The organism is Streptomyces albipurpureus, from assembly GCF_023701525.1.
Lineage (GTDB): Bacteria > Actinomycetota > Actinomycetes > Streptomycetales > Streptomycetaceae > Streptomyces > Streptomyces albipurpureus.
The window spans coordinates 286,029-337,674 of sequence record NZ_JAMQAW010000010.1; the positions used below are offsets into that span (position 1 = coordinate 286,029).

48 protein-coding genes and 2 pseudogenes (1 of these 50 running past the window's edge) are annotated in these 51,646 nt (G+C 69.4%); 33 read left to right on the plus strand and 17 right to left on the minus strand.

Annotation, left to right across the window (positions count from 1 at the left end; translation table 11 throughout):
* The 3 genes from NBG84_RS13305 to NBG84_RS13315 all read left to right on the plus strand — a co-directional run.
* A protein-coding gene (locus tag NBG84_RS13305) for a sigma factor-like helix-turn-helix DNA-binding protein (RefSeq protein WP_250919599.1) crosses the window boundary here: on the plus strand, positions 1 to 109 show its end. 404 nt of this gene lie to the left of the window's left edge; 109 of the gene's 513 nt are visible here — the last part of the coding sequence; its start codon lies off the left edge, out of view; the stop codon is at positions 107 to 109.
* The gene (locus NBG84_RS13310) at positions 106 to 357 is read left to right on the plus strand and encodes a hypothetical protein (RefSeq protein WP_250919600.1); all 252 of its coding nucleotides are present in this window, start codon (positions 106 to 108) and stop codon (positions 355 to 357) included. Before NBG84_RS13305 ends, NBG84_RS13310 begins: the two co-directional genes overlap by 4 nt.
* A gap of 102 nt (positions 358 to 459) precedes the next feature.
* Positions 460 to 651, plus strand: a complete 192-nt coding sequence (locus tag NBG84_RS13315) for a DUF1059 domain-containing protein (protein WP_250919601.1) — start codon at positions 460 to 462, stop codon at positions 649 to 651.
* 169 nt (positions 652 to 820) lie between these two features.
* On the opposite strand, the gene NBG84_RS13320 is transcribed toward NBG84_RS13315, so the two are convergent.
* Positions 821 to 1,978 (minus strand): cystathionine gamma-synthase, encoded by a 1,158-nt coding sequence (locus NBG84_RS13320; RefSeq protein WP_250919602.1) that lies wholly within the window; start codon positions 1,976 to 1,978, stop codon positions 821 to 823.
* A 148-nt stretch (positions 1,979 to 2,126) separates the two neighbouring features.
* Here NBG84_RS13320 and NBG84_RS13325 point away from each other — a divergent pair, with 148 nt between their 5' ends.
* From NBG84_RS13325 to NBG84_RS13350, 6 genes are all read left to right on the plus strand, one after another.
* The gene (locus NBG84_RS13325; protein ID WP_250919603.1) at positions 2,127 to 3,233 is read left to right on the plus strand and encodes a hypothetical protein; all 1,107 of its coding nucleotides are present in this window, start codon (positions 2,127 to 2,129) and stop codon (positions 3,231 to 3,233) included.
* A 215-nt stretch (positions 3,234 to 3,448) separates the two neighbouring features.
* Positions 3,449 to 4,993, plus strand: coding sequence for a M48 family metallopeptidase (locus NBG84_RS13330; RefSeq protein WP_250919604.1), 1,545 nt, complete (start codon positions 3,449 to 3,451; stop codon positions 4,991 to 4,993).
* A 99-nt stretch (positions 4,994 to 5,092) separates the two neighbouring features.
* The gene (gene msrA / locus NBG84_RS13335) at positions 5,093 to 5,758 is read left to right on the plus strand and encodes a peptide-methionine (S)-S-oxide reductase MsrA (RefSeq protein ID WP_250919605.1); all 666 of its coding nucleotides are present in this window, start codon (positions 5,093 to 5,095) and stop codon (positions 5,756 to 5,758) included.
* The gene (locus NBG84_RS13340; RefSeq protein WP_250919606.1) at positions 5,751 to 6,089 is read left to right on the plus strand and encodes a hypothetical protein; all 339 of its coding nucleotides are present in this window, start codon (positions 5,751 to 5,753) and stop codon (positions 6,087 to 6,089) included. Before msrA ends, NBG84_RS13340 begins: the two co-directional genes overlap by 8 nt.
* Before the next feature lie 204 nt (positions 6,090 to 6,293).
* On the plus strand, positions 6,294 to 6,947 hold the full coding sequence (locus NBG84_RS13345; protein ID WP_250919607.1) for a ClpP family protease: 654 nt from the start codon (positions 6,294 to 6,296) through the stop codon (positions 6,945 to 6,947).
* A 1-nt stretch (position 6,948) separates the two neighbouring features.
* Positions 6,949 to 7,551 (plus strand): ClpP family protease, encoded by a 603-nt coding sequence (locus tag NBG84_RS13350; RefSeq protein WP_250919608.1) that lies wholly within the window; start codon positions 6,949 to 6,951, stop codon positions 7,549 to 7,551.
* A gap of 124 nt (positions 7,552 to 7,675) precedes the next feature.
* On the opposite strand, the gene NBG84_RS13355 is transcribed toward NBG84_RS13350, so the two are convergent.
* The gene (locus NBG84_RS13355) at positions 7,676 to 8,137 is read right to left on the minus strand and encodes a helix-turn-helix domain-containing protein (RefSeq protein ID WP_250919609.1); all 462 of its coding nucleotides are present in this window, start codon (positions 8,135 to 8,137) and stop codon (positions 7,676 to 7,678) included.
* A 201-nt stretch (positions 8,138 to 8,338) separates the two neighbouring features.
* Positions 8,339 to 9,262: an aminoglycoside phosphotransferase family protein gene (locus NBG84_RS13360; RefSeq protein ID WP_250919610.1), complete on the minus strand. Its 924-nt coding sequence runs from the start codon at positions 9,260 to 9,262 to the stop codon at positions 8,339 to 8,341.
* Positions 9,263 to 9,632: 370 nt separating this feature from the next.
* On the opposite strand from NBG84_RS13360, the gene abc-f reads away from it, so the two are divergent.
* Complete coding sequence (abc-f, locus tag NBG84_RS13365) at positions 9,633 to 11,288, plus strand: ribosomal protection-like ABC-F family protein (protein ID WP_250919611.1); 1,656 nt, start codon at positions 9,633 to 9,635, stop codon at positions 11,286 to 11,288.
* 307 nt (positions 11,289 to 11,595) lie between these two features.
* Complete coding sequence (locus NBG84_RS13370; protein WP_250919757.1) at positions 11,596 to 13,140, plus strand: glycosyltransferase family 87 protein; 1,545 nt, start codon at positions 11,596 to 11,598, stop codon at positions 13,138 to 13,140.
* A gap of 512 nt (positions 13,141 to 13,652) precedes the next feature.
* Here the strand turns inward: NBG84_RS13370 and NBG84_RS13375 are convergent.
* Positions 13,653 to 14,924, minus strand: coding sequence for a L,D-transpeptidase (locus NBG84_RS13375; RefSeq protein ID WP_250919612.1), 1,272 nt, complete (start codon positions 14,922 to 14,924; stop codon positions 13,653 to 13,655).
* 259 nt (positions 14,925 to 15,183) lie between these two features.
* Between NBG84_RS13375 and NBG84_RS13380 the strand changes: the two genes are divergently transcribed.
* A complete protein-coding gene (locus tag NBG84_RS13380) occupies positions 15,184 to 15,456 on the plus strand; it encodes a hypothetical protein (RefSeq protein ID WP_250919613.1) in 273 nt (90 codons plus the stop codon).
* Between the two features lie 163 nt (positions 15,457 to 15,619).
* On the opposite strand, the gene hutH is transcribed toward NBG84_RS13380, so the two are convergent.
* From hutH to NBG84_RS13410, 6 genes and pseudogenes are all read right to left on the minus strand, one after another.
* On the minus strand, positions 15,620 to 17,197 hold the full coding sequence (gene hutH, locus NBG84_RS13385) for a histidine ammonia-lyase (RefSeq protein ID WP_250919614.1): 1,578 nt from the start codon (positions 17,195 to 17,197) through the stop codon (positions 15,620 to 15,622).
* Between the two features lie 138 nt (positions 17,198 to 17,335).
* A pseudogene (locus NBG84_RS13390) lies at positions 17,336 to 18,322 on the minus strand (diguanylate cyclase domain-containing protein); the annotation flags it as partial.
* A 387-nt stretch (positions 18,323 to 18,709) separates the two neighbouring features.
* Positions 18,710 to 19,054: pseudogene (locus NBG84_RS13395) on the minus strand (diguanylate cyclase); the annotation flags it as partial.
* Between the two features lie 72 nt (positions 19,055 to 19,126).
* On the minus strand, positions 19,127 to 19,921 hold the full coding sequence (locus tag NBG84_RS13400) for an enoyl-CoA hydratase/isomerase family protein (protein ID WP_250919615.1): 795 nt from the start codon (positions 19,919 to 19,921) through the stop codon (positions 19,127 to 19,129).
* Between the two features lie 399 nt (positions 19,922 to 20,320).
* Positions 20,321 to 21,493 (minus strand): adenylate/guanylate cyclase domain-containing protein, encoded by a 1,173-nt coding sequence (locus tag NBG84_RS13405; RefSeq protein WP_250919616.1) that lies wholly within the window; start codon positions 21,491 to 21,493, stop codon positions 20,321 to 20,323.
* A 128-nt stretch (positions 21,494 to 21,621) separates the two neighbouring features.
* Complete coding sequence (locus NBG84_RS13410) at positions 21,622 to 22,482, minus strand: biotin--[acetyl-CoA-carboxylase] ligase (protein WP_250919617.1); 861 nt, start codon at positions 22,480 to 22,482, stop codon at positions 21,622 to 21,624.
* 130 nt (positions 22,483 to 22,612) lie between these two features.
* Between NBG84_RS13410 and NBG84_RS13415 the strand changes: the two genes are divergently transcribed.
* From NBG84_RS13415 to NBG84_RS13425, 4 genes are all read left to right on the plus strand, one after another.
* Complete coding sequence (locus tag NBG84_RS13415) at positions 22,613 to 24,205, plus strand: acyl-CoA carboxylase subunit beta (RefSeq protein ID WP_250919618.1); 1,593 nt, start codon at positions 22,613 to 22,615, stop codon at positions 24,203 to 24,205.
* A gap of 42 nt (positions 24,206 to 24,247) precedes the next feature.
* A complete protein-coding gene (locus NBG84_RS13420) occupies positions 24,248 to 24,454 on the plus strand; it encodes an acyl-CoA carboxylase epsilon subunit (RefSeq protein WP_250919619.1) in 207 nt (68 codons plus the stop codon).
* Between the two features lie 512 nt (positions 24,455 to 24,966).
* Entirely contained in the window at positions 24,967 to 25,095 is a 129-nt protein-coding gene (gene mmpB / locus NBG84_RS40610; RefSeq protein WP_285366658.1) for a morphogenic membrane protein MmpB, read from the plus strand.
* A gap of 20 nt (positions 25,096 to 25,115) precedes the next feature.
* The gene (locus NBG84_RS13425) at positions 25,116 to 25,748 is read left to right on the plus strand and encodes a Maf family protein (RefSeq protein WP_250919620.1); all 633 of its coding nucleotides are present in this window, start codon (positions 25,116 to 25,118) and stop codon (positions 25,746 to 25,748) included.
* A gap of 67 nt (positions 25,749 to 25,815) precedes the next feature.
* Here the strand turns inward: NBG84_RS13425 and NBG84_RS13430 are convergent, their stop codons facing one another.
* Positions 25,816 to 26,283 (minus strand): hypothetical protein, encoded by a 468-nt coding sequence (locus NBG84_RS13430; RefSeq protein ID WP_250919621.1) that lies wholly within the window; start codon positions 26,281 to 26,283, stop codon positions 25,816 to 25,818.
* Between the two features lie 469 nt (positions 26,284 to 26,752).
* Here NBG84_RS13430 and NBG84_RS13435 point away from each other — a divergent pair, with 469 nt between their 5' ends.
* Entirely contained in the window at positions 26,753 to 28,507 is a 1,755-nt protein-coding gene (locus tag NBG84_RS13435) for an acetyl/propionyl/methylcrotonyl-CoA carboxylase subunit alpha (protein WP_250919622.1), read from the plus strand.
* A 320-nt stretch (positions 28,508 to 28,827) separates the two neighbouring features.
* Positions 28,828 to 29,424, plus strand: a complete 597-nt coding sequence (locus NBG84_RS13440) for a TetR/AcrR family transcriptional regulator (protein ID WP_250919758.1) — start codon at positions 28,828 to 28,830, stop codon at positions 29,422 to 29,424.
* 454 nt (positions 29,425 to 29,878) lie between these two features.
* Here the strand turns inward: NBG84_RS13440 and NBG84_RS13445 are convergent, their stop codons facing one another.
* Positions 29,879 to 30,820: a DeoR/GlpR family DNA-binding transcription regulator gene (locus tag NBG84_RS13445; protein ID WP_250919759.1), complete on the minus strand. Its 942-nt coding sequence runs from the start codon at positions 30,818 to 30,820 to the stop codon at positions 29,879 to 29,881.
* A gap of 438 nt (positions 30,821 to 31,258) precedes the next feature.
* A complete protein-coding gene (locus NBG84_RS13450) occupies positions 31,259 to 32,698 on the minus strand; it encodes an NAD(P)H-quinone dehydrogenase (protein WP_250919623.1) in 1,440 nt (479 codons plus the stop codon).
* Between the two features lie 183 nt (positions 32,699 to 32,881).
* Between NBG84_RS13450 and NBG84_RS13455 the strand changes: the two genes are divergently transcribed.
* From NBG84_RS13455 to NBG84_RS13470, 4 genes are all read left to right on the plus strand, one after another.
* Positions 32,882 to 33,319 carry a gamma-glutamylcyclotransferase family protein gene (locus NBG84_RS13455; RefSeq protein WP_250919624.1) on the plus strand — a complete coding sequence of 146 codons (438 nt, stop codon included), beginning with the start codon at positions 32,882 to 32,884 and terminating at the stop codon, positions 33,317 to 33,319.
* 449 nt (positions 33,320 to 33,768) lie between these two features.
* On the plus strand, positions 33,769 to 34,587 hold the full coding sequence (locus tag NBG84_RS13460) for a purine-nucleoside phosphorylase (RefSeq protein WP_425608633.1): 819 nt from the start codon (positions 33,769 to 33,771) through the stop codon (positions 34,585 to 34,587).
* Between the two features lie 821 nt (positions 34,588 to 35,408).
* On the plus strand, positions 35,409 to 37,145 hold the full coding sequence (locus NBG84_RS13465) for a phospho-sugar mutase (protein ID WP_250919626.1): 1,737 nt from the start codon (positions 35,409 to 35,411) through the stop codon (positions 37,143 to 37,145).
* A gap of 204 nt (positions 37,146 to 37,349) precedes the next feature.
* Positions 37,350 to 38,558: a glycosyltransferase family 39 protein gene (locus NBG84_RS13470; RefSeq protein ID WP_250919627.1), complete on the plus strand. Its 1,209-nt coding sequence runs from the start codon at positions 37,350 to 37,352 to the stop codon at positions 38,556 to 38,558.
* Between the two features lie 15 nt (positions 38,559 to 38,573).
* On the opposite strand, the gene NBG84_RS13475 is transcribed toward NBG84_RS13470, so the two are convergent.
* Together NBG84_RS13475 and NBG84_RS13480 are read right to left on the minus strand one after the other, a co-directional pair.
* A complete protein-coding gene (locus tag NBG84_RS13475) occupies positions 38,574 to 39,209 on the minus strand; it encodes a PH domain-containing protein (RefSeq protein ID WP_250919628.1) in 636 nt (211 codons plus the stop codon).
* A gap of 205 nt (positions 39,210 to 39,414) precedes the next feature.
* Positions 39,415 to 39,714: a hypothetical protein gene (locus tag NBG84_RS13480; RefSeq protein WP_250919629.1), complete on the minus strand. Its 300-nt coding sequence runs from the start codon at positions 39,712 to 39,714 to the stop codon at positions 39,415 to 39,417.
* 320 nt (positions 39,715 to 40,034) lie between these two features.
* Between NBG84_RS13480 and NBG84_RS13485 the strand changes: the two genes are divergently transcribed.
* The 5 genes from NBG84_RS13485 (at position 40,035) to NBG84_RS13505 (ending at position 44,774) form a co-directional block, all read left to right on the plus strand.
* Positions 40,035 to 40,613 carry an XRE family transcriptional regulator gene (locus NBG84_RS13485; protein ID WP_250919630.1) on the plus strand — a complete coding sequence of 193 codons (579 nt, stop codon included), beginning with the start codon at positions 40,035 to 40,037 and terminating at the stop codon, positions 40,611 to 40,613.
* Positions 40,614 to 40,653: 40 nt separating this feature from the next.
* Complete coding sequence (locus NBG84_RS13490; protein ID WP_250919631.1) at positions 40,654 to 41,232, plus strand: HD domain-containing protein; 579 nt, start codon at positions 40,654 to 40,656, stop codon at positions 41,230 to 41,232.
* Positions 41,233 to 41,461: 229 nt separating this feature from the next.
* A complete protein-coding gene (gene deoC, locus NBG84_RS13495; protein WP_250919632.1) occupies positions 41,462 to 42,409 on the plus strand; it encodes a deoxyribose-phosphate aldolase in 948 nt (315 codons plus the stop codon).
* 6 nt (positions 42,410 to 42,415) lie between these two features.
* The gene (locus NBG84_RS13500) at positions 42,416 to 43,852 is read left to right on the plus strand and encodes an aldehyde dehydrogenase family protein (protein ID WP_250919633.1); all 1,437 of its coding nucleotides are present in this window, start codon (positions 42,416 to 42,418) and stop codon (positions 43,850 to 43,852) included.
* The gene (locus tag NBG84_RS13505) at positions 43,845 to 44,774 is read left to right on the plus strand and encodes an aldehyde dehydrogenase family protein (protein ID WP_250919634.1); all 930 of its coding nucleotides are present in this window, start codon (positions 43,845 to 43,847) and stop codon (positions 44,772 to 44,774) included. Before NBG84_RS13500 ends, NBG84_RS13505 begins: the two co-directional genes overlap by 8 nt.
* Positions 44,775 to 44,988: 214 nt before the next feature.
* On the opposite strand, the gene NBG84_RS13510 is transcribed toward NBG84_RS13505, so the two are convergent.
* Positions 44,989 to 45,390: a hypothetical protein gene (locus NBG84_RS13510; protein ID WP_250919635.1), complete on the minus strand. Its 402-nt coding sequence runs from the start codon at positions 45,388 to 45,390 to the stop codon at positions 44,989 to 44,991.
* 119 nt (positions 45,391 to 45,509) lie between these two features.
* On the opposite strand from NBG84_RS13510, the gene NBG84_RS13515 reads away from it, so the two are divergent.
* Positions 45,510 to 46,202 carry a uridine kinase family protein gene (locus tag NBG84_RS13515; protein ID WP_250919636.1) on the plus strand — a complete coding sequence of 231 codons (693 nt, stop codon included), beginning with the start codon at positions 45,510 to 45,512 and terminating at the stop codon, positions 46,200 to 46,202.
* A gap of 229 nt (positions 46,203 to 46,431) precedes the next feature.
* Here NBG84_RS13515 and NBG84_RS13520 read toward each other — a convergent pair whose 3' ends face one another.
* A complete protein-coding gene (locus NBG84_RS13520) occupies positions 46,432 to 47,175 on the minus strand; it encodes a SigE family RNA polymerase sigma factor (RefSeq protein ID WP_250919637.1) in 744 nt (247 codons plus the stop codon).
* A gap of 182 nt (positions 47,176 to 47,357) precedes the next feature.
* Here NBG84_RS13520 and afsQ1 point away from each other — a divergent pair, with 182 nt between their 5' ends.
* From afsQ1 to NBG84_RS13545, 5 genes are all read left to right on the plus strand, one after another.
* On the plus strand, positions 47,358 to 48,035 hold the full coding sequence (afsQ1, locus tag NBG84_RS13525) for a two-component system response regulator AfsQ1 (RefSeq protein WP_175257369.1): 678 nt from the start codon (positions 47,358 to 47,360) through the stop codon (positions 48,033 to 48,035).
* 64 nt (positions 48,036 to 48,099) lie between these two features.
* Positions 48,100 to 49,725: an ATP-binding protein gene (locus NBG84_RS13530; protein WP_308312053.1), complete on the plus strand. Its 1,626-nt coding sequence runs from the start codon at positions 48,100 to 48,102 to the stop codon at positions 49,723 to 49,725.
* Positions 49,722 to 50,474, plus strand: a complete 753-nt coding sequence (locus NBG84_RS13535; RefSeq protein ID WP_250919638.1) for a hypothetical protein — start codon at positions 49,722 to 49,724, stop codon at positions 50,472 to 50,474. Before NBG84_RS13530 ends, NBG84_RS13535 begins: the two co-directional genes overlap by 4 nt.
* A 252-nt stretch (positions 50,475 to 50,726) precedes the next feature.
* Entirely contained in the window at positions 50,727 to 51,308 is a 582-nt protein-coding gene (locus tag NBG84_RS13540; RefSeq protein ID WP_250919639.1) for a VanZ family protein, read from the plus strand.
* Between the two features lie 102 nt (positions 51,309 to 51,410).
* Entirely contained in the window at positions 51,411 to 51,620 is a 210-nt protein-coding gene (locus NBG84_RS13545; RefSeq protein WP_250919640.1) for a PspC domain-containing protein, read from the plus strand.
* Positions 51,621 to 51,646: the final 26 nt, after the last annotated feature.

Sequence of the window (51,646 nt, forward strand, 5' to 3'; positions counted from 1 at the left end):
CCGCTCGGTCGCGGCACTGTGCGCCACCAGAAGATCACGGCCGTCCGGTGGGCCGCTCCGCACTGCTGGGGGCGGCCCGGCGCAGGGGTCTTCGGAGCCGGGGCCATGACGCGCCCGAGCCGTATGGAGATCGAGGTCCGTCGGATGCTGGAGACCCGCCCGGCGCCCATCCCCGCTGGTCTCTCCCTGCGGGCTGCCGCCCGAGGCGCTCGGCTGCTGCGTCGGCGGCGCGTGGTGCGCGGATCGGGATGGTTGCTGCTGGTCGCGCTGGTGCTGGTGTTCACGGTGTGGATGGCGGTGGCGCAGCCCTGGGACATGCCTCCGGCGAAGACGACGCCCCCGGTGGATGACTGGTGACACCGTCAGCGCACGTCATCATTACGCGGTGTTTGCCCAGATATATCCGCTGCGGAACTAGGCTGGGACCTGCGGTGTACCGACAGCTCCAAGGAGGTCGCCATGACCAGGAAAGTCGCTGACTGCCGCACATTCCCCAGCGAGATGAACTGCACCCTCACCATCGCGGGTGAGGAAGAAGAGGTCGTCCGGGCAGCAACGGAACACGCGGTGTCCGTGCACAGCCATGAGGACTCCCCCGAACTGAGGGAGCAGGTCCGTGCCACGCTGGTGGACGAGAAGGTCCCGGCTTGACCTACCGCTCGGGTGGACCAGCGATCACCGAGCGTAGCCGCCCGGTTGGCGGCACCGGTGTGACACTTCACCACCGAGGGGACCACGTCTGAGCCGGCGCCCGTGAAGGGTCGCCGGCTCACTTCGTGGAAAGCCGTAGGAGCGGCACAGAGGCCGTACGGGCGGTCGGCTAACGCCCGAGTGCCTGCTGGAGATCGGCCAGCAGATCGTCGATCGCCTCCAGACCGACCGAGAGCCGCACCAGGTCAGCTGGTACCTCAAGGGCGGAACCCGCCACCGAGGCGTGGGTCATCCGGCCCGGATGCTCGATCAGTGACTCCACCCCACCGAGTGACTCACCGAGGGTGAAGAGCCGGGCGCGGTTGCAGACCTCCACGGCCGCCTCCTCGCCGCCTTCGACCCGGAAGGAGACCATTCCGCCGAAGGCCTTCATCTGCTTCGCGGCGACCTCATGGCCCGGGTGATCGGGCAGCCCCGGGTAGAGCACCTCGCTGACCTTCGGGTGCCGGGTCAGCATCTCGGCGACCCGGCCGGCGTTCTCGCTGTGCCGGTCCATGCGGACCGGCAGGGTCTTGATCCCGCGCAGCACCAGCCAGGAGTCGAACGGACCGGCGATCGCTCCCATGGCGTTCTGGTGGTAGGCCAACTCCTCGCCGACCTCGGCGTCCGCGGCCACCAGGGCGCCGCCGACCACATCGGAGTGGCCGCCCATGTACTTGGTGAGGGAGTGCACCACGAGGTCGGCGCCCAGGGCGATGGGCTGCTGGAGATAGGGGCTGGCGAAGGTGTTGTCCACCACCAGCCGGGCGCTGGAGTTGCGGGCGACCTCCGCGAGAGCGGCGATGTCGGTGATGCCGAGCAGGGGGTTGGAGGGCGTCTCGACCCAGATCAGCTTGGTCTTGTCGGTGAGAGCGGCGCGCACCTGGGCGGGGTCGGAGGTGTCCGCCACCGACCATTCGACGCCCCAGCGGGCCACGACCTTGGCGAAGAGCCGGAAGGTGCCGCCGTAGGCGTCATTGGGAATCACCACATGGTCGCCGGGTTCGAGGAGCGTCCGCAGCAGGCAGTCCTCGGCCGCGAGCCCGGACGCGAAGGCGAGTCCGCGCCGACCGCCTTCCAGCGCCGCGAGGTTCTCCTCCAACGCGGTACGGGTCGGGTTGGCGCTACGGCTGTACTCGTACCCGCCGCGCAGTCCGCCGACGCCGTCCTGCTTGTAGGTCGAGACCTGGTAGATGGGCGGGACGACCGCGCCGGTCAGCGGGTCGGCGGTGTTGCCGGCGTGAATGGCGAGGGTTTCGAGGTTCTGGGAGCTGTACTGGTGGCTCATGCACACAGAGGGTAGTCCGGCCGGGGAGGTGACGTGGCTACCGTCCACGGGCGCGGCTGGAGCGCGGGCGGAGTGCGCAGCTGGCGGGCTTGCGCGGGCGCCGACCTCGGCGTGGCTTGTTTGCGGGGCAGTCCTGGACAATGGCGTCATGGAGATTCTGTGGTTCCTGATCGCGATGGGCATGCTGGCCGCGATCATCGGTCCTTATGTCATGCGCCGCCGCCGCGGCGGCATCTATCAGGTGGCGCCCGGTTCACCCGATGCCGCTGATCCGCAGACATACGGGTTCCTGCGCCAGGAGGAGCTCGATATCCGGCTCCCCGGCCCTGACCAGGATCTTCTCGATGTGCTCGATGTCGTCCAGCGCACCCAGGACTGGCGGGCGGCGGCCCAGTTGCTCGCCGGGACCGCCAGGGACGGCGAGGTGCGCTGGCAGCGGGTGCAGGCCTTCGCCGGAGCCGCGTCGTTGGAGCTCCAGGAGAAGCCCGGTGTGGGCGGGGCCTGGTTGCGGGCCTGGCGTGCGGAGTCCCCCAAGGACGCGGGCGGTGCCCAGGTGCACGCGGAGTTCCTGGTCCAGCAGGCCTGGCGGTCCTCAGCCCCGGGCACCGACGACTTCCGGATCATCCTCGAAGAGGCCCGTACGGTCGCCGAGGGCGCGGCGCTCCTCGCACCGGGGGACCCCGTCCCGTACATCGTGGAACTCGCCATCGCCCGTGGTCTGGGCTATCCGCACGAGCGGTTCGACCAGGTGTGGGCCAAGGTGATCGACCGGGCTCCGGAGCATATGGGCGCCCATCTGGCGGCCCTGCGGTACTGGAGCGAGAAGTGGCACGGCAGCCGTGAGGAGGCGGACCACTTCGCGACCACGGCCGCGGCCCGCGCACCGCACGGCTCGCTCCTCGCGGCGCTGCCGCTCTTCGCCGTGTACGAGCACATGCCGGATCTGGTGATGGTGCAGGGCTTCTACCAGACCGCGGTGGTGTCCAAGGCGATGGACGGCGCTCTGTACGCGGTGCACTCGGCGCGCGCCGACGACCCGATGCTGGCCCACGCACGCCATCTGCTGGTACTCTTCCTCGTCCGTTCGCAGCGATGGGCCGAGGCGATGAGCCAGTTGGTGCGGGTGGATGGGCATGTGGGGGCGGTGCCGTGGACCGAGAGCTCGGATCCGGCCGCGGAGTACACGGTGTACAGGAATCTGGCGGTCGCGGGCTACGAGGCCAACGGCGGCAGCCCGGCCACGCTGTCGAACTAGCCGAAGGCGCGCGCGAGGGGCCCTGGAGGTAGCTCCACGGCCCTGCGCGCCAAGGGTGTTTCGGCCATCACCGGAACTATCACTCAGAGATTTGCCGCTGAGGCCGAGTCAGGTAATACTCCCAATTTCCCCCCACGTCACACAGTCATGTCCGCATCACTACCGTCCCATCGCGGACACGGTCCCTGATGTCTCCATGTCTGGGGGAGTGCCCGATGGGTGCAACTCTGCGAGCGCTACGGGCGCTCGCCCTGCTGGCCGGCTTCTACCTGCTCGGCCTGCTCATGCTGGCCGTGCTGATCGCCATCGACTGGGTCGCGACGCTCACCACCCACAGCGCGGTGTTCTTCAAGCTGTACATCGTCAGCGCGCTGCTGGCGATACCGATCGTGCGCGGGATGTTCATGCTCCGCATCCCGCGGGACAAGGGCGAGGGCCTACCGGTCGGCGAGGCGCACGAGCCCAGGCTCTGGGCGACGGTGCGGGAACTCGCCGCGTCGGTCGGCACCCGCCCCCCGGACGAGATCCGGCTGACCGCCGACATGAACGCGTCCGTCTCCGAGAACGCCCGCTTCCTGGGACTGGTGGGCGGTGTCCGCCGGCTCTACATCGGGCTGCCGCTGATGACCGGACTGAGCGAGGCGCAACTACGGGCGGTGCTCGCCCATGAGTTGGGCCACTACGTCAACGCGGACACCCGCCTCGGGGGCATCGCGCTACGGGGTCGACTACAGATACTGCGAACCATCGAGCACTTCGAGGAGCGGGAGTCCAAGAAGGTCGCCAAGTTCCGGGCCAAGTTGGAGAAGCGCGCGGCGAAGGCCGTCGCCAAGGGGCGCAAGCCCAAGGCGATCGACACCACCGGGGTGGGATTCACCTACCGGACGATGGCGAAGATCTACAAGGCGTACGCGCAGTTCTACTTCCGGAGCACCGAAGCCGGCTCACGGCGGCAGGAACTCGCGGCGGATCTGGCGGCGGTCCGGGCGGCGGGTCGCGATGCGACCGCGTCCGCGCTGCGGGAGATCCCGGTGCTCGACTCCGCCCATGACTTCTACCTGGAGTCCTACGCGACGCTCGGCGTCGACGCCGGGCTACTGCCCCCGCGGGGCGAGATCCTCGCCGGCGTACGCCATCTGCTCGCGGCGCGCGACAGCGAGCTGGCCGAACTGCGCCGCAACCTCCCCGAAGAACCGACGTCCCCCTATGACTCGCATCCGCCCATGGCCGAGCGGGTGGCCCGGATCGAGGCCCTGCCCCCGGACCACCGACCCGAGGAGCCGGCACGGCCCGCACTGGAGCTGTTGGTCTCCTCCACGGCGGCGCTGGGCGCCGTCGAGGACCTGGTGCTGACCCCCGAGGCACGGCGGCTGCGCCGTACGGAGTGGCCCGAGCTGGTCCACCTCGCCATGTCCACCCACTACGCGGCGCAGGCAGAACCACTACGCGGAGCAACGGCGCAACTGACGGGTGAGCCCTCGTTGCGCTCCCTGCTGGACGCCCTGGACCGGGGCGCCCTCGCCGAGCTCATCGCCTTGCTGCCAGCGGAGGACGGCGCCGCGGGAGTGCGCAGGGGGCTGCTCTGTCTGACGGCCGGGGAATTCGTGGTGTCGGGTCGGGCGCACTGGCGGATGTCATGGTCGCAACCGGCCGAACTACAGCTTCCGCCCGGCGGGCACGAGCTGCTCTCAAAGGCCCTGGACGCGGCGGTCGCGGAACCCTCGGACACCGGGCCCCTGCGGGGGCTGCTGGTGCCCTGACCCTCGCGGCCGCAGGGCGCCCGTGCTCAGGCGCCCTGGGGAATGTGAGGCCCCTTTTGTACGTTGGTCCATAGGTCAAGCAATCTCAAGGAGCCCCCTATGTTCCTGTCCCGTCGCCCCGCCCAGCTGCCCACCCCGGACCAGGCCCTCAAGGGAAGCCCCGAGCCGACCTTCGCGGTCCCCTCCCGGCATACGGTGCTGGGCAATCCGCTGGTGGGCCCCTACCCGGAGGGTCTGGAGGTCGCGGACTTCGGCCTGGGCTGTTTCTGGGGTGCGGAGCGCAAGTTCTGGCAGACCCCGGGTGTCTGGACGACCCTGGTCGGCTACCAGGGCGGTATCACTCCCCATCCCACGTATGAGGAGGCCTGCTCGGGCCAGACAGGTCACACGGAAGCGGTACGTGTGGTCTTCGACCCGTCAGTGGTCTCCTATGAGCAGCTCCTGAAGGTCTTCTGGGAGAACCACGACCCCACCCAGGGCTTCCGCCAGGGCAATGACGTGGGCACCCAGTACCGCTCGGCGATCTACACCCACTCCCCGGCGCAGGCCACGGCAGCGGCCCGGTCGCGCGATGCCTACCAGCAGGTCCTGGCGGGCTCGGGATACGGCACGATCACCACGGAGATCCTCCCGGAGGAGGGCCTGCCCTTCTATCCGGCGGAGGCCTACCACCAGCAGTACCTCGACAAGAACCCGACGGGTTACTGCGGCATCGGCGGCACCGGCGTGAGCTGCCCGATCGGCGTCGCGAAGGCGGATGGCTGAAGCGCTCTCCGCGGGCGCGGCGGCGACGCTGCGCGCACTGCTCATCGGCGATGATCCGGTACGCGCGGCCCTGCGGGCGCAGATCGCGCACACGCGGGTCAGCAGCCGATGCGGGTGTGGCTGTGTGACGGTCGACCTCGCCGTGGACCGAACGGCGGCGAAAGCGGCGCCCGTGACGGAGAACCCGGCGGTGGAAGCCGGGTACTCCGTACCCGAGGACGCCGGAGTGATGGTGTTCACCCAGGACGGCTACCTCTCGCTGCTGGAGCTCTACTCGACGTCCGGTGAGCCCGTCACCGTCTGGCCGGAGCACGGGGCCCTCCAGCTGTGACACAGCCCGGGCGGGCAGGGGCAGCGGGGTCCCCGCTCGGAGATCCGCCCCCGTACCCCGCTCATCACGGTGCACCGCCGGGCCACCGGGACGAGCTCTGCTCTCAGCTAATCTGCCACGGGCCAAGAAGACTGACGGAGCCCCATCAGCGCGCCGACAGTGGTGAGTGCGGCTACGGAAAGCCGCTCATCACCAGGAGGCTCCATGCCGTCAGTCGTCTTCCCGCAAGTCCACGACCGAGCTCCACGAGCCGGCGACGAGGACACCCCGAACACCCCTTTCGATGACCATCTCGGCGCCCAACTGCTCGGGCGGCGGATCATCTTCCTCGGCACCCAGGTGGACGAGGTGTCAGCGAACCGGGTCTGCGCCCAGTTGCTGCTGCTCTCCGCGGAGGACCCGGAGACCGATATCGCCCTCTACATCAACAGCCCGGGCGGGTCGGTGACCGCGGGGCTCGCGATCTACGACACCCTTCGGTTGATCCCCAACGACGTCTCCACCCTCGCCATGGGGTTCGCCGCGAGCATGGGGCAGTTCCTGCTCTCGGTGGGGACTGCGGGTAAGCGCGGCGCCCTGCCCAACGCGCGGATCATGATGCACCAACCGTCCGCGGGCATCGGCGGAACCGCGGCCGATATCGCGATCCAGGCAGAGAACCTCGAATTCACCAAACGGGCCATCGAACGCATCACCGCCGAACACACCGGCCAGAGCGTGGAGACCATCTCCCGCGACAGCGACCGTGACCGTTGGTTCACGGCGGAACAGGCGAAGGACTACGGCATGGTGGACCATGTCGTCACCTCTCTCGACAGCATCCGCCCGGCCACCACCCGCCGACGGATGGGACTCTGAGATGGCCCAGTACACGATCCCCACCGTGATCGAGCGGACTCCCCAAGGGGAGCGCGCCTACGACATCTACAGCAGGCTGCTCTCCGAACGGATCATCTTCATCGGCACGGAGATCGACGACGGTGTGGCCAATGTGGTCATCGCCCAACTGCTCCACCTGGAGTCGTCCAACCCGGAGACCGAGGTGGCCATCTACCTCAACTCCCCCGGTGGCTCGTTCACCTCGCTGATGGCGATCTACGACACCATGAGCTTCATCCGCGCCCCCATCTCGACGTTCTGTGTGGGGCAGGCCCTCTCAACCGCGGCCGTACTGCTGGCTGGTGGAGACCCCGGACGGCGATTCGTGCTGGAGCACTCCCGGGTGCTGCTGGGACAACCGTCGAGCAGCGGCAGGCAGGGGGTGGTGTCGGACCTCAGCCTGCAGGCCAAGGAGATGCTGCGAATCCGCTCCCAGGTGGAGGACGTCCTGGCCCGGCACACCGGACACACGGGTGCCGCGCTGCGGGCCGCCATGGACCGGGACAAGGTGTTCACCGCACAGGAAGCGGTGGCGTACGGGCTCGCGGACGAGGTGATCAGCAGGCGGCTGGCACCGCGATGAGAGGGCGTCCGCGCTGAGATACGCGAGGGACGGCACATGCCGTGCCGCGAGGAGACGGGGTGATTCGCCACCCACCGCAGGGCACCCTGGCCACCCCGCCTCCCGCTGACCTGCGACAGCCGCCTCAGGCCGCGAGGCGGACCTCGCCCCGGTGCGCGGACCGTCCGCTTCCCTGGCTCCTGGCCGGGGCGATCCGGGAGCCGATGCTCCTGATCGGCGGGGTAGCGGTGCCGGGGCGAGTGACCCGGTCCGCTGCCCTGGCACGGCGGAGCACATCGTCCTGAGCAAGCAGGAGCAGATCGCCGAGACCAAGGCCGAGCGCCTGGGCGGCTGCCGCGAGGACTTCGGACGACGCCTCCTTGCGGCCCCGCTCCAGCTCCGAGAGATACGGCATCGAGATCCGGGCGGCGTCCGCGACGCCCTGAAGCGTGCGTCCCTGAGCGAGCCGCTCACGACGGAGTACGCCCCCGACCACATCGCGCCAGAGCGGCTCCTTGGCGGCGGGGGCCGCCGCTCTACCGGCCGGCGCCTGGCCGACCGTACGCAGCGGGATGACGCGGGCTGGGTTCACTGCCTGGCTGCTCACTTCTCCAGCTTAGGAAGCGTCCGGTCCCCAGGGGAGGCAGCGGCGTTGCGCCCCCGGCGAAATCCCGGAGCCCGGAGGTCCACCGGGTTCACGGTCACCCGGGGCTCGGCCCCTGGGCACCCGCCCTCGGATCCCTGCCGGTGGGAGGGCCGGCGGTTGACCGGCGGCGGCGGATCGGTGAGCGCCGTCGCCGCGGCCCGCTCACAGGTCGCCGACCAGCTCACCGAGCTGGTCCAGCGCCGTACTGACCCGCTGTGGATGACGGTGGAAGTAGGGATCGTCCGGTACCGGCAGGGAGGACGCCAGCGCCCAACCCCGCCCCCGTGCCCAGGTCGCGTCGTCCACCTCCATCGCGTCCCGGAAGACCCCTCGTACCTCTGGCGGCAGAAACAACCAGGCCGGCAGCAGGTCCACGGCGGGATCACCCACACCGAGCGTCCCGAAGTCGATGACCCCGCTCAACTGGCCGTCGGTCATCAGCAGGTTGCCCGGTGCCAGATCGCCGTGGAACCACACCGGTTCGCCCTGCCAGGCCGGTGCCGCGAGCGCCGCTTCCCAGACCGCCACCACCCCGTCCACATCGAGCAGCCCCGAATCCCCCAACCCCGCGATCTTCGGGAGCACCCGGGCCTGTGTCGCGATGGAATCCCGCTCGTCCCCCAGGGGCACCCCCCGGTACGCGTTGCTCCACTGCGGCCCGGGACCTCCGGTGGCGTCGATCCACTGGAGCGCCTTGATGTAGGCGGCCAGCTCGGTCGCGGCGCGAGTGGCGTCGGCGAGCCCGTCGGCCGTGGCCCGTTCCCCCTCCAGCCAGCGGTAGACGGACCAGGGGAAGGGATATCCCTCGCCGGGTTCGCCCTTGGCCAGCGGCTCGGAGCTCGGGAACGGCAGCAGCGGCGCCAGTCGCGGCAGCCATCGGTGCTCCCGTTCCACCTGTCCCACCCAACGGGCGTAGCGGGGCAGTCGAACGGACTTGTCATCACCGAGCCGGAAGGTCGCGTTGTCCATCCCGGGGGTCGGGACGGGGCTCAGGGGAAGATCCGCCCACTGGGGGAACTGGGAGAGGAGCAGCCTGTGGACCAGGGTGGTGTCGATGGTCGGTTCCTGACGGTCACCGGTCGACATTCGATTCTCCTCATCTCAGCAGGCATCAGACGGGTAGACGGGTACGGGGGCGCACGGGAGGACCGCGGTCGAGCGAACCGCCAAGGGCCCGGACCGACTTGGTGACCGGCGGGTGACGGACAGTGGTCCATCCCATCCGCCACAGCGTCGAACTGTCCAACCGTTTTCCCCGGGCGCCGAATTCTGTGGTGCCCCCGCGGGGTGGCTCTGGTTACAGTGGAGGCATGGGTTCGTACAAGTACTACTTCTTTCTCTGATTCCGGCCCCGGACCCGGCGTCCGAGCGCGCCTAGCCGCGCTGCGTTGACCTGCGCCGATGTCCGTTCCGTCGTTGAGTCCGAACCCCTTCGTGTCATCTCCAGGGAAAGATCATGCGCGAACGCGCCCAGTTGTCCGTCAAAGACGTCTCCAAGGCCTACGGGGACCGCTTGGTCCTCGATCAGGTGACCCTCACCGTCCGGCCCGGAGAACGCGCCGGGGTCATCGGTGAGAACGGCTCCGGAAAGTCCACGCTCCTTCGGCTGATCGCCCGAGCGGAGCCCGCCGACAGCGGCGAGATCACCGTGCTCGCCCCCGGCGGCACCGGGCATCTCGCCCAGACCGTCGCCGAGACCTTCGGACTCGGGCCCACCCACACGGTGCAGGACACCATCGATGCCGCACTCGCCGAGCTACGGGCGATCGAACACCGGCTACGGCAGGCCGAGCAGACCCTCGCGGACGCCGACGAGGACACGCTCGGCGCCTACGGGGAACTGCTCACCCTCTTCGAGGAGCGCGGCGGCTATACGGCGGACGCCCGTGTCGACGCGTCGCTGCATGGACTCGGCCTGTCCGGTATCGGCAGACAGCGCCAGCTCGGCACGCTCTCCGGTGGCCAGCAGTCCCGTCTGGCACTCGCCTGTGTGCTGGCCGCCTCACCCCAACTGCTTCTTCTCGATGAGCCGACCAATCACCTCGACGGCCAGGCAGCGGCCTGGCTCGAAGACCGGCTCCGCACCCATCGCGGCACCGTCATCGCCGTCACCCACGATCGGGACTTCCTCGAACGCATCGCCACCACCATCCTCGAAGTGGACCGGGACACCCGCACCGTGACCCGGTACGGCGATGGCTGGCAGGGCTATCGCACCGCCAAGGCCGCCGCCCGCCGCGGCTGGGAGCAGCGCCACCAGGAGTGGCAGGAGGAGGTGGCGCGTACCCAGTCCCTGGTGTTGGCGGCCGGGCAGCGGCTCGCATCGAGTGGCAAGGACCCTGGTGAAGGGTTCGGCAAGCATCGCCGATCGCATGAGGAGAAACTGTCCGGGCAGGTCAGGGCGGCCAGACAGCGGCTGGAGCGGCTCCAGCGGGAGCCGGTGCCCGCGCCGCCTGAGCCACTGCGGTTTCGGGCCCGACCGAAGGTGGCGGGCGCCCAGGGGCTGCTGGCCGAGCTGACCGGCATCGTCGTGGGGGACCGGCTGCGGTTGACCGGGCTACGGGTCGAGTCGGGCCAGCGCCTCTTGGTCACAGGGCCCAACGGCGCGGGCAAGACCACCCTGCTGGGGGTGCTCGCGGGGGAACTGCGGCCCACCGCGGGCACCGTGCACCGCCCGGCCGGGGCCACGGTGGGGTATCTCCGCCAAGAGCTGCCCGCCGTACCATCCCGACGCTCACTTTTGGGCGCCTATGCGGTAGGTCGGCCTGGAATGCCCGATGAGTACGCGGCCGAGCTCCTCGCTCTCGGGCTGTTCCATGAGGCGGATTTCGCCGTGCCGGTCGCCGCGCTCTCCGTGGGTCAGCGGCGACGGCTGGAACTGGCCCGTCTGCTGGCGTCGCCGGTGGACCTCCTGATCCTCGACGAGCCGACGAACCATATGGCGCTGAGCCTGGTCGAGGAGTTGGAGGCGGCGCTGACGAGCTATGAGGGCGCGGTCGTGGTGGTCTCGCACGACCGCCGGTTCCGTCGTGGATTCCACGGTGAGCGGCTGGAGTTGGCGGCGGGACGCACAGCGCGGGGACGGGGGTACGCGGCGGTGCCACCGGGGTGAGCCGCACCCCGGCGCCACCACGGATCGCCGTGCCGTCGCGCGTCCACGCCACGGCGATCAGGCGGGTTGACCCCTGGTCAGCATCGGAGAAGCGCGGCTCTCGCGCTGCGGTTCAGGTTCGGCTGACCGGGCCCGTTGGGGTGGTTGCGGGTGTTCGTGGCGCGGGGGTGGCGACACCGGGGAGACCGGAGCTGCGATGACCCGACAGTAGGGTTTGCACGTGGGGTTTAGCGAACAGGCGACAGTAACCAGACCGGTAGAGACCATCATCGAGCGGGACGCGCCACCTTGGTGGCGCGTCCCGCTCATGGTGACGGCATCGAGCGTTCCGCTGTATGTGCTGTGGGCGGTGTGGCTGGCCACCGGTGGGGGAGATCTCGCAGCCCAGCTGGCATGGACCGGTTTCGTGGAGCGGCATCCCTGGTCCGCGTACAACCTCTCCTGGTACGGCGGTATGCACACCGCCAACTACAGCCTGCTCGCTCCCCCGCTGATGGCCGCCTTTGGCGTACAGGCGGTGTCGGTCGCCTCGGGTCTCGTCAGCACCTGGGCACTCACCCGCATCTTCCAACGTGCCGAGGTGCGACAGCCGCTCTGGCCCGCGCTGCTGGGGGCGGTGGCGATCTGGTGCAATATCGCCTCCGGGCGTACGACGTTCGCGCTGGGGGTCGCCATCGGCCTGCTCGCGCTGCTCTGGCTGCGTCGCACCGTACTCGCCGCGTTCCTCTGCGCGCTGGCGACGATGGCCAGCCCGGTCGCCGGTCTCTTTCTGCTGGTGGCGGGGGCGGCATATCTGCTGGAGCGCCGGTGGCGGCGGGCGGTGGCCCTGGTGGTGCCACCGGCGCTGGTGGTGGGCGCGGTCACGGTGCTCTTCCCCTTCGCGGGAGAGATGCCGATGTCACCGGGGAAGTTGTGGCTGCCGCTGCTGGTCTGCTCCGCGGTCGTCCTCGCAGCGCCGAAGGACTGGCGGACCGTACGGTTCGGGGCCGGGATCTACGGCCTCGGGGTGGTGCTGACGTTCTTCATCGCGTCGCCGATCGGCACCAACGTCGAACGGCTGGCGGGCCTCGCCGGGCCGCCCGTACTGCTGGCCGCGGTGCTGGCACAGGGCGGCTTCGCCCGGCTGCTGCGCTCGGTGTCCCAGGGGCCTGCGGGAGCGCTCCAGGCCGCGCTTGTCGTGGTGCTCGCCGTGAACACCGGCTGGGTGCTGGAGAAGACCGAGGACGATCTGGTCGTCTCCACCCATGTTCCTGGCTGGGCGTCGAACACCGCTGGGGTCGTCGGGGCGCTGGAGCGGTTGGGGGCGGATCGGACCCGGGTGGAGGTCGTTCCCGCGCGTAACCACCGGGAGTCCGCCGTCCTTCCGTCCCATGTGAACCTGGCCCGCGGCTGGAACCGTCAACTCGATGTGGAACGGGGGCGGCTCTTCTACGACGGTTCGCTCGACCCGTCGACCTATCGGCAGTGGCTGGACCGCTGGGGGGTGGGTCTGGTGGTGGTGCCGCACGGGCAGATCGACGGACCCGCCGAGGGGGAAGCGGCCATTGTGAAGAGCGCTCCGCAATGGCTGGAGCGGGTGTGGGGCGACGAGGGCTGGACGGTGTACCAGGTGCAGGACCCCGTACCGCTGGTGTCGTCGCCGGGTACGACGGTCCGCAGTGACGCGGCCGAACTGGTCGTGCGCATGCCGGCGGCCGGCTCGGTGACGGTACGGGTGGCGTACTCGCCGTGGCTGCGGGCGCAGGGGGCGTGTCTGAGGCCGGAGGGCGAATGGACCCGGCTGACGGTGGAGCGCGCCGGGGAGTACCGGCTGGGCTCGCGCTACGGGCTGGCGCGTCAGACGGAGTGCTGAGGGGGCGGGCCCGCCGAGCGGGCCGCTCAGCCGCGCTGCCTCAACGGGCGCCGGACAGATACCGGTCCCGCGCTCTCGCCCATGGACCGGGGGCTGGATGACCGTGTGCGGAGATTGGGGCGGCTTCGTCGGTCTTCACCGTCTGGCCGTCTTCTTCTTCGTCACCCTCCCGCTGTCTTCCCTTGGTCACCCTCCCGCTGTCTTCTCTAGGTCACCGCCTCGCTGTCTCACCGCCTCCCACCTCGGCGCCGCCTTCTCGTCGTCGCCGCCGTCTCCTCATACCGCGGGTTCGCTCGTCGGGGGCGGGGCCGACGCTCAGTCAGCGGTGAGGGCGGCGGAGACGTCCATCGCGGGATCAACGGTGTGGAAGCTCTCTGCCACCCCCGGGGCAACAGCGAGGCGGCGGTGCCCCGGGGCACCGCCGCCTTATGCCTGTACCAACGCGTCAGCTCCGTGGAAGCGTGCGCTGGACCCTCCAGCCTCCACTGCCGTAAGTCCAGGTCAACGGGGGTTTAGGCCGCGGAACCGGCCTTCCAGTCGGCCCAGTTCATGTTCCAGCCGTTCAAGCCGTTGTCCGGCTTGATCGTCTTGTCCTTGGAGTTCTTGACGATGACGACATCGCCGATGATCGAACCGTCGTAGAACCAGGCACCGGGCTGCTTCGGGTCGTCGGCACCCTGCTTGTCGTTCAGACCGATACAGCCGTGGCTGGTGTTGCTGTTCCCGAAGACCCCGTCGGCACCCCAGTAGTTACCGTGGATGAAGGTGCCGGAGGTGGACAGCCGCATGGCGTGCGGTACGTCCGTGATGTCGTACTCGCCCTTGCCGTCGGCGTCCGTGAACCCGACGGTGGCACCGTCCATCCGGGTCTCCTTGAACTTCTCGGAGATCACCATCTGACCGTTGTACGTGGGAGTGGTCGGGGCGCCCGCGGAGATCGGGATCTCCCGGACGGTCTTGCCGTCCTGGGTCACCGTCATGGTCTTGGTCTTCACATCGACGGTGGAGACCTGATTGCGGCCGATCTTGAAGGTGACCGTCTTCTGCTGGACGCCCACGACACCGGGCGCACCCTCCACCCCGTCCAGGGCGAGCTTCAGGGTGACGGTCGAGCCCTCCTGCCAGTACTGATCGGGACGGAAGTCGATGCGCTGCGAGTTGAACCAGTGACCGACGACCTCCTGACCGCTGGTGGAGGACACGGTGATCCCGGCCTGCACGGCCTTGCGGTCGGCGATCGCCTTGTTGAAGTTGATCGAGACCGGCATTCCGACGCCGACGGTGGAACCGTCTTCGGGCGTGAAGTTGCCGATGAAGCTGTTGCCGGGGGCGACGGTGGTGAAGGAGGCGTTCTCGTGGGCGGTCAGGCCCTTGGCGTCCTTCGCGGTGACGGCGATCTTGTAGGTGGTGGAACGCTCCAACTGCGCGTCCGGGGCCCAGCTCTTACCGCCCTCGGCCAGCGTCCCCTTGACGGCCTTGCCGCCCTCGCTGGTCATGGTGACCTGGGTGAGCGTGCCCTCGGCGACGGTGACCTTGGCCGCGTTGTTGATGCTCGCGTTGGTGGCGCCGTTCTTGGGCAGGATGGCGATCTTGGCCTTGGAGGTCTCTTTCGCCGCCGCCTCGTCCACCTGGGCCTGCGACTTCTTCGAGCTGTCCGAACTGTCCCCGCCCTTGTCCCCGGCATCACTACTGCAGGCCGACAGCACCAGCACACCGCTCATCATCGCTGACGCGGCTATAAGACCCTTGCGCCGCCTGCTGTCCGTCATCACACGCTTCTCCATCGTCCCGTTTTCCCCTGACCGAACTACTCAGTTCAACACCTATTTCGGGCTACCCGGTTCCTTTTCCCCCGCGGATGTGGGGAACACCACTCGCCGGATCTCTCCACGGCCGCCCTCCCGGTGTATCACCATCTTCCCTGGTGGGGTCCCGGCATCCGCGCCTGGGGCTTGAGACTGCCCGGCTTTCCCATGAACCGCTGCTTTCACTAGCATCAGCACATCCGGCCAACTCAAGCACTCCTCAAGGGAGATCGTGTCCGTGTCCGTCGCACGCCGACCGCTTCTGACCGCCGTCACCGCAGGGACGCTTCTCTGTGCGATGTGGTTCGTTCCGTCAGCGAACGCCACCGCCGACCAGGACGGGACGGAAAGACAGCAATCCACCGCGGGGGCGGGCAGCGAGGAACTCAGGCTCGCCGACACCGGCAGCCCTGACACCACTCCGTATCTGATCGGTGGCACAGCGTTCCTGGGTATCGGCGTGGGTTTTGTGACCTACGCCGTGCGCCAGCGCGGTGCCATCCCGATGTAGCGCCCCTCCGCCCCCTCACCAAGGGCCGGTTGGAATCCAGCGCCCGCCCGACCTGCCGAGGGCCGTCCCCACCACCAGTGGGGACGGCCCTCGGCCCGTGCTGCGGGTGGCCGCCTCCTGGCCCGGCCAGGCGGTACACCCGGCCCAGATGGGGCGGATGAACTCAGATCAGCGGTCCGGTGACCTCTTCCACGGCCACGACCAGCTTTCCTTCCCGTACGAACGACTCCGCGGCCGCCAGATCCGGCGCCAAAAAGCGGTCCGGGCCAGGGCCCTGGACCCCTGCGTCCCGCAGCGCGGCGATGGCGGCGGTCGACGCGGGTGCCGGGGTCAGACCGTGGCGCAGTTCGATGGCGCGGGTCGCCGTGTAGAGCTCGACGGCGATGATCCGGCCCAAGGCGTCGACCGCGGTGCGCAGTTTGCGGGCGGCCGACCACCCCATCGACACATGGTCCTCCTGCATCGCGGAGGACGGGATCGAGTCGACGGACGCCGGCACCGCGAGTCGCTTCATCTCGCTGACCAGGGCGGCCTGGGTGTACTGAGCGATCATCAGGCCCGAGTCCACGCCCGCGTCATCCGCGAGGAAGGGGGGGAGGCCGTGGTTGCGGTTCTTGTCCAGCAGCCGGTCGGTGCGGCGCTCCGCGATGGAGCCGAGGTCGGCGGCGGCGATGGCCAGGAAGTCGAGGACATAAGCGACCGGAGCGCCATGGAAGTTGCCGTTGGACTCGACTCGACCGCCTTCGCCGCCCGACCCGTCGGGATTGGTTTCCGGCAGCACCACGGGGTTGTCCACGGCAGCGGCCAGCTCGCGTTCGGCGACCACCAGGGCGTAGGAGACGGTGTCTCGACCCGCGCCGGCGACCTGGGGAGCGCAGCGCACGGAGTAGGCGTCCTGGACGCGGGGGGCCTCGTCCTGCTGGAAGTGGCCGGTGAGTCCGGAGCCCTTGAGTACGGCGGCCATCTGGGCGGCGGAGACGCTCTGGCCGGGGTGGGGACGGATGGCGTGCAGTTCAGGGGCCAGGACCTTGGCGGTACCCAGGAGCGCTTCCAGTGAGAGGGCGGCGGTGATGTCGGCCGAGGTGTAGAGCCGCTGGAGGTCGGCGATCGCCATGATCAGCATGCCGAGCATGCCATCGGTGCCGTTGAGGAGGGCCAGCCCCTCCTTCTCCCGTAGTTCCACGGGTGTGATGCCGTGCGCCGCGAGGAGTTCGGCCGCTGGGCGTACCTGGCCGTCGGGGCCCTCGGCGTCACCCTCGCCCATGAGGGTCAGTGCGCAGTGGGAGAGCGGGGCGAGGTCCCCGGAGCAGCCGAGGGAGCCGTACTCATGGACGATGGGGGTGATCCGGGCGTTCAGCAGTTCGGCCATGGTCAGCGCGGTTTCGGGGCGTACGCCGGTGTGTCCGGAGCAGAGGGTCTTCAGCCGCAGGAACATCAGCGCCCGCACGACTTCGCGCTCGACGCGCGGTCCCATCCCGGCGGCATGGGAGCGGACGATGTTGCGCTGGAGGCGCGCCCGTAGGTCAGGGCCGATGTGGCGGGTGGCGAGCGCGCCGAAGCCGGTGGAGACGCCGTAGACGGGTTCGGGCCTGGCGGCCAGGTCGTCCACGATCGCGCGGGCGACGGCGAGCGCGTCGAGGGCGCCGGCGGAAATCTCGACCCGGGCGTCCGCGCGGGCGACGGCGATGACGTCGTCGACGGTGACACCGGACGTTCCCACCACAACGGTTTGCATATTCATATTCAGCAGCCTACGTATTGCATTGCATTATGTCATCAGTGCTGGGGGACGTCTCTTGCGTCCGGCCGAAACACGGGAGCCGCGGGGCGGCCGACGCGCGACCGGTGTCCGCCCGGTCCCAGGCGAGGCCCTGGAGTCTCAGGGCTCACTCCAGGGTTCGTGGGCGTCGTCCGGTGACATGCCGCGGAAGCGGCGGCGTTCCGGCTGGTGCTGGGGGCGTGGCGGGGTGTCCGCGAGTTGCAGCACATGGCCGTCACGGCCCGCCACGACGGGCTTCGGGGAGCGGGCGGCCTTCGCCCGGTACTGCGCGGCGTCGGCGAGCCGAAAGAGCCTGCGGGCACTGCGCACCTGGCCGATCGGGTCGCCCGTTGAGGCGACTCCGCAGGCCACGCCCTCACCCAGGTCCATATCCGCGGCACGTACGCAGAGTTCGCCGGCGACCCGTACGACCTCATCGGCCGAAGGGCCAACCGACACAAGACAGAACTCGTCCCCGCCGAGGCGGGCCACCAGCGCGCCCGGGAGCAGCGCACCGCAGAGGGAGAGCACCGAGCCGAACCGTTCCAGCAGACGGTCGCCCACGGCATGGCCGAGGGTGTCGTTCACCTGCTTGAGGCCGTTGAGATCGCAGACGACCAGACTGACGACGGAGCCGTCCTCACGGTGCCGCTCCAGCGCCTCGTCGAGCCTGGTGTCGACGGCACGACGGTTGGCCAGGCCCGTGAGCGGGTCGGTGAAGGCCAGTCTGCGGACCTCTTCCAGGCGTTCGGTCTGAGCGATGCCCGAGGCGATGACGGAGGCGAGCACCGTGGCGAAGTCGGCGTCCTCCCGGTCGAAGACGGGAGCGCCGAGCGGCCGGGCGACATACAACTCGCCCCATGCGCGGCCGTGCAGAACGATCGGGGCCACCACACAGCAGCCGCGCCGGCGCCGGCGCAGGGCGGCCACCCGGGCCTGGGGACCGGTGGGTCCTGGCGGTAGCGACGGGTGCCGGTAGCCGCGTGCGGCCAACTGCCGGCGCTGTCCCGGCTCAGCGGCCAGCGGGGGATGGCGGTCCGCCTCCGGTGCCGCCCCGGCCTCGGACCCTGCGCCACCATCCCATGGCGGTGGCTCGGACCCTTCGGCGAGCGCCAGGTCCCTGGGCGCGAAGGGGTCGGCCCTCAGCTCGTGCCCCGGCCACAGCGGCCCTGTCGCGGCCCCTTCGGCCGGGCCGGGCCCGCTCTTCCTGAGCAGGTCCGCTGGGCGCGCTTCACCCAGGTCGGCGGCATGGTCAGCAGCGTGGAGCGGGCCCGGCCCGCTCCCCCGACCCTGGCCCCTGCCACGACCCTGACCCTGACCCTGGTCCTGACCCTGGCCCTGGCCCTGGTCCCGGTCCCGGTCCTGGCCAACCACGAGGGGCTCACCCGCATCATCTGTCCGGGCACCAGCACCAGCACCGGCATCGGCATCGGCATCGGGGGGATCGCTCTCGCCACCCTCCGCCCACCCCGGCCGATGTGGCTCAAACTCCTCACCCGGCTCCGGCAGCAGCGGACCGTCCACCGACTCCACCCACGCATCCGGTTCACCACCCCCGGCCCATCGCTCATGAAGAAACTCGGTGATCTCCGGGAAGCGGTTCACGGGGTAGGTCTCAGCCTCCGGGAACTCCTCCTCATCGGGTGCGCGGTCCCCCGCGTTCACCAACACCCGTAGCCGCCCGCGGTCTCGCTCCCACACGGAGAGCGCCGCGAAGGAGCCGGCCAGCGCGGAGCACGCGCCCACTGCCGCCGCCCGCCAGGACTCACGCGGAGTATGCGCCGCAGCCATTGCCTGCGCCAGCGCCACCACAGCCCGCAACTGCCGATCCTCAGCCATCACCCCAGCTTAGGGAGGTTTGGCTGGAATTGATCGGTGGCAGTGACTGACGGTTTGCGTGATCACCCAGAGTCACACTCCGGGCCACTCCGGCTTCCGCTTCTCGTTGAAGGCGGCAACGCCCTCGGCCCTGTCCCCGGAGAAGGCGACCGTGCGCCAGGCCGCTTCCTCCACCTCAAGTCCGGCCCGCAGGTCAAGACCCTGCCCCAGCCGCATCGCCTTCTTGGCGGCTCGCAATCCGACGGGGGAATTCGCGGCGATACGGGCCGCGAGTTCCAGGGCACCCGTCCGAGCGTCCTCGACCAACTGGTCGACGAGCCCGAGACCCAACGCCTCCTCGGCCGCCACCCGGCGCGCCGTGAACACCAACTCCGCGGCGCGGGCCGCCCCCACTCGGCGAGGCAGCAGTTGGGTACCACCACCACCGGGAATGACACCGACCGACACTTCGGGCAGACCCACCACCGCGGTGGCGTCGGCGACGATCAGATCGCAGGCCAGCGCCAACTCATAGCCACCCCCGAGGGCGAACCCGTGCACGGCGGCGACGGTGGGCATGGGCAGTTCCAGGACACCGGTGTACGCGGCCCGCGAAGTGGGGCGCTGTCGCCGCAGATCAGCATCGGTGAAGGAGTTGCGCTCCTTCAGATCCGCGCCGACACAGAAGGCCCGCTCATGGGAGGAGGTGACGACGGTGACACGTACCTCGGGGTCGGCGGCGAGCGAGTCGCAGGCCGCGGCGATGGAGCGGGCCATGGCGCTGGAGACGGCGTTCATCGCCGCAGGGCGATCGAGGACGAGTTCAGCGACCCGGCCATGGTCGCGGACGACGACGAAGTCACCGAAGCGCTGCTCAGCGTCGGACATGGGACACCCTCCCGGTTAACGTTGGTTCACCGGATCATAGGCGCAGCAAGCCCAGCCCCCTGGGGTCTGCCGTTTGGATCAGGCGAGCCCGGCAAGATCCAAACGAGAGGCCCCAGGCGCCCAGAGCACCTCCGGCTCCCTCGCACCACGGCGGTACACACCAGTTCGCAACGGCTTGCGCGGCGGCTCGGGTCCGACGAGCTCGCAGCGGCCTGCTTCACCCGACTCGATCAGGAGGCTGGAGCGTTACCCCTGGGACCCGGCACCCCACACACCACGGCGCCGATCCCCCGCGGCCCGTTCGGCACCGGCGGCACAACCCACGTACGGGCAGCATCCGCCAGCGGTTGAACAGGTCCACCGCGCCCCGGATCGGGCTCGTCCGATGAACCCCCGGGGTCAGGGGCGGCGGGTCAGCAGCCAGGGTTCCACCACGCCCAGTCCTCGGACCGGCCGCTGCCACATCGGCTGGAGCGCGAAGCGGTACGACGGAGGGATCTCGCCCTCCTTCTCCGCCGTCGCCGCCGCCTCCGCCGCCTGCGCCTCCGAAGCGGGCGCGTCTCCCGTACGGATCAGGCCTTCGGCGAACGCCCCGTCCACCAGGACGGCGTCCTTCGGCGCTATCGACGTCAGCCGACTGGCCAAGTTCACCGTCGTACCGAAGACATCGCCCATGCGCGTGGTCACCGTGCCGAAGGCGATCCCCACCCGGAGCGCGGGCATGGTGTCGTCCTGGTTCATCGCGTCGATCAGCCGGAGGGCTATCTCCGAGGCCGTCCTGGCGTCGTCGGCCGCGAAGAGAACCTCATCGCCGAGCGTCTTGATCAACCGTCCGCCGTGTGCGGCCACCAGATCCGCCGCGGTGGTCTCGAACGACTCGACCAGTTCGCCCAGTTCCTCTTCCTCAAGCCGCCGGGTGAGCCGGGTGAAGCCCACCAGGTCGGCGAATCCCACGGCGAGACGACGGTCGACCATCTCCTCGTCGTCCGCTGCCTGGACGACCCGTCCGGTGGCTGCTGCCAACTGCCGCCGCCAGACGTAGATCAGAAACTCCTCCAGCTCCGGCAGCAGCAGTTCGACCAGCGGATAGGTGACCTCGGTACGGGTCATGCCCGGCTCGGGAGGCTCGGTCAGCCCCTCCAGGAAGGAGTCGATCTGCCACTCCGCCAGCCGCGCGGTCGTCTGCCCGGTGGAGCGCGCCACCTGGATCGCCATCGGCTCACTCAGCAGCCCGGCCTCCACCAGACCCGCGAGCCTGCGCAGCGCCAGGACGTCGGCCTCGGTGAGCGCCTTCGCCTGACCGATGTCCGCGAACCCCATGGCCCGCCAGAAACGGGAGGCCAGCTCCATGGAGACGCCCGCGGTCCGGGCGGCCTGGAAGGGGGTGTAGCGACGCTCGGCGCCGAGGATCAGCTGTTCCAGCCGAATGGCCAAGGGGTCGTCGGTCGGCTCCGCCGTGTGGTCGACGGCATGGTGGGGCGTCGGATGAGCGGCCCCGGTGCCAGCGGCACCGCGGGAGCCGGCGGACCCGTCCGACGCGTCCGCGCCGGAAGTGGTGTCGTCGACGGTCACCACCCGCCTCCTGCCCGTTCCCTGCGCACTGCCCTGCCGGTCTGTCGCTCGATCGCCTCAACGATACGGCAGGTGTGCCCTGGCTCACGTGCCAGTCGCCCTACCCATTCACCCGCTAGCACGGAAGATCAGCCAGCCGGTCTCAGATGCACGATGTCGCCGGCGCTGATCGGCCGCCGTTCACCGTCCGCGAGAGCGAGCACCAGCCGTCCGTCACCATCGAGCGCGACGGCCTCTCCGGTCAGTGACCGGTCGCCGGGCAGCTGGACCCGCACGGTGCGGCCCAGCGTGGCACAGCCCGCCGCGTACGCCTCCTGCAGCCGGGAGAGCCGGGGGTCGCCCTGAGCGGTGCGCCACTGGGTGTACCAGTGTTCCAGCGAGCGCAGTACGGCCCGTAGCAGCGGGTCACGATCCGTGGTGATGGCGTTCGCCAACGCGAGGGAGGCGGCCGTGGGTACGGGGAGCTCGTCCTGGCGCAGGGTGACATTGATGCCGATGCCGATGACGACCGCGTCGTCGCCCGCCCGCTCGGCGAGGATCCCGCCGACCTTGCGTTCCTCGCCGTTCACCGTCACCAGGAGGTCATTGGGCCATTTGAGGGAGGTGTCGACGCCCGCGGAACTGCTCAGCCCGGTCGCGGCGGCGACCCCGGCGAGTAGCGGTAGCCAACCCCAGCGCTCGACCGGAACCTCGGGACCGGGTCGCAGCAGTACGGAGAGGAAGATCCCGGAGCGCGGCGGCGCGCTCCACACCCGGTCGAGCCGCCCCCGTCCCGCTGTCTGCTCCTCCGCGACGAGCACCGCGCCCTCGCCCGACAGCGAGGCGGCCCTGTTGGCTAGATCCGTATTGGTGGAACCGATCGCGGAAACGAGGTCGAAAGAGGTCCAAAGACCCTCGGGTCTCAGCAGGGCGCGGCGCAGCGCGGTGGCGTTGAGCGGTGGCCGATCCAGGTCGGACCAGCGATTACCGGGCGCATTCTGGGGCGTCATGCAAGACAGGTTAGGTGTGGTAAACACCGCACTGCCGAACGGTATCCACGCGGATACGCTACGAAATGTAGCCAGTGAGATCCACCGACGGCCGCTCCAGGCGGCTGACCAGCCAGGGAGCCGCATCCCGATGTCCGAGCCGGTACAGATCGATATCCACACCACCGCGGGAAAGATCGCCGATCTTCAGCGCCGCACCGACGAGGCCACTCATGCCGGTTCCGCGCGCGCGGTGGAGAAGCAGCACGCCAAGGGCAAACTGACGGCCCGTGAGCGAATCGGTCTTCTGCTGGATGAGGATTCGTTTGTCGAGCTGGATGAGCTGGCCCGGCACCGATCGACCAGTTTCGGCCTGGAGGCCACCCGTCCGTACGGGGATGGAGTGGTCACCGGCTACGGCACGGTGGACGGCCGGCCGGTCGCCGTCTTCTCGCAGGACTTCACCGTTTTCGGCGGTGCGCTGGGAGAGGTCTACGGACAGAAGATCATCAAGGTGATGGACTTCGCGCTGAAGACCGGCTGTCCCATGATCGGGATCAATGACTCCGGTGGTGCGCGCATCCAGGAGGGGGTGAGCGCGCTCGGTATGTACGGCGAGATCTTCCGCCGCAACACCCATGCCTCGGGCGTGATCCCCCAGATCTCGCTGGTGGTCGGCCCGTGTGCGGGCGGGGCCGTCTACTCCCCCGCGATCACGGACTTCACGGTGATGGTCGACCAGACCTCGCACATGTTCATCACCGGTCCTGATGTCATCAAGACGGTCACGGGTGAGGACGTTGGTTTCGAGGCGCTCGGTGGTGCCCGTACCCACAACACGACGTCGGGTGTGGCCCATCACATGGCGGGGGACGAGAAGGACGCCATCGAGTATGTGAAGTCCCTGCTGTCCTACCTCCCGTCGAACAACCTCTCCGAGCCGCCCGCCTTCCCCGAGGAGGCCGAGCTGGCGGTGAGCGCGGAGGACCGAGAGCTCGACACCCTGATCCCGGACAGCGCCAACCAGCCGTACGACATGCATACGGTGATCGAGCATGTGCTGGACGAGGGCGAGTTCCTGGAGACCCAGTCGCTGTTCGCACCGAACATCCTCACCGGCTTCGGTCGGGTGGAGGGCTTCCCGGTCGGGGTGGTCGCCAATCAGCCGATGCAGTTCGCGGGCTGTCTGGACATCAACGCCTCCGAAAAGGCCGCGCGTTTCGTGCGCACCTGTGATGCGTTCAACATCCCGGTACTGACCTTCGTCGATGTCCCCGGCTTCCTGCCGGGCGTGGACCAGGAGTACGGGGGCATCATCCGCCGCGGGGCGAAGCTGATCTACGCCTACGCCGAGGCGACCGTGCCGCTGATCACAGTGATCACGCGCAAGGCGTTCGGCGGTGCCTATGACGTGATGGGTTCCAAGCACCTGGGCGCCGATCTCAATCTGGCCTGGCCGACCGCGCAGATCGCGGTGATGGGCGCACAGGGCGCGGTGAACATCCTCCACCGGCGCACCATCGCGGCGGTTGAGGACCCGGCCGAGGTGGAGGCCACCCGGGCGCGACTGATCCAGGAGTACGAGGACGCCCTGCTCAATCCGTACACGGCAGCCGAGCGCGGCTATGTCGATGCGGTGATCATGCCGTCGGAGACCCGGGCGCAGGTGGTGCGCGGTCTGCGCCAGCTGCGGACCAAGCGGGAGAGCCTGCCGCCCAAGAAGCACGGCAACATCCCGCTGTAGCCCACCGGGGCGCACGCTCATGTCGTCAGAGAGGGCGAGGTCATGATCAAGGTCATTCGAGGCAATCCCACGCCGGAGGAGTTGGCCGCCGCGCTGGCGGTGGTCCAGGCCCGGGCGGCGGCGTCGGCGTTGGCGCCCGAAGGCGCTGTGCGGCTGCCGGAGCAGTGGGCGGACCCGGCGCGTATCGCCCGCAGCAACAGCCCGCTGCCGGGGCCCCGCGCTTGGGCGCGGACCTACTGGCCGGTGTGACCCGGCCCCGTCAGGGGGCGCCTGAGGCATGGTGATGCCCCAAGGGGCCTGCGGGTGCCCCTTCAAGGGGTCTGGAGGGTCGGGGTGATGCCTCGGCCACAGCCCCGGCACAGCTGGGGAACACGGCACAGCTGGGCAGGGCTGCCCTCCCGCGGGGTCCTCCTCCCGGTCGCGCGGTCCCTCGGCGGGGCTCGCGGCCAGGGCACCTGACCCCGTGGTTCCCTCACCGCATTCGACTCGTACGCGGTACGTACGCGGTTCGCATACGAACCGTCCGTGCTTCCTCCCCGGTTCGCGGTTCGGGTGCGATCCGCGGTTCGTCTCGCTTCAGGTGTGATTCGGTTCGGGTGTGATCCGCATGCGGGCAGACCCTTGTACGGCCTTCCGCCGGTGCAGGGGCGCACCGCGCTATCACGCGATACCCTCCGCCCGGGGATCTGGTCTCGGGCGCCCGGCCGGTTGAGTACCCGTACTCAGGCGCCCACCCGCGCCACGGCCGCAGGATCGAAGACATGTTGTGGTCGGACCCCGAGAACGAGCCCCCCAGGGAACTGCGCGAGACGCAGGCGATGATGCGCCGTGCGGGCCTGGTGCTTGCCCTGGCCATGGTGCTTGCGATGTTTGTGGTGGGCCTTCACTAGCCACCGCCTACGATGGCGCCATGACCGCCCAAACCCCCCGCCTTCGCCTCATCCTCGCCTCCGCGTCGCCCGCCCGGCTCGGTCTGCTCCGTACCGCCGGATTCGCACCCGAGGTGATCGTCAGCGGTGTCGATGAGGACGCCCTGACCGCCCCGAGCCCCGCCGAGCTCGCCCTGGTACTCGCTGAGGCGAAAGCCGCAGTCGTCGCCGCGCTCCCCGAGGCCGCCGGCGCGCTGGTCATCGGCTGCGATTCGGTGCTCGAACTCGATGGTGAGGCCCTCGGTAAGCCCGCCGACGCCGAAGAAGCCACCGCTCGTTGGAAGTCGATGCGCGGGCGGGCCGGGGTGCTCCGCACCGGCCACTGCGTCACGGACACCACGACCGGCCGGATAGCTTCCGCGACCGCGTCCACGACGGTTCGTTTCGGTGAGCCGACGGACGCCGAGATCGCCGCGTATGTGGCGACCGGTGAACCACTGCACGTGGCCGGCGCGTTCACCCTGGACGGGCGCTCAGCGCCGTTCGTCGAGGGAATCGATGGCGATCACGGCAATGTGATCGGCCTTTCACTACCCCTGCTACGCGGGTTGATGTCCGAATTGGGCTACTCGATCACCGAGCTCTGGACTGAGGACCCCGCCCCCAACGACTGACCAGAGCCGGATCGGCTGGACCGTGCCGACACCCCGCCCTCGATGGTGGAAGCGAGGTCGGCGCGCATCACACCGGCGCGACTCCGTTGGGAGCCCCCGGCCCGTCGGCCCTTGGTCCACTGGGGTTGGCTCCCGTCTGCGGCTCCCGCTTTCCGTAAACCACCAGCACCATCACCACCAAACCCAACACCGCCATCAGGGAGGCAAAGGCGCCCCAGCCGACGAGCCCTGCGGCGATCGCGCCCAGCACCCCATGCACCACACCCGCACCGATCAGTAGCGCACGGGGAAGGCGACTGGGGGCTTGATCGCGTAGGCCCGTCAAGAGGCACACCAGCGCACAGCCGCACAGATAGAGCCCGAGAACGATCCCCGCCGCCCAGGTCCCCATGACCATCGCACGGGGATCGAGGCCGTCCAGGGACATGTTCTGGCCGTCGATGACGGTGGCCAGAATGCCATTGACCGCCACCAGGGCGATGGCCTCAAGCAACAGCGCGATTGCGGCCACCACGGCCACCACTCTGTGTGTCATGCCGCCGCCTCCCCTCGGTTACCGGCAGTAGATGCAGAGAGGACACGCACGCTACTCACGGGTAGAGGTGGGGACAAGGCCCTGCCCGATGGCCGAACACGCTCGGTCCCACCGCAAAGAATCATTCGCCCATTCGTAGGGACTCCACAAAGAAACCCATTCGGCGGCTGGCCTCTCGAACAGAGACCTCTACCACATGTCGGGGCTAGTGTTCGGAGAGGAAACCCGCCGTACCACGGTTCGACAAGGGGTTTCCCGTTGTGCGTGCTTCTGGAATAACGCTCTGTGTGGGGAAGCTCACCCCTGTGGACGGGTCGAAAGGCCGTGTCGGCAGTCCCTAAACTCAGCGTGATCCGGGAAGCCATCGAAGTCATCGGCACGGTGACCTTTCGAGCACCCTGGCTCGGGTGTGTCCGGCCAGGGTCCCGGGGGCCGCCCCCGGGAAAAACACTGCAAGGAGGGAGCCATCGTGCGCAAAGTGCTCATCGCCAACCGAGGCGAAATCGCTGTCCGTGTCGCCCGTGCTTGCCGGGACGCCGGGATCGCAAGCGTAGCCGTCTACGCCGACCCGGACCGGGATGCCCTGCACGTCCGCGCGGCCGACGAGGCGTTCGCCCTGGGCGGTGACACTCCGGCCGCCAGTTATCTCGACATGGCCAAGGTGCTTCAGGCCGCCGCAGACTCCGGCGCGGACGCCATCCACCCCGGATACGGCTTCCTCTCGGAGAACGCCGAATTCGCCCAGGCCGTACTGGACGCCGGTCTCATCTGGATCGGCCCGCCGCCGTCCGCGATCCGTGACCTGGGTGACAAGGTCGCCGCCCGTCATATCGCCCAGCGCGCGGGTGCCCCGCTCGTGGCAGGAACCCCCGACCCGGTCTCGGGGGCCGATGAGGTCGTGGCTTTCGCCAAGGAGCACGGTCTGCCCATCGCGATCAAGGCCGCGTTCGGCGGTGGCGGTCGCGGTCTGAAGGTGGCCCGCAACCTCGAAGAGGTGCCGGAGCTCTACGACTCCGCCGTCCGTGAGGCCGTCGCCGCCTTCGGCCGTGGCGAGTGCTTCGTCGAGCGCTACCTCGACCGGCCCCGCCATGTGGAGACCCAGTGCCTGGCCGACACCCACGGCAATGTCGTGGTCGTCTCCACCCGTGACTGCTCGCTCCAGCGCCGCCACCAGAAGCTGGTCGAAGAGGCACCCGCGCCCTTCTTGACGGACGAGCAGAACGCCGAGCTGTACGCCGCGTCCAAGGCCATCCTCAAGGAGGCCGGATATGTGGGCGCGGGCACGGTGGAGTTCCTCGTCGGAACCGACGGAACGATCTCCTTCCTTGAGGTGAACACCCGCCTCCAGGTGGAACACCCCGTCACCGAGGAGGTCACCGGCATCGACCTCGTACGGGAGATGTTCCGCATCGCCGACGGCGAAGAGCTCGGATACGGCGACCCGCAGCTTCGCGGCCACTCCTTTGAGTTCCGTATCAACGGCGAGGACCCGGGCCGCAACTTCCTGCCCGCCCCCGGCACGGTCACCGTCTTCAACCCGCCGAGCGGGCCTGGTGTGCGGCTGGACGCGGGAGTGGAGTCCGGCAGTGTCATCGGACCCGCGTGGGACTCGCTGCTCGCCAAGCTGGTCGTCACCGGCGCCACCCGTGAGCAGGCGCTGCAGCGCGCCGCCCGCGCGCTGGCCGAGTTCACTGTCGAGGGCATGGCCACGGCCATCCCCTTCCACCGCGCGGTGGTCGTCGACCCGGCGTTCACCAGCGACCCGTTCCGGGTGCACACCCGGTGGATCGAAACCGAGTTCGTCAATGAGATCCCGGTCTTCGCCGCGCCCGCCGAGGCGGAGGCGGAGGACGAGACGGGCCGCGAGACGGTGGTCGTCGAGGTCGGCGGCAAGCGTCTCGAAGTCTCCCTGCCCGCCTCGCTCGGCATGACGTTGGCGCGCACCGGTCTGGCCGCCGGCGCCAGGCCGAAGCGTCGGGCGGCGAAGAAGTCCTCCTCCGCCGCGTCCGGTGACACCCTCGCCTCTCCGATGCAGGGCACGATCGTGAAGGTGGCGGTCGAAGAGGGCCAGGAGGTCAGCGAGGGCGATCTGATCGTCGTCCTGGAGGCCATGAAGATGGAGCAGCCCCTGAACGCGCACCGCGCGGGCACGGTCAAGGGACTGAACGCCGAGGTCGGCGCGTCCATCTCGTCCGGCGCCACCATCTGCGAGATCAAGGACTGACGTCCCACCAGCCCCAGCTGTTGGTCAAGAGCCCGCACCCCCGAGCCATCGGCTCGGGGGTGCGGGCTTCTCGCAACTGACCCGGGGTCGAGCGTCACCGATGGCATCCTGGTGTCCGGCGGACCCAGGGAGGGGCAACACGGATGGCGACAGGTACGGCGGCGGACTCGGCACAAACAGCCAGAGACCCGGTGCATACGGACCCGGTCCCGACATATCCACCCATCAACCAGGGGGCCGAAGGCGCCTGCGACGGTGTTACGGAAACCAGCACGAGCGCGACCGTCCTGCCGGGACAGGCTCCCGGCGAGGTGCGCCCCATGCGGGCCGATGCCCGGCGCAACTACGAACGGCTGCTCGCCGAGGCCCGTACGGTCTTCGCCCAGCACGGCACGGACGCCGCCCTGGAGGAGATCGCCCGTAGATCCGGGGTGGGCATCGGCACGCTCTACCGGCACTTCCCCAACCGCCAAGCGATCATGAACGCCGTCTTCCAGGAGGCGAAGACCGCCCTGCTGGAGCGCTCACGGGAGTTGGCACACGCGGAGCAGCCGTGCGGAGCCCTGATCGAGTGGCTGCGCGCTCTGATCTCCCACGCGGGCGAGTACCGGGGTCTGGCTGGGGCCCTGATGTCGGCCTCGCACGACGAGAGTCTGGCACTGTCGCAGTGTTGCGTCCCGCTGGCCGAGGCGGGCGAGACACTGCTCGCCCGGGCGCGCGATGGGGGTGCCGTGCGGGCGGATGTCTCCATCGGCGATCTGATGCAGCTCACCAAGGCCATCGCCCTCGCCGCCGAACAGGCACCCGACGACCCGAACCTGCCGGACCGTCTGCTGCTGCTGACCCTGCACGGGCTACGGGGTGACCAGCGGGCGCAGCCGGCCGCCACCCCAGCGGCCACCGCGCCGACCTCCTAGCAGTCCCGGGAGGCCCGGCCGTACCCGCGCCGACCACGCCGCCCACCCGTCTCACTGGGGCACGGGGGCGCTCGCCGGGTGGGCCACCGGTCCGTCGGCCCACCACCTCACGGCACGGAGGATGTACCGGGCTCTGTCCACCCGGTGCCGGTAGGGGCGAGCGCATTTCCCAAGGTTCCTGCGCTCCGCACCGGCGGCGCCTGCTCCCGGCACGGTAGGACCGGGCGACGGCTGCCAGGAGGGATCGCCGAGCCCTCCCACCGGCCGTCCAGCTGGGCGTTCCACCACGGCAGAGCACCAGGCGTCGGGAGAGGCCGTCAGCCGTGCGGGCAGGGGCGCGGAGAGCGACGGAAAGGGTTCACCGAAAGGCTGGCGGCAGCGGGCGGAGCTCCGCCGAGGAGGGCCCCGGCGGGCGATCGTCCGAGTGGCGGACACCCCCGGCGGGGCGATCGCCTCAGCGACGGCGCAGGTCCGCGACCCTGGCTCGCCGCTCGATCCCGCCGGCACCCGTCCCGGGCTCAAGACCGCCCGCCGAGCTCAACCGCGTCGGTCCGGGGCCCGCGCCGCCCCGGGTCCTGCGCTGACCGGGGAGCGGCACCTCACGGCGAGCCGGACGCCCCGGAGCCGTATCGGCGTCGGATCCGGGGTCGCCCGACCCCGCGATGGCGATCTGCACCCCCTGGTCGGCGAGCGCCTGAAGCTCCGTCACCGCCCGGTCGTCGTGCGGCGGCGGATCATCGGTGACCAGTCGGGTGATCACATCCGTGGGAACCGTCTGGAACATCGTGTCGGCGCCCAGTTTGGTGTGGTCGGCGAGGACCACCACTTCGGCAGCCGCCTGGACCAGCGCCCGATCGACGCTCGCCGAGAGCATATTGGAGGTGGAGAGCCCTCGCTCAGCGGTGAGACCGCTCCCCGAGAGGAAGGCACGAGAGACCCGGAGTCCCTGGAGGGACTGCTCGGCACCACTGCCCACCAGCGCGTAGTTGGACCCGCGCAGAGTGCCGCCGGTCATGACGACCTCCACCCGGTTGGCATGGGCGAGGGCCTGGGCGACGAGCAGCGAATTGGTGACGACGGTCAGGCCCGGAATCCGCGCCAGCCGACGGGCCAGCTCCTGAGTGGTCGTACCGGCACCGACGACGATGGCCTCGCCCTCTTCGACGAGGCTCGCGGCCAGGTCGGCGATGGCCGTCTTCTCCGCGGTGGCGGACAGCGACTTCTGCGGGAATCCGGACTCCCTGGTGAAACCACCCGGTAGCACCGCACCACCGTGGCGGCGGTCGAGGAGCCCCTCGGCTTCCAAAGCCCGCACATCGCGTCGTACGGTCACTTCGGAGGTCTGGACGACGCGGGCGAGCTCACGGAGCGATACGGCTCCGTTGGCGCGCACCATTTCTAGGATCAGTTGGCGACGTTCTGCAGCGAACACGAAACTGACAGTAACCTGCGCGCCCGATAGTTTTCAGCAGTATGCGCCGAATAACAAGTATTGCGCTCAGCAAGAGCCGTCAAGTGGTATACGCAAGCTCATAGTTGATCACTCGACGAGTGAAGTGCCCGGGGTTCGCAGGGTTTACACCCCTTCTCGGCGATCGGCCCCGAGCAGTCGCGCGCCGGAGAGTGGCGCCGTCCGTCCCGAGGCGGGTCAACCGGGGTCTGGTGCGGTCCGTCGCAAGGCAGCGAAGAGTCCCAGCGGTGCCCGCGCCACGAGGTGCAGGGCCCCTTGCCTGGGCACCCGCCGACAACCCCCGTGTGGGCGTACCTTCCGGCCCGCCAGACCCAGCGCGATGCCCTGTCAGGGCACGGCAGGCGGACGGGACCTGGGCAGCCCCTAGCCCTCGCCCGTCGACTTCCGGGTGTGCAACTGCCGCGCCACCTCGGCGATCGACCCGGACAGAGACGGGTAGACCGTGAACGCGTTCGCGATCTGTTCCACCGTCATATTGTTGTCGACGGCGATCGAGATGGGATGGATCAGCTCACTCGCCCGAGGCGCGACCACACAGCCACCGACCACGATTCCCGTACCGGGACGGGCGAAGATCTTGACGAATCCGTCCCGGATGCCCTGCATCTTGGCGCGCGGGTTGCGCAGCAGCGGCAGCTTCACCACCCGGGCGTCGATTCGGCCCGCGTCCACGTCCGCCTGGGTGTAGCCGACGGTCGCGATCTCCGGGTCGGTGAACACGTTCGACGAGACCGTCTTCAGGTTGAGCGGTGTCACCGCGTCGCCCAGGAAGTGGTACATCGCGATCCGCCCCTGCATGGCGGCGACGGACGCGAGGGCGAAGACGCCGGTGACGTCTCCGGCCGCGTACACACCGGGTGCGCTGGTACGGGAGACCTTGTCCGTCCAGATGTGGCCGGAGTCCTTGAGGCGTACGCCCGCCTCCTCCAGTCCCATGCCCGCGGAGTTGGGGATCGCGCCGACCGCCATCAGACAGTGGCTGCCCGAGATGACCCGGCCGTCCGAGAGCATGACCTCCACCCGGTCGCCGACCCGCTTGGCGGACTCGGCGCGCGAGCGGGCCATGACATTCATGCCACGGCGGCGGAAGACGTCTTCCAGAACCGCGGCGGCGTCGGGGTCCTCGCCGGGGAGTACCCGGTCACGGGAGGAGACGAGGGTGACCCGCGAGCCGAGCGCCTGGTAGGCCCCGGCGAACTCGGCGCCGGTGACACCGGAACCGACCACGATCAGCTCTTCGGGCAACTCGTCGAGGTCATAGACCTGGGTCCAGTTGAGGATGCGCTCACCATCGGGCAGGGCGTCCGGGATCTCCCGGGGGTGGCCACCGGTCGCGATGAGCACCGCGTCGGCGGTCAGCGTCTCCTCGCTGCCGTCCGCGGCCCTGACGACCACCTTGCGGGAGCCGTCCATGGCCTGCTGGCCCTCCAGCCGGCCACGGCCCCGCACCACCCGCGCGCCCGCCCGGGTGACGGACGCGGTGATGTCATGGGACTGGGCGAGGGCAAGCCGTTTGACCCGTCGGTTCACCTTGCCGAGATCAACGCCGACCACCCGGGCCGACTGCTCCATCGGCGGGGTGTCGTCGGCGACGATGATGCCCAGTTCCTCATACGACGAGTCGAAGGTGGTCATCACCTCGGCCGTGGCGATGAGGGTCTTCGAGGGCACGCAGTCGGTCAGCACGGACGCGCCGCCGAGACCGTCACAGTCGACGACGGTCACCTCCGCGCCTAGTTGGGCGCCCACCAGGGCCGCCTCGTATCCGCCGGGTCCGCCGCCGATGATCACGATCCGGGTCACTGGGGTTACGCCTCGCGCTCTCGTTGTGCCGGGGGTGGGGGAATCCCGCTGTGGGGGCTGGAGTACCTACACCATTGTCCCGCACGCATCAAGCAAGTTGCCCCCGGGGCCCAGAATCCGTCCCGTGGCCTTCGCCACGTCGAGAAAGGCATTCACCGCCACCCCTCCCGTACCCTCAATCTCATGTCGCTCTACGCCGCGTACGCCGGCAACCTCGACGCGCGGCTGATGACCCGCCGCGCCCCGCACTCACCGCTGCGCGGCACGGGCTGGCTCAACGGCTGGCGGCTGACGTTCGGCGGCGAACAGATGGGCTGGGAGGGAGCGCTGGCCACCATCGTGGAAGCGCCGCGTTCCCAGGTCTTCGTCGCCCTGTACGACATCGCCCCCATGGATGAGGACTCGATGGACCGCTGGGAGGGTGTCGGCATGGACATCTACCGGCGCATGCGGGTCCGGGTGCACACCCTGGACGGCGAGGAGCCGGCCTGGATCTATGTGCTGAACGGGTACGAGGGCGGGCTCCCGTCGGCCCGCTATCTGGGCGAGATCGCCGACGCCGCCGACTCCGCGGGCGCACCCCACGACTATGTGATGGAGCTGCGCAAGCGTCCCTGCTGAGGGGCTAGCTCCGGGCCCGAGGGCGGCGCGGGTGCCGGACATGGGCGCAGGTGCGGGACACAGCACAGGTGTCGCACAGGTGTCGGACACGGCGGCGCTCACATCTCGAAACAGTGATGCCGATTCAGAGCAATGCTCTCACTTCGGAGCAGTGATCTGACTTCGAGACGGCGATCTCACCTCGAAGCGACGATCTCACTTCATGGCGGCGATCTCGCTTCATGGCGGCACGCGCGCTCCAGAGCAGCGCTCCGCGCCTCTCGCACCCCGATGGACCCGGCCGCGACCCCCTCTCCCCCTCCCACCGAACCGGCCCCGACCCCACCGCCTGGCACCACACGGCACCTCCTTCCCGCCGGAAACGACAACACAACGATCCGGGGACCGTTGGCAACAACATCTACGCGCGTAGGGAAACTCCGGCTACCCTCATTCGCGTGAACGCAACTGTGAAGCCGGATACCAACGGCGCTACCGCCTCTCCCCACGACACGGCCGACGCCGCCGCCGCGCGACTGCGCGAGTTGACCGGCGCCGAGACCCATGACGTAGCCCTGGTGATGGGCTCCGGATGGGCGCCCGCCGTGGACGCGCTCGGATCACCCGAGGCCGAATTCCCGGTCACCGAGCTGCCCGGTTTCCCGCCGCCCGCCGTTCAGGGTCACGGCGGCAGAGTCCGCTCGTACCGCATCGGCGCCAAGCGGGTCCTGGTCTTCCTCGGCCGCACCCACTACTACGAGGGCCGGGGCGTCGCCTCGGTCGCCCACGGGGTGCGGACCGCGGTGGCCGCGGGCTGCAAGACCGTGGTGCTGACGAACGGGTGCGGTGGTCTGCGCGAGGGCATGCGCCCTGGCCAGCCCGTGCTGATCAGCGACCACATCAACCTCACGGCGGCCTCGCCGATCGTGGGCGCGAACTTCGTGGATCTGACGGATGTGTACTCACCGCGGCTGCGCGCGCTGTGCAAGGAGATCGACTCCTCGCTGGAGGAGGGCGTCTATGTGCAGTTCACCGGCCCGCACTACGAGACGCCCGCGGAGATCAACATGGTCCGCGTGATGGGTGGCCATCTCGTGGGCATGTCGACCGTGCTGGAGGCCATCGCGGCCCGTGAGGCGGGAGCCGAGGTGCTCGGGATCTCCCTCGTCACCAACCTGGCCGCGGGTCTGTCCGGTGAGCCCCTGAACCATGAGGAGGTCCTCCAGGCGGGCAGGGACTCGGCGGCCCGGATGGGCGAGCTGTTGACCCGGGTCCTGGCCAAGATCTAGACAGCCCGCCCGCGTACCGCTCCGGCCCCATGCCATCGGTCGTTCGAGCTCACCGCCCCAACCCGTGCGGACAGCCCCCCGACAGTCCCGTGCAGGCAGACCCGTTCCACCCATCCGTCCAGCCCAGCGCGGTGCGGTCCCGCCCACCCGGTGGCAAGCCGTACCGCCTGGGCTGACGGTCCAACGGTCTGCCCCACGCTTCGGAACTCCGACGGCTGGCTCACCGCCTTGAACACATCGGTAGACGCTCCTCCGAACCGCACATACCGGCCGGCTGGCCAGGTCTCCAGTACAGCCATGAGCCGAGCACCCGGGCAGACATGCCTCCCGCCGACTGTCGCAAGCCCGCCGCACACGGCGAAGCGCACAGCGAAACAGCACGCCGAGGCAGCACGCCGAGGCAGGACACCCGAGGCGGGACACCGAGCGGCACGTCGAAACAGGGCGGCAAAACAGCACATCGAAGCGGCCCAGTGCAGACAGCCCACCAGACCGCGGATTCCGGGCAGTGCCCCCGGCAGCGGTCCCATCTGGTCGATGATCCAACGAGACATCCACCAGATGAGTCGGGCAGACAGCGGACCAAAGGGCCAACCGGGCACAAGATCCATGAGTATCAGCCGGATGAGGCTCCCACCCTCAGCGGTCAGCCCACACTGACCACGGCTCACAGCGAACCGATCGCGGCCCGAAGAGACCCGCCGCAAAGAGACCGCCCCCAGGCAGACCAGCCCCGTAGAGACCAGCCCCAGCCAGACCAACGTTAGATAGATCAGCGCCAGACAGATCAGTTCAGACAGACCACGAGAGGCGGAGCTACCGTGCAGCAGGACCTCATCACCCGGGCCCAGACGTGGCTCGCGGAGGACCCGGACCCCGAGACCCAGGCCGAACTTGCGGCGTTGATCGAGGAGCGCCAGCTGGACGAGCTGGCAGCGCGCTTCAGCGGAACGCTCCAGTTCGGGACCGCGGGCCTACGCGGCGAACTGGGCGCGGGACCCATGCGGATGAACCGTGCCGTGGTGATCCGCGCCGCCGCCGGTCTCGCCGCGTATCTCCGTGAGCAGGGCCATGCCGACGACACCCTGGGCACGGCTGACCCCGCGCCTGGCCGGACCGGGGACGCCCCCGGCCGGCCGGCCCGCGGCCTGGTGGTCATCGGCTATGACGCCCGCTACAAGTCCGCCGACTTCGCCCGGGACACGGCCGCCGTGATGGTGGCCGCCGGTCTACGGGCGGCGGTGCTGCCCCGCCCGCTCCCCACGCCCGTGCTCGCGTTCGCCATAAGGCAGCTGGGCGCGGTGGCCGGGGTGGAGGTGACGGCGAGTCATAACCCGCCGCAGGACAACGGCTACAAGGTCTACCTCGGTGACGGCTCCCAGATCGTGCCGCCCGCCGACGCCGAGATCGCCGCCGAGATCGACGCGATCCAGAGCCTGCACGACGTACCCCGAGCCGACTTGGGCTGGGAAGTACTCGGCGATGAGGTGCTGGACGCGTATCTGGCCCGTACCGACGCGGTGCTCACCGAGGGGTCCCCCCGGACCGCCGCGGTCGTCTACACCGCGATGCACGGTGTCGGCAAGGACGTGCTGCTGGCGGCGTTCGCGCGGGCGGGCTTCCCCGTCCCCGTCCTCGTGGCGGAGCAGGCCGAGCCCGATCCGGCGTTCCCGACCGTCGCGTTCCCCAACCCGGAGGAGCCGGGGGCGATGGACCTCTCCTTCGCGACCGCCCGCCGCGCCACCCCAGCGGGGGCGGACACCGGGCCGGACATCATCATCGCCAATGACCCGGACGCGGACCGCTGTGCCGTCGCCGTGCCCGACAGCGGCACCGAGCAGGGCTGGCGGATGCTGCGCGGCGATGAGGTGGGTGCCCTCCTCGCGGCCCACCTCGTACGTTCCGGAGCCCGCGGTACGTTCGCCGAGTCGATCGTCTCGTCCTCCCTGCTCGGCCGGATCGCGGACGCGGCCGGACTGCCGTACGAGGAGACCCTGACCGGTTTCAAGTGGATCGCCCGGGTCGATGGCCTGCGCTACGGCTATGAGGAGGCCCTCGGCTACTGCGTGGACCCCGACGGTGTCCGCGACAAGGACGGCATCACCGCCGCGCTGCTGATCGCGGAGCTTGCCTCGGTGCTCAAGGAGGAGGGCCGGTCGCTCTCCGATCTGCTCGATGACCTCGCCGTGGCGCACGGTCTGCACGCCACCGACCAGCTTTCGGTGCGGGTCGAGGATCTGAGCGTGATCGCGGACGCCATGCGCACCCTGCGCGAGGCCCCGCCGACCGCGCTCGCCGGGCTGAGCGTGACGAGCGCCGAGGACCTCTCGGTGGGATCGGCGAAGCTACCGCCCACGGATGGTCTGCGGTACTACCTCGACGGCGAGTTCACCGCTCGGGTGATCGTCCGCCCCAGCGGTACGGAGCCCAAGTTGAAGTGCTACCTGGAGGTGGTGGTACCGGTAGCGGACGCGAAGGGGCTGCCCGCCGCCCGTGAGCGCGCTACCGAGGTCCTCACCGCGCTCAAGCGGGACTTCGCAGCGGCTGCCGGCATCTAGCGCCAGCCCCTCAGCCCACCTCCAAGCAGTGCGTCCCATCGGATGCCGCTCACTGTTCGCGCAGTGCAATCGCACGAACAGACCGTATGAGTGAATCTCGTCCGGCGCCGCTGGAGCGCGCCCCGCTCGGCGCACCCCGCGGGCAATGGTGGCCCGGTAATCCCCACGGATTCAGTCCCTCCGGATTCCGAGGAGCAGCCGCCTTTGTCCCGCGCCGCAACCGTCCGTGCCTATGTCCCCGCCTCCCGTCGGCCCCCGGCCCCGGGGGGCGGCGGCGCGCCAGGGGTACGCGGCCGGCTGCTGCACTCGCTGCGGTACGCGGCCCCCGCGCTGAGCGCCTATCTCGCGGTGAGACTCTGCGGACTCGCGGTCCTGATCCAGCTCTCGCGCGCCACGGGCGACGGGGTCTGGCGGACGCTCGCCGCGTCCTGGGACTCCAACTGGTATCTGGGCATCGCCGACCACGGCTACACCGACATCCTCGGCACCCGGATGAACGAGAACAACCTGGCCTTCTTCCCGCTCTATCCCCTGCTGGTGAAGGCCTTCGCGGCCGTGTCCCCCGGTTCACGGGCCTCGGTGGGGCTGGCCCTGGCGATCGGCTGTTCGTTCATCGCCGCCTGGGGTGTCTTCGCCGTCGGTGCCCGCCTCTACGGCCGCCGTACGGGGACGATCCTCACCGCGCTCTGGGCCGCGCTACCGGTCGGAGTCGTCCAGTGGATGGGCTACACCGAGTCGCCGTTCACCGCGCTCGCGGCCTGGGCGCTCTACGCGGTGCTCAGCGGGCAGTGGCTCTGGGCTGGGGCGCTGGCCTCGCTTGCGGGTCTCACCCGGCCGACGGGGATCGCGGTCGCGGCGGGTGTGACGGTCGCGGCCGCGCTGGCGGCCCGCCGGGCACGGCCGGGGAGCCGCTGGCCAGCGGTGACGGGCGCGGTGATCGCGCCGCTGGGCTGGCTGGCCTTCCTCGCCTGGGTAGGGCACAGGGTGGGCCGGCCGGATGGCTACTTCGCGGTCCAGCGGCTCTGGAAGAACGAGTGGGACGGTGGAAAGGCCACTCTCCTTGAGCTCAGACAACAGTTCGTCTACGCCAGCGAGCCACCGCTTTTCCTGCTGCTCGTCTCGACCGTGCTGATCCTCTCCGCGATCCTCTTCGTGCTGAGCGTCGCGGATCGCCAGCCGATCGCCCTGCTGGTCTTCTCCGGGGTGCTGCTGGCCGTGGTGCTGGGCAGTGCGGGGGTCTACTTCCCCCGGGCGCGCTTTCTGCTGCCGGGATTCCCGCTGCTGCTGCCGATGGCACGGGGGCTGGCCAGGGCACGGCGGCCGGTGACCGTCTGGGTGGTGCTGGGCGCGGCAACGCTGGTCTCGGCCTGGTCGGGCGCGTACATGCTGCTGGTGTGGCAGGGCCCGCCGTAGTCAGCACCCAGGCGGCTAGGCGATGGCGAACAGCACGATCAGCAGTACGGCTCCGATGACGGCGGGCACGATCAGCTCAAAGGCCCAGCGGGTCTGCACCTCACCCTGAGCGGTGGGTCGGCCGGCATTGTGCTCGATCAGTTCCCGCAGCTCACTGATGGTCTGATCGGCGGGGGCGAGCTTGGGACCGTGGTCGGGCAGCTGGGTCCCCACGGTATTGGCCCGCCCGCCCTTGCCTCGCTCCTCGCGCTCCCGCCGCCGAGCGGCCCGGTTGCGCTGCCGCAGCGACACCGGCACCGCCCAGAGCTGGAACTTGGCACCGGCCTTCGTCCAGACCTCGCTGGTGTAACCGGCGCGGAAGTCCTCGATGGCGGCCCAGGGCAGGGTGACGGTCCGGAAGGGGTTCCTGATCAGCACCCGGTCATCGCCGACCTGGACGGCCGGGCGGATGCTGAGCGCCACCACCAGCGGCACCACCAGCAGCACGGCGGCCACGGCGAACCAGGGCGTACGACCGGCTCCACGGACAATGGCGTCGATCGCGAGCCAGGCGATGAGCCCCAGCAGCAGGGTGCCGCCGATGATCCCGCCGAGCGATCGATAGACACGATCGGCGTACGTGGGCTCCACTGGCGACTTCGGGCTGCTCATACCCCCGATTCTGCCCCACGGGCCCCGCGGACCGCGCTCCGGGCGGCCAGCTCACCGGGCGTGGGCCCGGGGACCAGCCCCGTCGCACAGTGGGGACAGGCGTATCGATCCCTCCCTATCCCCACTGGTGCGTCGGTCCATCGCCCACAGCCCATGCACGCGACGCTCCGGCGATCGGGTACGGGACTGACCAAGCCCTCCCGGTTCACCAGTCCACGTCCGCGTCCAGCGCCGCCAGGGCAGCCGCCCGGAGCCGTTCCCGTACGACGGGGAGCTGCAAGGTGGTCTCGGCCAGGACATACGGCCGTACGGTCGCGGAGTCCTCGCCCCGCAGCGGCGCCAGCCGCTCCCGCACATGCGGCGGTACGGGCGTTTCCCACCTGATCGGCCTCGACGGCGGTACGGCGGGCTCACACCCCTCGATGTGATCCGGCCCCGGCACCACCTCGGGCCGGTCCGCGCGATTCCGTCCGAGCGCCCACTTTCCTACGAAGTTGAGGGCCAACACCCCGGACCGTTCGCGCGGTGGCGGGGCTCTTGCGTAGAGAGAAGACTGGTCACCCGTCAGGGCCTTATCCCGGTCTATCCCGAGACATCTGGAGGGCCTCAGGTCTAGCGTTGAAGAACGCCCAAACGTCGTAGGGGGAGATCTTGAACTCATCGCTACGTTCAGCTATGCAGTCGGCTGGCTTGTCGCCGAGGCGCCTGGCACTTCGCGTGGGGGTCTCCGGCAAGACCGTAGAACGCTGGATCGCAGATGCGGAGTTGATTCCTCATGCTAGGAACCGGCAAGACACGTCAACGGTGTTAGGAGTTGAAGCTGACGTGCTGTGGCCCAAAGCGGTCAAGGACCGGATCAAAACTGGTAGCGACCTAGAGATCGTCCAGACCTACCCCTTTCGCTCCGCTTGCCCATCAACCGTGTGGTGCAGCCTCATCACTGATGCCAGTGAAGACCTGTTCTTCGGTGGGTACACCTCGTACTTCCTTTGGACACAGGTGCCAGAACTCGCAAGTACCTTGCGGCATAAAGCAGCGAACGGCTGCCGAATCCGATTCCTCCTGGGAGACCCCACCAGCGAGGTGACCCGCAGCCGTGAGGAGATCGAGGCAGTCGCGCTCACAGTCTCCACACGCATCCGAACAACTCTGGAGCAGCTGCACGCCTTGGGCGAAGTGGATGGTCTGGAGGCACGCTTCTCCACCCCTGCGGATGCCGTCAACCATGTCTCCCTGTCCGTCTTCCGCTTCGACTCCGACGCCCTGGTGACCCCCCATCTAGCCACCGTCGTCGGCCATGACTCCCCCCTTCTCCACCTCCGCCGCAGAGACGAGGGGGGCATGTTCTCCCGTTTCGCCGACCACACCGAAGAACTGTGGAGCCGGGCTACGCCCATTGGCTAGCGAAGGCCCCTCGCAGCGTCCACCAGAAGAAGGCAGAGCCATGACGGATGACGATCAGCACGCCAAGGGTTCCGTTAGCTACCTCATGGAGATGGGCGCTCTCAAGCGGGCGAAGCGCTCAGGTTGGTGGATCTGCGGTGTGAAGGACCCCGAGACGATCGCAGAGCACAGCTTCCGTACGGCGATCATCGGATCGGTGCTGGCGATGATGGAGGGCGCCGACCCGGCCAAGGTCGCCCTGCTGTGCACCTTTCATGACACCCAGGAAACGCGCGTTGGCGATATCCCCTGGATCGGGCGCCGCTATCTGGAGGCGAAGAGCAACGAAGTCGTCACCGCCGACCAGGTCGCCAACGCACACCCTGCGGTCGCGTCCGGAATCCAGGCCATCGTGCACGAGTACGAGAACGGCGACTCGCTTGAGGTCTTGGTCGCGCATGACGCCGACCGGCTGGAGTGCATGATCCAGGGCCTTGAATACCTTGAACAGGGCTACCGGAACGCCCAGGAATGGGTCGACAGCACCCGTGCCAAGCTCAAGACACCCTCTGCCATCGAACTCGCGAATGCCGCGCAAGACATGTCCTCCGCAGACTGGCAACGGGTCTACCTTCGCTAAACGGAGCAGGCGGTATGACTCGGCGGAGTGCATTGGCCGCCGTAGGCACCGTGGGGCGTGCTCTCCCGTTTCGCCGACCACACCGAAGAACGCGACCCACCCGGGCGGTCCGGCGATGGAGCCCCCGAGCCACGACCGACCCCGCCAAAACGGACAGCACACAACCCCCAAATCACCCCCTCCCCCCTGTACACACTGCTACGCGCGTAGATATGCTCCGCTAGTGAGCATGTCCACCAATACCCTCGCCCTCCCGGACGTCACCGCCTCCGACCAGGCACTTCGCCGCTTCCTTCATGGACTGCCCGGCGTCGATCCGGTCGGTCTCGAAGCCCGGGCCGCCTCCCTCGGGACTCGGTCGATCAAGACCACGGCCAAGGCGTACGCGATCGATCTCGCCATCTCGATGATCGACCTCACCACGCTCGAAGGCGCCGACACCCCCGGCAAGGTGCGCTCCCTCGCCGCCAAGGCCATGCGGCCCGATCCGACCGACCGGGACACCCCCGCGACCGCCGCCGTCTGCGTCTATCCGGACATGGTCGCCACCGCCAAGGAGACCCTGAAGGGCTCCGGCGTCAAGGTCGCCTCCGTCGCCACCGCGTTCCCCGCCGGTCGGGCCGCGCTCGATGTGAAGCTGGCCGATGTGCGGGACGCCGTCGCCGCCGGGGCGGACGAGATCGACATGGTCATCGACCGTGGCGCCTTCCTCGCCGGGAAGTATCTGAAGGTGTACGACGAGATCCGCGCGGTCAAAGACGCTTCGGGGTCGGCTCGGCTCAAGGTCATCTTTGAGACCGGGGAGCTCTCCACCTACGACAACATCCGCCGTGCCTCCTGGCTCGGGATGATCGCGGGCGCGGACTTCATCAAGACATCGACCGGCAAGGTCGCCGTCAACGCCACCCCGTCCAACACCCTGCTGATGCTGGAGGCCGTACGCGACTTCCGGCAGCAGACCGGGGTACAGGTGGGAGTGAAGCCCGCGGGTGGCATCCGCACCACCAAGGACGCGATCAAGTTCCTGGTCCTGGTGAACGAGACCGTCGGCGCGGACTGGCTGGATAACCACTGGTTCCGCTTCGGCGCCTCCAGTCTGCTGAACGATCTGCTGATGCAGCGCCAGAAGCTGGCCACCGGACGCTACTCCGGCCCCGACTATGTGACTGTGGACTGAGCGGACATGACCAAGCCTTTCGACTACGCCCCCGCCCCCGAGTCGCGCGGACTCGTTGACATCGCCCCCTCGTACGGCCTCTTCATCGACGGCGAGTTCGTCGAGTCCACGGGCGAGGAGCGCAACAAGACCGTCTCCCCCTCGACGGAGGAAGTCCTCGCGGAGTACGTCCAGGCCAACGCCGAGGACGTCGACCGTGCCGTCAAGGCCGCCCGTAAGGCGTTCGAGAAGTGGTCGGCGCTGCCCGGTGCGGAGCGGGCGAAGTATCTGTTCCGGATCGCCCGGATCATCCAGGAGCGCAGCCGTGAGCTGGCCGTCCTGGAGACGCTGGACAACGGCAAGCCGATCAAGGAGACCCGGGACGCCGACCTCCCCCTGGTCGCCGCGCACTTCTTCTACTACGCGGGTTGGGCCGACAAGCTCGACCACGCCGGCTACGGCGCGAGTCCCCGCCCCCTCGGCGTCGCCGGCCAGATCATCCCGTGGAACTTCCCGCTGCTGATGCTGGCCTGGAAGATCGCCCCGGCGCTCGCCACCGGTAACACCGTCGTACTGAAGCCGGCCGAGACCACCCCGCTCTCCGCGCTGTTCTTCGCGGACATCTGCCGTCAGGCCGGGCTGCCGAAGGGCGTCGTCAACATCGTCACGGGCGATGGCCGCACGGGCACCGCGCTGGTCCAGCACCCGGGGATCAACAAGGTCGCCTTCACCGGTTCGACCGGCGTGGGTCGGGCCATCGCCCGTGAGCTCGCCGGTACGGACAAGAAGCTGACGCTGGAGCTCGGCGGCAAGGGCGCGAACATCGTCTTCGACGACGCGCCCATCGACCAGGCCGTCGAGGGCATCGTCAACGGCATCTTCTTCAACCAGGGCCAGGTCTGCTGTGCGGGCTCCCGGCTGCTGGTGCAGGAGTCGGTCCAGGAAGAAGTGCTGGACTCGCTCAAGCGCCGGCTGTCCACGCTGCGTCTGGGTGACCCGCTCGACAAGAACACCGACATCGGCGCGATCAACTCCGCCGAGCAGCTGGCACGGATCACCGCACTCGTTGAGACCGGTGAGGCGGAGGGCGCCGAGCGCTGGTCCGCTCCCTGCGAGTTGCCGTCGTCCGGCTACTGGTTCGCGCCGACCCTGTTCACGAATGTGACGCAGGCGCACACGGTCGCCCGCGATGAGATCTTCGGCCCGGTGCTCTCCGTCCTCACCTTCCGTACGCCCGACGAGGCCGTCGCCAAGGCGAACAACAGCCAGTACGGACTGTCGGCGGGCATCTGGACCGAGAAGGGCTCCCGCATCCTCGCGGTGGCGAGCAAGCTCCGGGCGGGTGTCGTCTGGGCCAATACGTTCAACAAGTTCGATCCGACCTCGCCGTTCGGCGGTTACAAGGAGTCGGGCTTCGGCCGTGAAGGCGGCCGTCACGGCCTGGAGGCGTACCTCGATGTCTGAGCGCAATGACCGTCTGAGCGTGTTCAAGACCTACAAGCTGTACGTCGGGGGCAAGTTCCCCCGCTCCGAGAGCGGCCGGGTGTACGAGGTGACGACGAGGACTTCAGCCGCTGGCACGGCGAGCAGGGACAAGGGCAAGGGCAGCTGGCTGGCCAACGCCCCGCTGTCGTCCCGCAAGGACGCCCGGGACGCGGTGGTCGCCGCCCGCAAGGCGTTCGGCGGCTGGTCGGGGGCGACCGCGTACAACCGCGGGCAGATCCTCTACCGCATCGCCGAGATGCTGGAGGGCCGCCGGGAGCAGTTCGTGCGGGAAGTGGCGGACGCCGAAGGGCTGTCCAAGTCGAAGGCCGCGGCCCAGGTGGACGCGGCCATCGACCGCTGGGTCTGGTACGCGGGCTGGACGGACAAGATCGCCCAGGTCCTGGGCGGGGCGAACCCGGTCGCTGGCCCGTACTTCAACCTCTCCACCCCCGAACCGACCGGTGTGGTGGCCGTTCTCGCACCGCAGGAGTCATCGTTCCTGGGGCTGGTCTCGGTGATCGCTCCGGTGATCGCCACGGGCAACACGGCCGTGGTGATCGCCAGCGAGAACTCCCCGCTGCCGGCGCTCTCCCTCGGCGAGGTACTGGCCACATCCGATCTGCCGGGCGGTGTGGTCAACATCCTGTCGGGCCGTACGGGTGAGATCGCGGCCCCGCTCGCGGCACACCTCGATGTGAACGGGATCGACCTCGCGGGAGCCGACGCGGCCCTGGCGAAGGAGTTGGAGATCGCCGCGGCGGAGAACCTCAAGCGGGTGCTGCGCCCCGGCCCGCTGGACCTGGCCGCCGACCCGGGCACCCACCGTATGACGGCCTTCCTGGAGACCAAGACGGTCTGGCATCCGACCGGCGCCCTGGGCACCTCGGGCTCGTCCTACTGAGTCCTGTCGAGCCCTCTTGACTCGGGCACGGGCGCACTGGGCCGAGCCGTGACAACTGTCGTACTGATGTCGTACTGAACGGACTGCGCGAAGCAGTCGTACTGGGCGTAGGAACCGCCCCTTGATCGGGAGTCCCCTGCCGTCCCGTCCGGCGGCAGGGGGCTCCTTTCCCTGTGCCTCCAGGGGCCGCTGTGCCCCCAGGAGGCTCCTGTCCCTAGAGGGGGAGGGCGTCGACGACCTTTCCGACCACCGGTAGGTCGTTGAGCGATCCACCTTCGGAGAGCGGTCCGGTGACCAGATCCGTGCCGACGGGCTTGAAGTCGGCGATCTGGGTGCCGACGCCATTGGCCAGCGGGTCGACACCGGTCTTCGCCAGCGGGTTGAGCTGGAGGTGCTTCAGATAGCCGATCCCGGAGACCGAGTTGGTGATGGCGCCGGTCACTCCGGTACTGGGCGCCAGGGCGGCTTCGACGGTGTCGAGCCCGACCGGTGCCGCGGGGAGCGAAGGAGCGGCGTGCGCGGTGCCCCCCGCGCCGAGGGCCGCGGCAGCCGCCGCGACGGTCAGACCGGCGCCGAGGGCGATGCGCCGGGGATGGGGAGCTGCGTGACGTGCCATGGGTTTCCCGCCTGGGGTAGTAATCGGACGAGTACGCAGCGTAGTTGAGCGGTGATCCTCAATCCACCGGACTACCCGAGGGGTCCCCTTCACGGGTCAATGCCTCACACTGGTGTCCTGTGACCGCTTTCTCCGCTGCCCCCGCCCCGTCCGCACGCGTGGTGCTCCTCACGGGCCCGTCAGGATCAGGAAAGTCATCCCTCGCCGCACGGGCGGGTCTGCCGGTGCTGCGCCTCGACGACTTCTACAAGGAAGCGGGCGACCCGACCCTTCCGCTGGTCGCGGACAGCGCGGACATCGACTGGGACTCCCCGCTGTCCTGGGACGCGCGGACGGCGGCGGCGGCCATCGCCGAGCTCTGCGGTACGGGCCATACCGCCGTCCCGGTGTACGACATCGGCACCAGCACCCGGGTGGGGCGCGAGGTGTTCGCCCTCGACGGGGCCCCGGTGTTCATCGCGGAGGGGATCTTCGCGGCGGACCTGGTCGCGCGGTGTACGGAGCTGGGCCTGCTGGGGGACGCGCTCTGTCTGCGCGGGCGCCCCTCGACGACCTTCCGCCGACGGCTGGCCCGGGATCTGCGGGAAGGCCGTAAGTCGGTGGCGTTCCTGCTGCGCAGGGGCTGGCGGTTGATGCGCTCCGAACGGGGGATCGTGGCGCGGCAGGCAGGCCTCGGGGCACATCCCTGCGGCAAGAAAGAGGCGTTGGCGCGCATTGCCTCCGTGGTCTCGGCGCCGCTGAGCGCCCCTGCGCCCGTGGTGAGCGACCGTACGGCGCGCGTGACTGAGTCAGGCCCCGCCATCAGCAGATGAACTCAAGGTCCACTTCCTCGGCCCCACCTCCGCGTCAGGACAACGAAGGAACGGCGAGCGGCCAGCGGTGCCCCGCGGGCAAAAGGAAGCGGGACCAAACAAGACCCCCCGGCCTGTTCGGTCCCGCGTTTCCCCCGTGGCTCCCATGAGGCCCCCCATGACCTCACAAGCCCCCCACCGTCGCCGTCTCCCCCGAGACGGCGTCCCCCCGGTCCATCCCCCGTCGCCCTCAGGCCACCAGCTCGCCGAAGGACTCCTCCTCGTCACGGCCGAAGCTGAGGACATCGTCCTCGCGCAGCCGGCGGAGTGACCGCCAGATGCTGGACTTCACCGTGCCGACACTGATGTCCAGGATGTCCGCGATCTCCGGGTCGGTACGGCCCTCGTAGTAGCGCAGGACCAGCATCGTCCGCTGGAGTTCGGGCAGCCTGGCGAGCGCCTGCCACAGCACCGCACGAAGCTCGGTGCCCCGCATCGCGTCGGTGTCGCTGGCCGTCTCCGGCAGCTCTTCCGTGGGGTACTCGTTGAGCTTGCGCCGGCGCCAGGCGCTGATGTGCAGATTGGTCATGGTGCGGCGCAGATATCCCCCGACCGCCGCCTTGTCACTGATCCGGTCCCAGGCGCGGTACGTCGAGAACAGCGCGCTCTGCAACAGGTCCTCAGCCTCGAAGCGATCCCCCGTCAAGTGGTAGGCGGTCGCGTACAGGGAGGAGCGGCGCTCCCGGACGTAGGCGGTGAACTCCGCCTCCGACAGGCTGACACCGCTCTCCCGGTACGCTTCCCCGCTGACCCCGGTCCCCCCACCGGCCCCCGTGGTCGCGTCAACCACCGTCATGTACGACGGCTTGTGCTGACGCCCGGTGCCGCGAACGCACCCCCGCCCGTTCACGACACCGGACTTTTCCGTGGCCCTCCCGACGTCGCGGAGACGCGTGACAACTGCGCTTGTGGCGGTGCCGTGCAGTGCGTTCATCTTGCGCCCCCCGTCGAGTGGAGTCCGTTTCCGTCCGTGTGTCGAAAAGCTTGCCCAGGCGATTTCATGGAGGTGTCCGCCGACTGTCACAGGCCTGTCACAGGGCCCTTGGGCGGGTGGGGTGAGGGTGCGGTCGTTCCCGCAGTCGTCCTCCGGCACGGCCATGCGCCAGAATGGCCCCTGTGCCTTTCCTGTTGCTGATCGAGGACGACGACGCCATCCGCACGGCCCTCGAACTCTCCCTGTCCCGTCAGGGCCACCGTGTGGCCACTGCGGCGACGGGCGAGGACGGCCTCAAACTGCTGCGTGAGCAGCGGCCTGATCTCATCGTGCTGGATGTGATGCTGCCCGGGATTGACGGCTTCGAGGTGTGCCGCCGCATCAGGCGCACCGATCAGCTGCCGATCATCTTGCTGACTGCCCGCAGCGACGACATCGACGTGGTCGTGGGCCTGGAATCTGGAGCCGACGACTATGTCGTCAAACCGGTACAGGGTCGGGTGCTGGACGCCCGTATCCGTGCCGTACTACGCCGCGGCGAGCGAGAATCCACCGATTCGGCCACATTCGGGTCGCTGGTGATCGACCGTTCCGCCATGACCGTCACCAAGAACGGCGAGGATCTGCAGCTCACGCCGACCGAGCTGCGACTTCTGCTGGAGCTGAGCCGCAGACCGGGGCAGGCGCTGTCCCGACAGCAGCTGCTGCGGCTGGTGTGGGAGCACGACTATCTCGGGGACTCGCGTCTGGTGGACGCGTGTGTCCAGCGGCTGCGCGCGAAAGTGGAGGACGTGCCGTCCTCACCGACGCTGATCCGAACGGTGCGCGGTGTGGGCTATCGGCTGGATGTTCCCCAGTGACCCTCGCTCTTCCCGAGAAGACCAGCGAAATCGAGAGATTCCCCAGCGAGTTCGGCAGCGCTCGGTGAGTGGAGCGGTGAAGCGCGCCATGCTCGCCAGTCTGCGCTGGACGAGCCTGCGCCTGCGCCTGGTCGTCGTCTTCGCCGTGGTCGCCCTGACCGCGGCGGTTTCGGCGTCGGGAATCGCGTACTGGCTCAACCGAGAGGCCGTACTGACCCGTACGCAGGACTCCGCGCTGGGGGACTTCCGACAGCAGATGCAGAACCGGGCGGCCTCGCTGCCGCTGCGTCCCTCGCAGAACGAACTACAGGCCACCGTGGATCAGATGACCCAGGGCAAGGCCGGGTTCACCGTGCTCCTCGTCGGGGAGCGCGAGGAGGGCAAGCCGATCATCGCCACATCCGATCCGGACGACTTCACCTTCGACGATGTGCCCGAGCGGCTCCAGGACGCGGTGAACGACCGGCAGGACGTCCGGGTCACCAACTCGACCCCGTACCACCTCTACTGGCAGCGCATCCAGTTGCGCGGTAAGCCCTATCTCGTCGGCGGCACCCGGATCGTCGGCGGTGGGCCGACCGGCTATGTGCTCAAGTCGCTGGACCAGGAGCGCGAGGACCTCAACACCCTGGCCTGGTCGCTGGGGATCGCCACGGCTCTCGCGCTGGTGGGCTCCGCGCTGCTGGCGCAGGCGGCGTCGACGACCGTACTGAAGCCGGTACGACGGCTCGGGGACGCGGCGCGCAGGCTCGGTGAGGGCAAGCTCGACACCCGGCTGAGGGTGTCGGGCACCGATGAACTGGCGGAGCTCGCACGGACGTTCAACAAGACCGCCGCCTCGCTGGAGAAGAAGGTCGCGGACATGAGCGCGCGGGAGGAGTCCAGCCGCCGTTTCGTCGCCGACATGTCACACGAACTGCGCACCCCGCTGACCGCGTTGACCGCCGTCACCGAGGTGCTGGAGGACGAGATCGACAATCTCGACCCGATGATCGCTCCGGCGGTGAACCTGGTCGTCAGCGAGACCCGACGGCTCGGCGACCTCGTCGAGAACCTGATGGAGGTGACCCGCTTCGACGCGGGCACCGCCAGACTGGTGCTGGACTACGTGGATGTCGCCGACCAGGTGACCGCCTGTATCGACGCCCGGGCGTGGCTGGACGCGGTGGAGTTGGACGCCGAGCGCGGGATCATGGCGCGCCTCGATCCGCGGCGGCTCGACGTGATCCTGGCGAATCTGATCGGCAACGCCCTCAAGCACGGCGGTTCGCCGGTGCGGGTATCGGTGCGTCCGGTCGCCGACGAACTGCTGATCGAAGTGCGCGACCACGGTCCCGGAATCCCCGAGGACGTCCTGCCCCACGTCTTCGACCGGTTCTACAAGGCCAGCGCGTCCAGGCCCCGGTCGGAGGGCAGTGGTCTCGGGCTCTCCATCGCCGTGGAGAACGCGCACATCCACGGCGGCACCATCACCGCGTCCAACTCACCGGACGGCGACGGGGCCGTGTTCCTCCTGCGGCTGCCGCTGGACGACCCCGCCGCGCCCAAGGAGGAGCCGGGCGAGTCGACGCAGCCCGAAAACGCCTTCGCCGCCGACGCCGACGCCGCCACAGACCTCGACGGGCCGGACGGCCCCGACCGTCCCTCGGACACCGAAAGCCCCGGGCGGGGAGAGGAAGGCCAGCGGTGACGGACCAGGTCCGGGGGGCGCGCACCAAGCGCACGGTGGCGATACTGGCCGCGCTGCTGGGCGTGCTCACGCTCGGTGGCTGCGGAATCAGGCCCACCCAGGTGCCGGTGGACGGCGGCCCGGCGCCCTCCCGGGTGCCGTGCGAGGTGAACGGCGAGAACATCACCCAGCAGACGGCGCCCCAGGACGCCCCCGTACGCGTCTATCTGGTCTGCGCCTCACAGCTGGAGCCGGTGGACCGTACCGCGGAGATACCCGAGACCAAGACCGTCGACGGTCGGGTCCAGATCGCCCAGGCGCTCCTCGCGGAGCTCCAGCAGGAGCCCACGGCGGCGGAGCGGGAGGCCGGGTTCGCGACCTATGTCCGCGGGCCGATAGCGGTCAGCGGGCAGCGCCGCAGCGATCCGGACGGCACGCTGCGGCTGAGCCGTCAGCCGGAGGACCTCCCGGCCGCGGCGCTCGCGCAGATCGTCTGCACGTTCGCGGAGAGTCAGGCATCGGCCACGGGCGGAGCGGTGATCCTCGGCGGGCCCGGGGAGTACGCGCCACGGGGGTACGGATGTACGGGGAAGACCAAGGACCGGCCCGAGGACGTGCTGCCGACGGTCGGCCCGCTGCCCTCACCCGCGCCATCGCGCCCGTCCTCGTCGGGGAACGCGCAGTCATCGACGTCCCAGTCGGGGACTGTCGCCGGGTGGGGCGCTCCCTCCTCGGCTCCGGGGGCCTCGGGCAGCGACGCGCAGAGGTAGTCCTTTCCGCCTTCTTCCACGCCTGGCGTCAGCGGGCCCCCACTCCCGCCCAGAACCCCGCCCCGGCTCTCGCGAGGGTCCACACGGGCCATCGGCCGGGGCGGACGCCCCACGAGTGGACGTCGCAGAAGAGAACCGAAGGGGCACTTCGGAGCGGCGGAATCCGGCCAGAAAACGGTCCGAGGAGCGCTCGATGTCATGCGTCGTGGGGCAGGCGGAACCGTTTCGTACGGGTAGTGCGTCTTGTGCAACGTGCAGCGTCAAGGTAAAGGCGGCAGTGCCGCCATCCGCTTCCGTGTGGCGGGGGTCTTCTTCCTCCTCGTGCACTTGCTGCTCGTCGGATGGCTGACCCTGCGCCCACTAGATGTCCCCTGGGTGACGGCAGCGAACCTGGAGCCGCTCGCCGGCATCAGAGCCGATCTGGAGCTCGGACCGATGGAAGCAGCGCGCCAGCTCGGCGGTGGGCTTCTGTTGCTCGCCCCGCTCGGGGTGCTGTTGCCGATGGTGAGCGGCAGGGTCGCCGTCTCCCCGCTCGCGTCCCTCGCCCGTACGGTCGCCGCGGGAGCACTGCTCTCGCTCGGTATCGAACTGCTCCAGACCGGGGTGGCGGGACGGGTGCTCGACGTGGACTCGCTCCTGCTGAACACGGCCGGGGTGGCCATCGCCCATCTACTGGTGGTCCCCGCGGGCCGGGCCCGGCTGCGGCGGCGGAGGCTGCGGCCGCAGCACCGGACGGCCGGGGCGCGTCGGACCGAGCAGACCGGTCCAGTACTGGGGGTGGACGGCTCTCAGGGGTCGACCCCGACGATTTCCAGGGTCGGGATCGCCCCCTAGAGCGAGGCTTTGTCCCTCTTCGCGAAGCACTATGGAGTCATCGGGAACGCTCATCAGCAGCCTCCCGGGAACCGACCTCAAGCTTGCGAAGGAGAGCCCACCATGGCCGCACTTGTCCGCCCTCGTGAAGGACGCATGGTCGGCGGTGTGTGCGCGGCGCTGGCCCGGCGCTTCGGCACCTCCGCCACCACCATGCGAGTGATCTTCGTTGCCTCGTGTCTGCTGCCCGGCCCGCAGTTCCTCGTCTACGCGGCGCTCTGGCTGTTCCTTCCGTCCGAGAAGGGCGGGAAGACGGCCGCGACGGCCTGGTAGTACAGACCAGTGGGGGGCACTCCGGG

What these genes read in the sequence shown, in the direction of transcription:
- NBG84_RS13310 (WP_250919600.1), top strand. Translation starts at nt 106, where the DNA reads ATGACGCGCCCGAGCCGTATGGAGATCGAGGTCCGTCGGATGCTGGAG.
- NBG84_RS13315 (WP_250919601.1), top strand. Translation starts at nt 460, where the DNA reads ATGACCAGGAAAGTCGCTGACTGCCGCACATTCCCCAGCGAGATGAAC.
- NBG84_RS13320 (WP_250919602.1), bottom strand. Translation starts at nt 1,978, where the DNA reads ATGAGCCACCAGTACAGCTCCCAGAACCTCGAAACCCTCGCCATTCAC.
- NBG84_RS13325 (WP_250919603.1), top strand. Translation starts at nt 2,127, where the DNA reads ATGGAGATTCTGTGGTTCCTGATCGCGATGGGCATGCTGGCCGCGATC.
- NBG84_RS13330 (WP_250919604.1), top strand. Translation starts at nt 3,449, where the DNA reads ATGGGTGCAACTCTGCGAGCGCTACGGGCGCTCGCCCTGCTGGCCGGC.
- msrA (WP_250919605.1), top strand. Translation starts at nt 5,093, where the DNA reads ATGTTCCTGTCCCGTCGCCCCGCCCAGCTGCCCACCCCGGACCAGGCC.
- NBG84_RS13340 (WP_250919606.1), top strand. Translation starts at nt 5,751, where the DNA reads ATGGCTGAAGCGCTCTCCGCGGGCGCGGCGGCGACGCTGCGCGCACTG.
- NBG84_RS13345 (WP_250919607.1), top strand. Translation starts at nt 6,294, where the DNA reads ATGCCGTCAGTCGTCTTCCCGCAAGTCCACGACCGAGCTCCACGAGCC.
- NBG84_RS13350 (WP_250919608.1), top strand. Translation starts at nt 6,949, where the DNA reads ATGGCCCAGTACACGATCCCCACCGTGATCGAGCGGACTCCCCAAGGG.
- NBG84_RS13360 (WP_250919610.1), bottom strand. Translation starts at nt 9,262, where the DNA reads ATGTCGACCGGTGACCGTCAGGAACCGACCATCGACACCACCCTGGTC.
- abc-f (WP_250919611.1), top strand. Translation starts at nt 9,633, where the DNA reads ATGCGCGAACGCGCCCAGTTGTCCGTCAAAGACGTCTCCAAGGCCTAC.
- NBG84_RS13370 (WP_250919757.1), top strand. Translation starts at nt 11,596, where the DNA reads ATGGTGACGGCATCGAGCGTTCCGCTGTATGTGCTGTGGGCGGTGTGG.
- NBG84_RS13375 (WP_250919612.1), bottom strand. Translation starts at nt 14,924, where the DNA reads ATGGAGAAGCGTGTGATGACGGACAGCAGGCGGCGCAAGGGTCTTATA.
- hutH (WP_250919614.1), bottom strand. Translation starts at nt 17,197, where the DNA reads ATGAATATGCAAACCGTTGTGGTGGGAACGTCCGGTGTCACCGTCGAC.
- NBG84_RS13400 (WP_250919615.1), bottom strand. Translation starts at nt 19,921, where the DNA reads ATGTCCGACGCTGAGCAGCGCTTCGGTGACTTCGTCGTCGTCCGCGAC.
- NBG84_RS13410 (WP_250919617.1), bottom strand. Translation starts at nt 22,482, where the DNA reads ATGACGCCCCAGAATGCGCCCGGTAATCGCTGGTCCGACCTGGATCGG.
- NBG84_RS13415 (WP_250919618.1), top strand. Translation starts at nt 22,613, where the DNA reads ATGTCCGAGCCGGTACAGATCGATATCCACACCACCGCGGGAAAGATC.
- NBG84_RS13420 (WP_250919619.1), top strand. Translation starts at nt 24,248, where the DNA reads ATGATCAAGGTCATTCGAGGCAATCCCACGCCGGAGGAGTTGGCCGCC.
- mmpB (WP_285366658.1), top strand. Translation starts at nt 24,967, where the DNA reads ATGTTGTGGTCGGACCCCGAGAACGAGCCCCCCAGGGAACTGCGCGAG.
- NBG84_RS13425 (WP_250919620.1), top strand. Translation starts at nt 25,116, where the DNA reads ATGACCGCCCAAACCCCCCGCCTTCGCCTCATCCTCGCCTCCGCGTCG.
- NBG84_RS13430 (WP_250919621.1), bottom strand. Translation starts at nt 26,283, where the DNA reads ATGACACACAGAGTGGTGGCCGTGGTGGCCGCAATCGCGCTGTTGCTT.
- NBG84_RS13440 (WP_250919758.1), top strand. Translation starts at nt 28,828, where the DNA reads ATGCGGGCCGATGCCCGGCGCAACTACGAACGGCTGCTCGCCGAGGCC.
- NBG84_RS13445 (WP_250919759.1), bottom strand. Translation starts at nt 30,820, where the DNA reads ATGGTGCGCGCCAACGGAGCCGTATCGCTCCGTGAGCTCGCCCGCGTC.
- NBG84_RS13455 (WP_250919624.1), top strand. Translation starts at nt 32,882, where the DNA reads ATGTCGCTCTACGCCGCGTACGCCGGCAACCTCGACGCGCGGCTGATG.
- NBG84_RS13475 (WP_250919628.1), bottom strand. Translation starts at nt 39,209, where the DNA reads ATGAGCAGCCCGAAGTCGCCAGTGGAGCCCACGTACGCCGATCGTGTC.
- NBG84_RS13490 (WP_250919631.1), top strand. Translation starts at nt 40,654, where the DNA reads ATGACGGATGACGATCAGCACGCCAAGGGTTCCGTTAGCTACCTCATG.
- deoC (WP_250919632.1), top strand. Translation starts at nt 41,462, where the DNA reads ATGTCCACCAATACCCTCGCCCTCCCGGACGTCACCGCCTCCGACCAG.
- NBG84_RS13500 (WP_250919633.1), top strand. Translation starts at nt 42,416, where the DNA reads ATGACCAAGCCTTTCGACTACGCCCCCGCCCCCGAGTCGCGCGGACTC.
- NBG84_RS13505 (WP_250919634.1), top strand. Translation starts at nt 43,845, where the DNA reads ATGTCTGAGCGCAATGACCGTCTGAGCGTGTTCAAGACCTACAAGCTG.
- NBG84_RS13510 (WP_250919635.1), bottom strand. Translation starts at nt 45,390, where the DNA reads ATGGCACGTCACGCAGCTCCCCATCCCCGGCGCATCGCCCTCGGCGCC.
- NBG84_RS13520 (WP_250919637.1), bottom strand. Translation starts at nt 47,175, where the DNA reads ATGAACGCACTGCACGGCACCGCCACAAGCGCAGTTGTCACGCGTCTC.
- NBG84_RS13545 (WP_250919640.1), top strand. Translation starts at nt 51,411, where the DNA reads ATGGCCGCACTTGTCCGCCCTCGTGAAGGACGCATGGTCGGCGGTGTG.